The organism is Ruegeria sp. ABV4_181 (assembly GCF_056158465.1).
This window is the reverse complement of record NZ_JBSWTI010000006.1, coordinates 57,672-115,342: the sequence shown is the minus strand read 5'-3', so window position 1 is coordinate 115,342 and position 57,671 is coordinate 57,672. Positions and strand designations below refer to the sequence as shown.

Genomic DNA, 57,671 nt, shown 5'->3' with positions numbered 1-57,671 from the left:
GCATCACGCGGCCCCCATTTCCGGCACATCGGTTAAGCGCAGAGAAGCCGGGCCGATCGGGATAATTCCGCTGGGGTTAATATGCCGATGGCTGAGGAAGTAGTGCTGACGGATATGCGCCATGTCCACAGTGTCAGCCACGCCCGGCAACCGCATGATGTCGGCCAGATAGCGGGACAGGGCAACATAGTCGCTGATGCGTTTGTAGTCGGTCTTGAAGTGGGTCACATAGACCGGGTCAAACCGCAGAAGTGTCGGAAACAGCTTCAGGTCAACCTCTGTCAGCACGTCTCCGGCTAGGAACCGGCGTTGACCAAGCTTTTCCTCAATCGCGTCGAGGCAGGCAAAGAGCGCCGTTACGGCCTCGCCATACGCGATCTGGCTGGTGGCAAACCCGGCGCGATAGACGCCTTCGCGGATCGGTGACTGAATTTGTTCGGCGATCCGGTCGATTTCATCGCAAAGATGGGACGGGCGAAGATCGGGTCCCGCGGCATCGGGAAACGCCGTCTGAAACATGCGCATGATCTCGGCCGACTCGGTGCTGACGATCCGGCCCGTCACTTTGTCCAGCAGCACAGGCACGCTGATCGGACCCGTGTAATCCGGTTTGGCGCGCTGATAGACTTCGTAAAGAAAGTGGGTGCGTTCGACGCTGCTTTGGTCGTTGAACAGGGTCTGGTCGATGACCCAGCCGTTTTCCGACATGATCGGGTCCATCCAGGTGATGCTGAACGCATCGCGCAGGCCCTTCAAAGTCAGAACCAGATCGACGCCATGACACCAGGGGCAGGCTTTGGACAGGTACAGGTGATACCGACCCGCCGTATTCGGGAAAGGGGCGCCCGGCTGCGCGCTGATGTGGCTCCTGAATGGGCTTTGCAGGCGGTGAAAACGGCCGTCCGAGGCCGGCGGTTTATCACGCAGTATTCCGTTGATGAGCATCTTGGGCATGTCAGCCTCCGGCGTTAACAGGACATGCCCACAACCTATTTACCTTCCATTTTGGTGATAATCGTGTGAAATGGAAACTTATAGGTGAGTAAAACTCGCCCAAAGGAACTTAAACATGACTGAAATTGGCGCTATCCCCGTTTTTGTTGCTGTGGCGGACCATGGCGGGTTCGCAGCCGCCGCCCGGCATCTGGGTCTGACGAAATCAGCGGTCAGCAAGCGGATCGGCGTGCTGGAGGCCCATCTGGGAACGCAGCTTTTTCATCGGTCGACGCGGTCCATTTCCCTTACCGAGGCGGGCGAAATCTATCTGGCCCATGCGGCGCAGGCGCTTGGCGCAGCGCAGGACGCCGAAGACGCGGTCGCGGCGTTGCAGGGGCAACCGGTTGGATTACTACGGCTCAGTACGCCCATGTCCTTTGGACAGCTGCATGTTGCGCCTCTGATTGCTGCATTCCTCAGGCAATATCCGGGGATCAGAATTGATCTGACGATGGATGACAAATTTGTCGATCTCGTCGAAGGGGGCATCGACGTGGCTTTGCGCGCCGGCACGTTACCGGACTCGGCCCTGATCGCGCGCAGACTCGCCCCGATCCACAGCGTGATTGTCGCTGCGCCGGACTATCTTGCACAGTCCGGAATACCACACATGCCCGAGGATCTTTTGACGCACACCTGCCTTCACTACGCCTATTCGCGTGACCCCTCGGAATGGCGCTTGGCCGGTCCCGCGGGTGACGTGCGCGTTCAGACATCCGGTGTTCTGCGCGTGAACAACAGCGAAGCCCTGTGCACCGCGCTTCTTGACGGGCTCGGCATCGGTCGCCTGCCGACCTTTATCGCCGGGGCCCACCTGACCAGTGGCCGTTTGGTCAGGGTGCTGCCCGACTATCGCCTGCCTGAACAGGCGCTTTACGCCGTCTTCCCTGAACGAAGGCACATGCCGGCGAAAGTGCGGGCTTTTCTGGATTTCATCGTGGGTCGTATCGGGCGCGACGTGCCTTATTGGGATTTAGATGCAGGTCCGCTTTAGGACAAACAGCTGAGGACCAACGTGACTCATAAGGATGATTATGTTAAAAGATGTTCTTGCGCGGCCAAACCAACGCGCCCGGATCCCGGACGATTTCAACATCGTGACTCGTACCGGAACTCGCCGCCGCACGCGGCTACCTGTTGCGGGGATGGGATTTTGCCAGGCGCTCATTGCCCCGCCGGTAATTTCCCGTGATGCGGGCCATCTCCTGTTGCTGAGACGCAAAGTCCATGGACTCCATGTCTTCCAGAAACCAGTCAGCCTTTTCGCCCCTTAGGGTTGTTGCCGGCTTCCCGTGATGCGTGATTTTCAGGTCGCCTCCTTTAAGGCGCTTATACGAGAAGCCCAAATCTTCTGCTGCCATGATCCTGCCCGCCTGCTGTTTGCGCATCGGTATATCGGGATTGAGGAAGCTGCGTAAAGCGTCTTGGTAGCCGAGGGGCTGCGATCATTTCCGTTGGCTCAGCGATCGTCCGGCCACTCGGACAAAAAGAACCTGTAGCTGGGGCTTTGTCGGTATGCAGGAAATTCGGCGTTAATTTCCAAGAACGCAGCCTTTGCGGCCTTGCTCTTGCCGAGCCTTTCCAGGGCGAAGGCCAGATGAATGCGCCCGGGCAGGAATTTCGAATTGCGGGCAACGGTGCGCTGAAAATGCGACAGGGCGGTTTCGTAATCTCCCAGCGCGATATAGGCCCTGCCAAGTGCAAGCGTGTAGGTCACGCTGTAATTCGGGTTGAGCGCGATTGCCCGGTCAATGGCTTTCAGCGCCCCGTCGCCGTCCCCGGCCGCAGACAGGATCATGGATTGCCACAGCAGCGCATCCGCCGCGTTTGGATCAAGCCGGATCGCCCTATTGACGACCTCGGCCGCGCTTTGCAGATCGCCCTGCCACCTGAGTGCCCATGCAAGATTGGCGTGCGCCATTGGCAGTCCCTGATCTATGCTGATGGCCTTCTTGGCCAGCGCAATGGCATTGTCGACCGGGGCGAGTTCTGACGGGATTATGCCGCTCAGAAAGGCGAAAGTCAGTGCGCGGGCTTTCCAGGCATAGGCTTCGGCAAAGTCCGGGTCTGCATCAATGGCGGCCTGAAACAACGCGACGGCTTCGTTCACGCCCGTCGCATCCAGATGCCAGAACCGTTCCTGCCCCCGCAGGTAAAGGTCGTACGCTTCGACGCTTGCCGTGTTTCTGTGGATCAGCCGCTCGGCCTCGGTGTCGGACAGCACCACTTCCAGCGCTGATACAATCTGCGAGGTCACCTCGTCCTGAACGTTGAAAACATCCGACAGGTCGCGATCAAACCGCGCGGCCCAGACATGCGCCTGGGTTGCAACTTCAATCAACTGGGCCGTTATTCTGAGCCTCTCCCCTTGGCGGCGAACGCTGCCTTCCAGCACATAATGGACGTTCAGGTTATCGCCGATCTCACTGATACTGACGGGCCTGCCCTTGTAAACAAAGGTCGAATGCCGCGCGATCACGCGCAGGTCTGAGATTACGGACAGATCCGTTATGATGTCTTCCGAAATCCCATCGCTGAAATAGTCCTGGCTTGGATCGGTGCTCATGTTGTCAAAGGGCAGAACGGCGATTGAGATTTTGCCGCCGGCGTCGCGCGGCGTCAGGACAGAGCCGCTGGTAGTGGCAAATACAAACCAAAGCGCCAAAACCGCCCCGCAGGCCAGTACAGCTGCGGCCAGATAGACCGCTGCCCGACGCGGCGGGCTGCTGTCTGACAGCCGATCAGGGCGCGCATCCGGGGCGTCAGCCTTATCGACACGCTGGGAAAACACCGGTTCGTACCCGCCGCGCGGCAGATCAATGACGATCGGATCGTCTGCGCCGGTCGTTGCATAATATTCGGCGAGCTTGGAGCGAAGCCGCCCTGCCTCGACCCGGACAATGGAATCCGAGGTCGGATTGAATTCCTGGCTCCGATCGAAAACGTCGATACCAATGCTGTATTGGCCCAGGTCTTTTGTCCGGTTTTCAATCGCCGCCTCGACGATGTAACGCAAGAACCTGCCATGGCGCTCCCCGTGCACGAAGAAATCGCTTTCGAGAATGCGCTCAAGCTGGTCTCGAATGTGTTTGGGATCGACGTTTTCGGGGTTGGGTATGTTCGGTCTCCCCTGTCCTGTTCGCCAGATAACTTTAGGTCAAGGCAAAGGATTCGACCACCTGAGCGTTCCGACTTGGACCCGGCTGTGACAGGGGATGGTCAAATTGCACCCCGGGACAGCGAGCCGGCCCAAAATGCGACACCCCTCATAACATTCTGTAATTGCAGCGTTTCGCATGCCGTAACCTGCGTTACTAACCGTAACCATCTCGTATCGCGACGAGAAGACCCGCATGTTTTTCCTGCAAAACGGAGGCACCGCCCATGCGCCACTTCTTTGACCGACAGACCCCCGCTTCAGCTTTTCCGGACGCTGTAACCCACTTATCCGCCGCGATTGCTCCGGTTGTGGCCGGCGCACTGCTTGCTGTGACTCTGGCCGTCTCGCCAGCCCGCGCGACCGAAACCGTCCCTGCGGGAATGGCGACCCGGCTGGCCCCTGCGCCGGCCTTCAGCGCGTTCGGCTCAACGGGCACTGACCGCAGCTACCACTTCGAAATCTCGTTTCTGGAGACCGTGCTGTCTTATGCGCCCAGCGACGATCCCAATCCCGTCTTTCTGCTGGCGAATTCCTATATCGTTGCGCGTCAGCAAGCCGAGGGGATTGCCTATTTCGAACGCCAGTTGTCTAAATACGGCGGTCAGATGTCCGACGAAACGCGTGCCACATATCTGGCCGCGCTGGCTTTGTTGAGGGCAACCTATGCCGATGACGTCTCGCTGTTGCGCCGCGTTGGCTGGATGCGTGACACCTTCCGCATGCTGGAAGAGGCCGATGCCATTTCCAAAGGATCGCATCCGTTGGTGAAATGGTCCGCCGGGCTGGTATACGCGCAGGTTCCCGGGTTTTTCGGCAAGCGCGACGCGGCGGTCGATGCGCTGACATGGTTGCTGGACCACCCCGAAAGTGAGCCGACATCCGGGTTTTACCGCGAAGCCTACAGATACCTTGCCGATCTTCTGGAGGACGAGGAAGCCCGGCCGCGCACAGACGATCTGAAAATCCGCTCCGGGTATCGCGGTGATCCGCCCGCGGTTCCCTTCACCGGCTGGTTTGCATCGACATTTGACGAGGGCCTGCAATTCGCACCGACCCCCTGGATGGAAGAGGTCGTGCCGGACCGCGTCTTTGCGTTGCGCGGGTTCGGTTTCTCAGATTTCCACTTCGTCGTTTCCGCCGATGGGCGGCACCTGATTGCCATCGACGCGGGTACGCAGCCGTTCAGCGCCAGCGCCGCTATGGACTATCTTGCCGAACAGCGCCCGGATCTGCCACCGCTGAGCCATGTGCTTGTGACCCATGCCCATTGGGATCATATCGGCGGGCAACTGCATTTCCGTGAAATGTCACCCCGGCCGCAATTCATCGGGCATGACAATTTCGGGCACACCGTTCACAAGAACACCGCCCGCACCCCGCGCTACAAGCAGTTTCGCAGCCTGCATTGGCAAGATGACTGGGTTACAAATTATCGCCCGGATATCGTGATCTCGGAACCGACGGATATGGAGATCGGCGGCTCGCCGGTGCGGTTTGTGCCCACCACCGGCGGCGAGACCGAGGACGCGCTGCTGATCCACTTTCCTGACCTTGGCACCGTTTTCGCGGGTGATGTCCTGATGCCATTCTTCGGCGAACCTTGGGAAGAAGAAGGCAGCGTGGACGGCGCGCTTGAAGCGATAGATGCGCTTTTGGATATGCAGCCCGACCGCATTCTGCACGGCCATTACGGTATCACCATCATCTACGACGTTCACCAATTGCCCGCGTTCCGGGATGCGCTGGCCTGGCTGGCGCGGGAAACCCGGCAGCATATCGATGCCGGGTATTCGGCTGCCGACATTATCAAGCTGGACCTCATTCCGCCCGGCATCAAGGACCACCCCGAGGTTTTCCTTGGCTATCTCGCCGCCTATGAGGCCGCGATCAGCAGGATTGCCGACAGCATGACGGGGATCTGGCAGGAAGACGTCACCGGTCAGGCGCCCGGCGGGCTGGATGTCATCGGGTCAGTTGAATACGGGCGGATGCTGTCCGACTACCTTGGGCTTTCGCACAACCGTATCGCCAAGGGCATCCGAAAAATGCTGGATGGGGGTGACAATGCCCTGGCGCTGCGGATGGCGGTCTCGGCCCTCACCGTGTCGCCGGAAAACGCCGAGTTCCTGGCATTGCGCAATGAGGCGGCAGATCGTCTGCGCAGCGCCAACCAGTACTTCAACCCGTTCAAATTCGCTACCTATACCGAACTGCGCGAGACCGAACACCATCCCATCCCTGCCATACGCGATGATGCGGATGATCACCATGCCGACGCTGCCGGTCATTGACCGGCGGTCTGTCCGCAAATGGAAGGAGGACGAACATGGAACGGCCCGCAGCGCCGCGGCGCGCAAACCTCCAGTCCGCCGCGCTGACCTGAAACTACTGGTGTCACTGTCCCCGGCGCTTGTCCTGCGCGCTGGGGGCCGAGGCGCTTTCCCTTAATAGGAGCCTTTACCCGGATTCTTTTTCGTCCAGCGCAATCAGAAAAGACTTGAGCAGCGCGTCAAGTTCAGCCCGGTCGTCGGCGGGAACATCCGCCACCAGCCGGTGCTGCGTTTCGACATGGGCGGACACGGCGCGATCAATCACATCGAACCCCCGGTCGGTCAGCGCGATCAGAAAACCGCGCCCGTCCTCGGGGTTGGGAATGCGTTCGACCAGCCCGATCTTGACCAGTTGATCGATCCGGTTCGTCATCGTGCCGGACGTCACCATGGTCGAAGCGATCAGCGCGCTGGGGGTCAGCCGATACGGGCTGCCGGACCGTCGCAATGTCGCCAGCATGTCAAAACTTGCGGCGTTCAGCCCATATTGCGCCCAGGTCTTCTCCATCTCGGTCGTCAGGCGCTGGGTCAGGCGCTTCAGGCGACCAATCAATCCCATCGGAGCGACATCAAGATCCGGGCGTTCCCTGCGCCATTGGCTGAGAACAGTGTCAACGTGGTCCTTCGGCATGCTCTCGGTCCTCGTTCAGTTTTCCTTGACGTCAAGTTAGATTCTTTTCCCCGGCAAAATCAAGACCATCCTTCCCGTGCCGCCTATGCGGCGATCACTGCCCTATTGCTGGCCCATGCCGGGTTCAAAGCGTGGCACATCAGCGTTGCTGTTGAAGCCTACAGCGCGCAACAAATGACCGCGGACACCTCACGCGCGGCAAAGTAGATTTTTCAGCCGTTCCGCTGGAAGTTCGCTGGCTGAGCAGATCATCAGAAGTCATTTAGCCATTTATCTTGACTTCAAGGCAAATATGTTTATCTTGATATCAAGATAAAGGAGATCGCCATGACCCGCTGGGCCGATACCGCACTGACTGCTCTGGCTCCGATCGTTTGGGGCAGCACCTACTACGTCACGACCGAATTCCTGCCGGACGGGTATCCGGTGACGGCGGCGGCACTTCGGGCGCTGCCGGCGGGGCTGATCCTGTTGTTGATCGCGCGGCAGTTGCCCTGGGGCATCTGGTGGCTGCGATCGGCCGTTCTTGGGGCACTCAACTTCACCCTGTTCTGGGCGTTCCTGTTCATCGCCGCTTACCGGCTGCCGGGTGGTGTCGCCGCCACCGTTGGCGCGGTTCAACCGCTGATCGTCGTTTTTCTGGCGGCGGTGCTGCTGGGATCTTCGGTGCGCCCGGCTGCGTTGGTCTCGGCGTTGATCGGGATTGCCGGGGTCGCGTTGCTGGTGCTGACGTCGACATTGGCGCTGGATGGCTGGGGCATTGCCGCCGGGCTTGGCGGAGCGCTGGCCATGGCCGCCGGAACGGTTCTGACCCGCCGCTGGCAGCCGCCTGTTCCGCTGCTGACCTTCACGGCCTGGCAACTGACCGCTGGTGGGATTCTGCTGTTGCCGCTGGCCCTGACGCTGGAACCCGCGCTGCCGCAACTGACCACGGCGAACCTACTTGGCCTGTCCTACCTGACCCTGATCGGTGGCGCGGTCACCTATCTGCTCTGGTTCCGCGGCATCGCCCGGATCGAGCCTTCATCGGTGTCCATCCTCGCCTTTCTCAGCCCCGTGGCAGCGGTGGTCATCGGCTGGGCCTTGCTGGGGCAATCGCTGACCGCCGCCCAATTTGCAGGTGCGGCCATGATCCTGCTGTCGGTCTGGATCGGTCAGAACCCGGACCGGTTCAGCCGCCGTCCGGCTTTTCCAAAACTCACCCCTCAACATCAATCATGGAGGTTCAAATGAACATCATCGTATTTGGCGCAACTGGCGACGTTGGCTCGCGGATCGTAACCGAAGCCGTGACGCGTGGTCACAATGTCACCGCTGTTGTCAGGGATAACGCAAAGGCCGGGGCTCTGCCGAAAGGCGTTGCGGTCCGCGTGGCGGACGCCACCGACACCGCATTGGTTGCACAAGCGATGGCCGGTCATGATCTGGCCATCACCGCCCTTCGGCCACCGCAGGGGCAGGAAGGTGAACTGGTTCGGCTGACCCGGTCCATTCTGGAAGCCGCAGACTCGCTGAACCTGCGCGTGATCATTGCAGGTGGTGCCGCGCGCCTGCGGTTGCCTAATGGCAGCCCTCACACCGTGTTGACGGACCCCGATTTCCTGCCCGACGACGTGGTCCCGATTGCCCGCGCGTCGCAGGCGCAGGCAGAGCTGTGTGCCAGCATGCCGACAGTTAACTGGACCTATGCCAGCCCCTCCGCGATGCTGACGCCGGGTGTACGCAAGGGTAAATTTAGGCTCGGCACTGACACGTTGATCGTGGACGATGAAGGAAATTCGGCGATTTCGATGGAGGACTTTGCCGTTGCAATCGTCGACGAGGTCAGTGCGGCCGCCCACAGCCGGTCGGCCTTCACCGCTGGTTACTGATGCTGAGCTAAGCGTGCGGCTGGACCCGGAGATCACGGTTCAGCCGCTTCGCGTCATCCCGACCGGAAATGCAGCGCCAGAAAATCGATCAACGCGCGCACTCGGGCCGTCAGGTGACGATTGGGCGGGTAGAGCGCATAAAGGCCGAAGTTTTCCGTTTCATAGTCCTGAAACAGATGTTCCAGGGTGCCCTCTTCCAGACTGCGGGCAACCACATAATGCGGGCAACGTGCGATGCCCAGCCCGGCAATCGCCATGTTGGCAATTGCTGCGGGCGCGTTGGCGTGAAACACCCCGGCGACCTTTACTACAAAATCCCTTGTCCCGGCCCGAAACCTCCAAGCAGTTGCGTCGGCCGGGTTTTCGTCAATCAGGCAGTTATGCGTGGCCAAGGCCATCGGATCACCCGGACGCCCCCGTTCCTCCAGATACTCAGGTGACGCGCAGACGATCAGTGGCATATCCGACAGTTTTCGCGCGATCAGGGTCGAATCCCGCAATACGCCGATCCGCACGGCCAGATCGAACCCTTCTTCGACTAGCGCCACGCGCGAATCCGACAGTTTGAGGTCGATATCGACCTGTGGATGCGCCCGCAGGAACGGGGCCAAAGCCTGTGTCAGGTTGATGCTGCCGAACCCAGTTGGCGCGGTCATACGGATCGGTCCGGCCAGTGCCGATTGCCGTTCCTGAACAAGGTCTTCCAACTCGTCGATCTGCTCTACGATGGGGCGGCAGCGTTCGAGGTAGGCAACGCCTACATCGGTCAACGAAACGCTTCTGGTTGTCCGGTTGAACAACTGCGTAGATAGCCTGGCCTCCAACTGGGCGACGTATTTGCTGACCAGTTTGGTCGACAGGCCCAGCCGCCGCCCGGCCGCGGTGAACGAGCCCTCATGAGCGACGGCCATAAAAGCCCGCATCGTGTCGATCGTATCCAACGCACCGCTCCTTCGTCTTATTTGGTGTTCATCCTATTATACCCGAAATGTTCATAGTCACTGAATGAAATGTGGGATTATAAATGAAACAGGCTTTTGTCATGTTTGCGCCAGTGATCGCTGACGGGTTTCGTCGGCTCACCCTCAGGAAAAACCTCCGAAAGGAAACAGACATGCCAAACGCCATCCGCATCCACCGCCATCCGTTGTCCGGTCACTCGCACCGGGTCGAGCTGTTCGCCAAGCTGGGCGGCATCAATCACGAACTGGTAGATGTCGATCTGCTGGCCGGTGAGCACAAGAAGGAACCGTTCCTCTCCCTGAACCCGGCCGGACAGGTGCCGGTGATCGAGGATGGCGAAACCGCCATCGCCGATTCCAACGCCATTCTGATCTACCTCGCCCGGAAATACGCGCCCGACTGGCTGCCGACCGATCCGGTGCGTGAGGCCGAGGTTCAGAAGTTTCTGTCGCTGGCCGCCGGAGACATCGCCCACGGCCCTGCTGCGGCACGATTGATCACCGTCTTTGGTGCGCAATTGGATGCCGAGCGCGCCAAAACTGTCGCCAAATCTGCCTTCGACCGTCTTGAGTCGCATCTGAACGGGCGCGACTGGCTGGTCGGAGCCGGCCCCACCATCGCCGATGTCGCGATCTACAGCTATACGGCCCATGCCCCCGAAGGGAACGTTTCGCTGGGCGACTATCCCAACATCCGCGGCCTGCTGGCCCGGGTCGAGGCGCTGCCCGGCTTTGTGCCCATGCAAAGCACCAAAGTCGGCCTCGCCGCCTGACTTAGCCGCGCGCCCGGTCCCGAAGGCCGGGCGCGTATTACTGCCCTGTGTTCCGCCCCAGGAGAGATCCCATGCTTACCACCGACCCCAGCGACAGCAGCACCTCCCCTTTCCATCGGGGCGAACACATGGCGCAGGCGCGCGTGGGTGTTCGCGACATCGAACACTGGGCGCGCAAAGTCGTTCGCGACCACATGCCGGAACAACATCGGGACTTTCACACCGCGCTGCCGTTTCTGGTGATGGCCGCCCGCGACGAACAAGGCAGGCCCTGGGCCACGCTGGTCGAGGGGCCGGACGGGTTTGTCACGGCGCCGGACACCAAAACGCTGTCCATCTCCGCCCTGCCCGTCCGGGGTGATCCGCTGCACGACGCCATTCATCCGCAAAGCGATATCGGCATCCTTGGAATCGAACTGGCCACGCGGCGGCGCAACCGGGTCAATGGGCGCGCTGGCCGCGTCACGCCGACCGGCTTTGACTTTCACGTCGACCAGACCTTTGGCAATTGCCCGCAATACATCCGCGAACGCGCGTGGACCCGGGTCGACAGCTCGGGGCCCGGGCTGGCCACACGCGGCCAGCGTCTGACGGCGGATCAAACCCGGTGGATCGAGACCGCCGATACTTTCTTTATTGCCAGCGGATATCGCGAAGACGGCGACAGCCCGACCTTTGGGATGGATGCATCCCATCGCGGCGGTGAACGCGGTTTCGTGCAGGTTCTGGACGACCGTCGACTGCGGTTTCCCGATTACGCCGGCAACAATCACTTCAACACTATCGGCAACCTGCTGCTTGATCCCAAGGCAGGGTTCCTGTTCGTCGACTTCGAAAGCGGCAGCCTGCTGCAACTGACCGGCACCGCCTCGATCGACTGGGACAGCGATGAGATTGCACAGGTGCCCGGCGCGCGGCGTCTGGTGACGCTGGAGATCGACGAGGTCGTGGAAACCCGGTCGGCGGTCAGCCTCAGGTGGAATTCGGATGCGGAGTCGGTCCACTCGATCCGCCTGATCGAAAAAACCCGCGAAAGCGCCGATGTCACCTCGTTTGTTTTCGAAGCCCGAGACGGCGGTCCCCTGGCCGGGTTCGAACCCGGACAACACCTGCCGATCGAGCTTGAAATTCCGGGGATCTCCGAACCGGTGCGCCGCACCTATTCGCTGAGCAACGGACCGAACGAGCATCGCTATCGGATCACGGTTAAGCGTGAGCCCAAAGGGATCGCGTCGCGATATCTGCACGATCATCTGGAACCGGGCGCGATCATCAACAGTCGCCGGCCCGCGGGAGATTTCGTGATGACCTGCGACCGATGTCCCCTGGTTCTGGTCAGCGCCGGTGTGGGTGTCACGCCGATGTTGAGCATTCTGAATAAGGTCGCAGGCGAGCGCGGCAATCGCCCTGTCTGGTTCATCCACGGCGCGCGGGATGGTCAGCACCATCCGCTGGCCGGTGAAGTTCGCGATCTGGCCGCCAGACGACCGGGTATCACGACACATGTGGCCTATAGTCAACCTGCGCCAGAGGATGAGATCGGTGTGGACTATGACTCGCATGGCCGCGTTGACGGAGCACTTCTGGCGCAGCTGATCGACGATGCCAGCGCGCATTATTTTCTGTGCGGCCCTGTCGGTTTCATGGCCGGGATGCACGCCGATCTGGAACGCCGGGGCATCTCTCCGGAGCATATTCATACCGAAAGTTTCGGTCCCGCCGGGTGATCTGACGTGATCCTTCAGGGGCAAATGAAACTTAAACCATAGGAGCAAGGACATGCGCGAATTTTATGATGTAGTCATTATCGGTGGCGGCAATGCCGGGTTCGGAGTGTCGGCCATTGCGCATGAAGCCGGGAAATCCATCGCCTTTATCGAGGCGCGCGATTTTGGCGGCACCTGCCCCAATCGCGGCTGCACGCCCAAGAAAGTGCTGGTGGCCGCGGCCCACTCCATGCATGAGATCGAACAGGCCGCAACCCACGGAATCGACGTTGGCAAGCCCCGGCTGGACTGGGCCAGACTGATTCGGCGTGAAAAAGACCTGATCGGGTTTATTCCGGACGCGATGCACGGGCTGGCCGAAAAACGCGGCGATGTCTTTCGCGGCACCGCGCGTTTCGTCGGGCCGGACAGCGTCGACGTGGACGGTCAGGTCATCCGGGGCCGGAACATTGTAATTGCCGCGGGATCGAAACCAAGACCTCTGCCAATCCCCGGAGCCGAACACATGATCACTTCGGACGAGGTATTGTCCGACCCGACCCTGCCGCGTGAGGTCGTGTTCATCGGCGGTGGCGTCATCGCGATGGAGTTCAGCCATGTCTACGCGCGTGCCGGGGTGCAGGTGACGATCCTGGAGGCACTTCCGCAGCTTTTGCCGCGTCTCGACAGTGACGCCGTTGCCGCCTTGCGTGCCGAAACAGAACGCCTTGGCGTTGTTGTCAAAACCGGGGTGTCGGTGACGGCCGTCGAAAAGACGGCAGATGGCCTCAAAGTCCGGTTCCAGCATGAAGGCCGCGACCAGAGCGTGACCACCGAACGGGTCGTCAACGGCGCGGGCCGTATCGCCAATATCGACGGCCTGAACCTTGAGGCTGGTGGCGTCGACCATGACGGGCTGCGCATTCTGATCGACGACACGATGCGATCCACCTCGAACCCCTCGGTCTGGGTGGCGGGCGATGCCGTCGCGCATTCGGCGCAACTGTCCCCTGTCGCGACCTATGAAGGCCAGATCGTCGGTCATAACATTGTCAACGGCCCCACCAAAAAGCCGGATTACAGCGTGATCCCCAGCGCGGTCTATACCGTTCCGGCCCTCAGTTCGGTTGGATTGACCGAGGCCGAAGCCCACGAGCGCGGTCTGGATGTGGCGGTCACGGTGTCGGACATGTCCGGCTGGTTTTCGGCCAAGACCTATGCCGAAACCGCTGCCTGGTCCAAGGTTCTGGTGGATCAGAGCAATGACCGGATCGTGGGCGCGCATATCCTTGGGCATCATGGCGATGAGTTGATCCATCTCTTTGCCATGGCCATGCGCCACGGCATTCCCGCCAATGACCTCAAGACCTCGCTTTACGCCTTTCCGACCTTCGCGGCGGATATGAAGTCCCTGATCTAGGGCATCATCGGGCAAGCGAGACATTTCAGAAGGAGAGCCGTCATGAAAGATAAGGTCTGTCTGATCACCGGAGTCGGCGACGGAACCGGCGCATCTGTTGCCCGCCGGTTTGCACGGGATGGATACCGCGTTGCCTTGCTGGCCCGCGAACTGGGGCCGAAGGGCATCCATGTCGCCTATGTGGTGATCGACGCGGCCATTGATACGCCGTGGACCCGCGTTCCCTTCAATCCCGACATGCCCGAGGCGTTCTTCAGCAAACCCGACGCCATCGCAGAAGAGGTCTTTCATATCGCCCATCAGGACCGGTCCACATGGTCCTTCGATGTGGAACTGCGGCCTTTCGGAGAAAAATGGTAAGGCGGTTGATCACCGGAAACCGGCGGCTCCTCCAGCGTTGTCGCCGTTTCCCATTCAGGTAAGCCCGCTCCGTCAGGCGGGACACTGCGAACAAGGATAAGCCCAGGTTTCTGCAAGGCCAGTCGCAGGCATGAGATGCCAAGTCGCTGCTGCGCTGTCAGATTTGCACCACGTTCGGCCAGCTTGAAATCCAACCCGCCAAGATTGCTAATGACGTCCCGCAATCCGGTGGCGCGCGCCGTCTGCATAATTTGGCCGTCGGACGGCCGGGGGCGCAGGCCCAATGTCAATGCCCGCCGCAGAGATCCTTTCAGGATCAGGGGCTGTTCGCTGAGGACGCCGACGGATCGGCGCAGGCTTCCAGGTGTCAAATCCGAAACGTTTTTGCCTTCCAGCTTCAGAGAGATGTCGTCAACCGTCGCATTTCCCAGCAGGGCGAGTTCAACCCGGTTCATCAAGGCGCTGGATATGACGGCCCGCTGACCGGCGGGCAGTTTGAGAACCGGACCGCCCCGAACCGCGATCTCAACAGACAGGGGTTTGCGGGCAATATGTGCCTTGGCGCCGCGCGGGGTCGCAAGCGGGCGGTTCAGCGCCCGCACCAGATTGAGATACGCAGCCCGGAACCTTGCCGCCTGATCGCTGGAGGACATTGCGTTTCCCATCGGGCGAACCATCAGGCCAAGGGTCGCCAAAGCAGCCGCAATCGTGCCCGCCGGCGTGTCGTTCAAACTTCCAAGCAGCATTGTCAAAGCGGCTGCAATCGCCGCTGAAAGCTCGGGGATTGCTTTTCTGCTTTCCGACACGTTTCGCCGGGCGCATGCCGCCGCCAAGACTTGGTCGGCCTGACGGCGCAGCGAATTCATCTCGACATGCCGGCGCCCAAGCGCGGCGAGTCTGGGGGCTATTGGCAGGCGCTCGGTCACGTCGGCGGCCAGCCGGGCGCGGCGCTTTCTCAGGTCCCGATGCGCGCGAAAAAGCCTGCGCTGGGTGGCTGCGGCCCAAAGTACCGGCGGCAGTATCGCGCACAGGGCAACCCAGACAAAGCGTGCGTCCAGATGGATCAGTACTGCCGTGGATGCCGGCAGCAGAATGGCCGCCTGCACCAGACGCGGCACCCCGAGGCCGGGCCAGTCCTTTAGCCCGGCCAGATCGCCGGTAAAGCGCAGCACATGATAACCCATGCGCCTTTGGTCGAGTTCTTTTTGGTCACTGCGGCTGGCGTGTTCGAACAGGGTAAGCCTTACATCCCGCGCATAATCCTGCCCCAGACGTTCGGCGAGATTGCGGAAGGCCAGTTGCAGCAGCGCGGCGCAGAGACCGGCCATCGCAACCGTTGCAATTGCGGCAACCGGCAGTTCTGCGCCGGAGTGCAGCGCGAAGAACACGCGGCGCGTCGCAAAAGCAGCGGCGGACAAAGCGACAGCCTGGGCCAGTACCACACCGATGATCCGACCCAGCAGATGGCGCCTTGCGCCGGAAAACAAACCCGGAGGGGTCATGCCGCACGCGACGCCCGCCCCATGAGCGCGCGCGCCGCCATCGTATTGGCATAGGCCGGGTCCAAAAGCTGTCGGCGTGTCAGAACCTGCACTCCGGTCGCGGCGTGTGCTTCTGCGGCCGCCATGGGTGAGCAGGACAGAACGCCAGTCAGCGCCAGCGGTCGAATTCCATTTCGCGCCAGATCGGTCACGCCCCCCTTGGCAGCAACCGCGTCGCCACAGGTGAACAGATATCTTGAAAACCGGCTGCGCGCCTCGGCATCGGCCAAAAGGGCAGCCGTTTCGTGTTGGAAAATGCCGTCGGCGAGTTCCATGACGGCGATGTCGCAGCCCCGGTCTTCGGCTTCGCCCAACAAGGCGTCTATGCCAGCTTTGATCCGGGACAAGGGTTCCAGATAGGTCGTAACCATGCCCGCATCGGTGAAATCGGCCACGTAAGACGCACCGGCATCGACATAGGCGTTGTAATCGCCGAACGCCCCCGTGCCGGTTCCCTTCAGAACCGCCGTCCGCCAGCCGGCTCTGGTCAGACCGTGTGCCAGCGCGGCTGTCGCGGTTGTCTTACCGGAGTTCATTGTGGTTCCCACCACACAGATAACCGGAAAACCGGTGGATGGTGAGCGCGGCGACAATCCAAAGTCACCGGTGTTCAGCACCGTCCCGTTCCGCGCCGTAATTCGCCCCAATGGTTGGATGCGTGTCGGTTGCTTGACGCGCTCGCTGTGTTGAACCATACGCCCGATGCACCCACCCCCGGCCAGCATCTCACAGCCCTCGGCGTCGATTTCGGCAATTCCTTCGAACTGATCGGGCGCGTAGCGCGCGCCGCAGGGCAACACTACAAGGTCGCCGGGGTAAAGTTGCGAGGGACGCCCCGCAGGCAGTTGAATTCGCCGGTGGTTGCCGATTGAGGTGACCCGCCCGAGGATCAGATCACCCGGCCGTGCCTTGTGAAAATCCCGGCACAGGCCGCTGGCAAGTTCCGGATCGACCCGTCTGGTGGCAAAACACCATTTCGCGGTATCGAAGTTGCAGTGTTCCATAGCAAAGACTCCTGAAAATTCTGAATGTTAATTGCTGCAAACAAGCCGGGTCAGTCCGGCCTCGGCGCAGGTGGAAAAGCTGTGGGCGCAGTTCGGAAGTTCGGCCAGCGAAAGGTCGGGAACGATCCCCCGAGCGATTGCTGCCGTTCGGAACGACTTGCAGTAGCTGCGCGCGCGGGCCAGTCGGTGCCGGCCCTGAACATCATCAATCTGTGGCGATTTCCGCAATGCGTCGTCGCGAAGGGTGTCTTCTGCTCCGACATAGACGCGCAAATTCAGGGCGAGGAAATGCTTCAACTGGCTGTGGGCCAATGCGGGAATGTTTGTGCGCAGTCGCTTGTTTGGTGGCGCCAGCCCCATCGGGAATTCCTGGGTCATGTCTGGCAGGCAATACCAGCCGGCCGCGGCCAGATGCAGGCGCGATATCCGCTGCGGGTACAGCATGGCAAACCGGTGCGCCAGTTGCGCGCCGCCGGAATACCCAAAAACCTCGACCCTGTCCGTTTGCGCGTAGCCCAATTGCTGCACAAGGTCGAGCAAGGCCAGAAGCGCCCGATCCGGGCGATACGCTCCGATCCGCTGAAAGTGCTGCCAGTGCTCTTGCGAAAACAGCGGTGTAATCAAAACCTGCCCCTTTTCCGTGCAGGGGGTCGCAAACGCCGTGGCAATCCCCTCCGCATCGCGCGAGATTCCGTGCAGGGCCAAGAGCGGCGGTAGATTTGGGTTTTGTATGCTGGGAATGCGAACTTCAGCGGACAGAACGCGCCCACCTGTACACACTGAAAGCCTGGTAGCGGCCATTGGGCCGGTGGCAGGCAATACATCCATAGCGGCGTCAAACATTTTTCAGCTCCTGTTTATCTGGGGTCTTGAAGGGACAACGCCGCAATCGGGGTTCTATTCCAATCGGTCAGACTCCTGCCCCGTCGGTTCCGGCGGGCTTCACTCGGACATCGGATCATGTCGCCCCGCGGTCGAAAATTTTTTGGAATAGGTTTTGGGCTGGCTCGTTATTGTGGAACATGACGCCATACAGGAGCAGCCAAATGACGGATCGGTTCCGGAGGGATCTGGTGACACTGGTGCCGAAACTGCGCCGGTTTGCCCTGTCGCTGACGGGCAACAGGCCGGACGCGGATGATCTGGTGCAGTCGGCCTGTGTCAAAGCCCTGAAGAACGCGGCTCAGTTCCGTGAAGGCACACGCATGGACAGCTGGATGTACCGCATCATTCAGACGCTCTGGATCGATGACCGCAGGCGCGCCAGAACACGCGGCGCGTCGGTAGACCCCGAGGCCGCCGGCCTGTGTGACGAAGGCCGTGCCGCGCGATTGCCCGAAGATCGGCTGATGCTGGACATGGCGCGGGACGCCATGGGCGCGCTGCCCGAGAAACAGCGCGTCGTGCTGTCGCTCGTGGCGATCGAAGGGCTGAGCTACAAGGAGGCCGCCCATGTTCTGGACGTGCCGGTCGGCACGGTCATGAGCCGGTTATCGCGGGCCCGCGAAGCCTTGCTGCCCCAGCTTGGGATGTCGAAAGGACCGATGCAATGACTGCCAACACCATAATGGACAAGTCCCGCCTTGCCGCATTTGTTGACGGAGAATTGTCGCCCGAAGACGCGGCAGCTGTTGTGTTGCATCTGGCCGATCATCCGCAGGATCAGGCTTATGTCGATGACCTCATGGCCGCGAACGAAGCCTTGTCGCAAGCCTTTGCGGAGCCCTTGGAGGAACCTGTGCCACATGCGATCAAGGACACCATTCTGGGTCGGGTCCGATCCACTCAGGTTGTGCCATTCCCAAAACGGCCTGCGGCCTGGATGGGTCTGGCCGTTGCGGCCACGCTTGTCATTGCCGTTGTTGTTGGCTCTGACCTTCTGGCGCCGAACGGTGATTCAACCCTGGCCGTTGGGCCGGTGAGTGACGGATCGGCTCTGGCCACGGCCCTGACCCGATTGCCTTCGGGGATCTCGGAACCCGCCGGTTCGGATGAAGACCTGATGATCCTCGCCACGCTTCCGGTTGCCGGCGGGCATTGCCGCGAATTTGAGGTTGTCGACCGCGCCGACCAACGGATCGATCTGGGCATCGCCTGCAACTCATCCGGGGAATGGGTTATCGAGGTCACGGTCTCGGAGCCGCTGTCCGCAGCGGGCACCGAGGACGGATTTGTTGCCGCCAGTGGGACAGAGATGCAGGGGTTACTGCCGTTTCTGGATCGGCTGGGCGCGGGCGATGCGCTTTCTCCGGATCACGAGGCAGACCTGATTTCGCGTGGATGGACGCCCTAGCACAAGGTCGATGCGTTCAGCAGACCATGCCCAAAAATCTCATCCACGCCCGGCGCACCCAGATCCCGGGCAGAGTCTGACAGGTACCCACGGACCTGATCGGGCGTCAGCGTATCGTCCCTGGACAGCATCAGGGCAACCGCCGCAGTGACAAAAGGGACCGCAAAGGACGTTCCCGATTTCAGACGCGCGCCACGAATGGATGTGGCCGACAACATGTTCACCCCCGGCGCGGTCAGATCAATGTAGGATCCGCGCTGCGCCTGCCGGTAAACCCGCGCCCGGGCATCGACTGCGGTGACGGCGATAACGGCGTCATAGGCGGCCGGATAGGCGGGCGCGCCCGAAGGGCCGGAATTGCCTGCGGCCGCGACCATGACGATCTGCGCTTCGGTGGCCAACTGGTCGATCACCTCTTCAAGCAGGCTGTTTCTGGGCCCGGCGAGCGAGAGGTTGATGACCCTGACATCTCGCTCGCGCAAGGCGTCCAGCCCGCGCAACAGAGACACCAGATCAGCCCGTTCGTCGGTGCCTTTGCGCGAAAAGGCATCCACGGCGATGACCCTTGCACCGGGGATCAGACCGGGCACCCGGCTCTCGGGGTCGCCGATCATCAGCGACGCGACGGCGGTGCCGTGAATGGCCTTGGACGGGTTTTGGCCCGTATCTGCGACCTGTATCAGCTCCAGCCGCGCCCCAGCCATGATTTCATGGTCCGCGTTGATCCCGGTGTCGATCATCCCCACCGGAACCCGAACCGCACAGGTATCGGATCCCTGTGCTGCCATCGGCCATCGGATCATGTCCCAGGCTGCACAGTTTTCATGAGAACAGGCAGCCGACGCCAGTTCCAGTGTTTCATTCAACTCGGAGCGGTAGAAGTGATTGAAGTCCGCATTGCCACCCGATGGCAGGGCCCGAACCCGGTCCCGTGCTTCCTCCAGCCCAAGCCCTGCTGGCGTCGTCAGCCGGGTCAGTACGCGGTCACTGGCCACAAGGGTTTCGGTATCTGCGACGACAAACCCCTCGGACAAAAGCTGTTCCAGGTCCTCATCGGATGCATCCGAAACGACTAATTCGGACGGTGCCTGCGCCGGCAGGGTGACTGGTGCCGTTGGCCGCGTGGTCCGGGGCAGTGAAGGCGTTGGGGCCGGCCGTCGGAACAGAGATTCAAACGGGTTGCCGCCCGAGGGTCTTTGACTGCCGCCTCTGCCCCGTTCGCGGTCGTCGTCATCATCATTGTCGTCCCGGTCGTCATCGCTATCGTCATCACGATCATCATCATCCGCCCAAGCGGACGAGACGAAACCTGTTTGCCAATCGGCTGGCGCCGCCAGTTGAACTGGCAGCAGAAGGCCCAGTGTCAGAAAGGTGCGAACGGCCTGTTTCGTCAGCTTTTTCATTTCAGTATCCACTTGAGTTTGAGGCGCTTCGAAACAAAAACGTCCTGGACCGGAGTTTTATTCCAAATCCCGGCTTGCCGCAAAGCGGGCTGGCGGTTCCGCTGTCCCCTCAACCTCGGGTCATTTCGCGGCTCAGAAACTCTTCGGCGCTTTCCACCTCTTCCAACCGGGTGCCCTTTATCCACCAGAACCGGGTCCCGACATTGCGGATGAACTGCCGGTCATGACTGACCAGAAGGCAGGATGCGTTATGCGCGATGAGTTCGCTTTCCAACGCCTCCTGCCCGCTGATGTCCAGATGGTTGGTCGGTTCGTCCAGCAGATAGAAATTCGGGTTCTTCAGACGCAGGACAAGCATGGCAAGCCGGGCTTTTTGCCCACCGGATAGCCTTTCGATCCTTTGCTCCTGCATTGAGATCTCGATACCCGCGCCGGCCAGCACCTGACGCGCACGCCGGTCGCCGATGTCAAATTGGTGGGTCACGGCGGACATCGGTGTGTCCGCCCCCTCAAGCTGTTCAAAATTCTGGCCCGAATAGGCCGGGATGACGGAAGGCGCGCATTTGATCGCGTTGGCCTCACCGGTCAGCGCCCTTTTAATCATCTCGATCAGGCGTGTCTTGCCGGTGCCATTCGACCCAAGCAGAACGATACGATCGCCCTTGGTGATCCATTTCGTGCCGGTTTGGTACAGCGGCTGTCCGTCGGGCTTAGGCACAACCACATTGTCCAACGTTATCAGCGCTTTGGAGTGAGTGTCGCTGTTGGTCAGAATAATGTGCCCCGCATACCGTTCCTGATGCGCGGGTGTCGCCGATTCCTGCAAACGGTCGGCGCGTTCGGTCAATTGTCTTGTTTTCGTCTGCAACAGGTCCGAGCCGGAATTTATGCCAATGTTCCTGAGCTTTGCCGCCTGTTTGCGCAACTGTCGCGCCTTGCTCATCTCATTTGAAAAATGCCTCTCATCAGCGGCATCCGCCTCGTCCAGCGCCGCACGCGCCGCCGAAAAGGCCAGCGGGAAGAGCCGCGAGCGTTCGGGACGGATAAACAGAGTCCTGCCGGTGGTTTCGTCCAGAAATGCGCGGTCATGAGATGTCATCACAACGGCAACCCTCTGCGGCAGCGCGTGTAACCAGTCCTGAAGCAAGGCAATGCGGTGCAGGTCCAGATGGTTTGTCGGCTCGTCCAGCAACAACAGGTCGGGTTCGGTGACCCAGGCCGCCGCCAGCAATGCCGTACGTTGCCAGCCGCCGCTGAGTTGCTGCAATGGCGTGTGCTGGATCTCGTAAGGCACCTGCAAATCCGCAAGCGCCACGTCGACGCGCCAGCTTTCATATTCGGCCATTTCTGTCGGAAGCGCGGCCAGTACCCAGTCATAAAGGGTCATGTTCAGGGCCTGGGGCGGGACGTCCTGCGGCACATGACCCACGCGCAGCCCGCGCGCGCGGGTAACTTCGCCGGTGGCCTGATCCAGCTTTCCCGCCAGACAACTCAGAAGGGTGGATTTTCCGCGCCCGTTGGCGGCAATCAAACCGATGCGATCACCTTTGGAAATCGTCAGGTCGAGGTTTTTGAACAGGGAATTGCCCAGGGTGATACCAAGGGACTTGGTGCTGAGAAGTGTCATAACGGTCTCGTGTCACAAAAATAGCGCCGCAACGCGGCTTTGGGCAGACCGTCGATTGAAAGGTAATGCGGTCAGCCCTGCAAACGGATCTGCAGGGCATAACGGGGACCATGCTGAAGTCGGCGTGTGATGCGCATGCTCAGCAATTGCCCTCCCTTTGTGAACATCCAGACAGGCGCAACCTAGGAAACTATGGCGAGGTTTGCAAGCGCACGGGCGGACTGATGCCCGTGCGCCTCAACGGGCTATTTCTTGCCAGCGACGATGCGGTCCAGGATGAGGGCACAGAACAGGATCGCAAGCCCTGCCAGAATGCCCTGCCCGGCTGCCGCGTATTGCAGCGCCTCCAGAACGTCTTCGCCCAGCCCTTTGGCCCCGATCAGCGATGCGACAACAACCATGGCCAGCGACATCAGTATGGTCTGGTTCACACCCGCCATAATGGTCTTGTGCGCAAGCGGCAGATCCACGCGCCAAAGCAGGTAGCGCGGCGTTGCGCCAAAGGCCAACGCGGCCTCGCGCACGGTTTCGGGAACCTGTTGCAGGCCCAGAACCGTAAAGCGGATCACCGGGGGGCTGCCAAAGATCATGGTGGCGACCACGCCTGCCGGTTTACCGGATCCGATAAAAGCCACAACCGGGATCAGATAGACGAAGGATGGCATCGATTGCATGAAATCCAGAATGGGCCGAACGATGGCGAAGGCCCGGGGACGGCGGGCGCAATAGATGCCCAGCGGGATACCCAGCGTGATCGAGATCAGCGCCGCGGCGCCCAGCAGGGCGATTGTGGTCATTGCCTTTTCCCAGAAATCCAGCAAACCCAGATAGGCCAGCGCCGCGCCGGTGAAAATCGCCACGCGGGGTCCGGCGGACAGATAGGCCAACATGATGATCACCAGCGATACAACCGGCCAGGGTGTATCGACCAGCACCACCTCGATCCAGTCCAGCAGGGTGCGCATGCCATATGTGAGCCCGTCAAAGAACCCGCGCCCGGCGGTCTTGGTCCACTCAAAGACGGCCTGCACCCCGTCGCCCACATTCAGCCGCCAGTCGCGGTTGGTTGGAAAGGTCTTGAGGATGGTCAATGCGTCCGGCTGTGCAAACTTGATTGCGGACAGGATGACAACCACGCCGGTCAGGACGGACGCCACGACCAGTCGCGGCACGGACCAGCCATGCGCGACGCCCGGGTCCGAGCGCCAGCGCGCGAACTGCCCTTCCAGTGTCCAGTTTGCCAGCGACGCGGCCAGCAACTTGACCGCCAGCAACAACAGGATGCCGATGGCAAGATAGGCGAACCCTGTTGAATCCGCGCTTCGCGCCGCCTCCTGCGCGCCGGCCAAAGCGCCCTCCAGCGACTCGGCGGCGCGTTTCAGAGATTCCAGCGAGGATGCGCCGGATTGCTCCGCCGCTTCGATCTGCTGCCGGCGCAGATCCAGCGTCTGTTCGATCTGTACAGCCCGCTCGCGGAATTCACGGCCCAGATCGCCAAACAGCCCCAGACCGATCTGGATATAGGCCAGCGTTTCGAGCAGCAGAAACCCCAGAAACCAGGACCAGAGCCCGCGCGCGCCGAACCAGATCGGCCCCAGAAGTGCGGCACCTTTGTTCAGCGTGAACCGATAGCCGGGCGCCTGCATCATATAGGCAAAGGTTTTCTGATAATATGCCTGCCCCTGCCCCACAAACTCGCCAATCAAACCGTTCAGCCGGTCGGCGGTTTCAGGATTGATCTGCTGTGCGTCTACATGTTTCATGGCCGCCCCCTTATGCCTGGCTGTCCTGAATGGCGCGGATCAGACCGGCCCGGTTGATGACGCCCACGGTTTTGCCGTCCTGCGTGACCGCCACCACGCCGTGACCATCCACGCACAGGTTCATCAGATCGGACAGGTCCATATCCGGATGCGCCTGTTTCGCGTCGTCCGGTACTTCGCCGTGATTGGCCTCGAACTCATCAACCGGTTTCATCACTGCATGGGCGAAGATCATGTTGAGCTTGGAGATACCCGCGACGAAGTCGGCTACGTAATCATCCGCCGGGTTCAGAATGATCTCTTCGGGTGTGCCGATCTGCACGATGCGCCCGTCCTTCATGATCGCGATGCGGTGGCCGATGCGGATCGCCTCGTCCAGATCGTGCGTGATGAACATTGTGGTCTTATTGAGCTTGTGGCTGAGATCCATGAACTGATCCTGCAACTGTTTGCGGATCAGCGGATCAAGCGCCGAGAACGGCTCGTCCATCAGCAAAATCTCGGGATCGGCCGCGATGGCCCGGGCAAGACCGACGCGCTGTTGCATACCGCCGGACAGTTCGTGCGCGTATTTGTCTTCCCAGCCGTTGAGTTCGACCAGTTCCAGCACCCGGTCGGCCTCTTCCCAACGCCGGGCCTTGCCGGTGCCGCGAATTTCCAGCGGCATGGCCACGTTGTCGCGCACGGTCCGGTGCGGCATCAGACCAAAGTTCTGGAACACCATCGCGACGCGCCGGTTGCGCAGATCACGCAAGCCATCGTCATTCAGACCCATGACGTCATCGCCGTCCAGATAGATATGGCCGTCCGTCGGTTCCAGCAACCGGTTCACGTGGCGTACCAACGTCGATTTGCCCGACCCTGACAGCCCCATGACGCAGAACAGCTCGCCCCGTTCAATTTCAAAGCTGGCATCGGCAACGCCGACAACACAGTTGAACCGTTCCAGGACTTCGGCCTTGCTGAGCCCTTCGCTGTGAATGGCGCTTAGCGCCTCCTGCGCCCGTGCGCCGAACACTTTCCAGACCCCGCGCGCATCAATTGCGATTTCCGCTGTCATACCGGCCCCATCCCTGTTGAACGTGTTGAAAGGCACCCCCGACCGCAGCGCGCCGGGGGTGCGTCAGGCTCAGTTTGTTGTCAGGCCAAGCCAACCGTCGACGGTTTCGCCGTTGGCGGCGATCCACTCGGCCACCACCTCGTCAGTGTCGCGGCCCTTGACCACGACCTCATAGGTCAGACCGCTCAACTGGCCTGCATCCATGTTGACGTTGGCAAGGAAAGAGGCCGCCGCAGGGTTGCGCTGTTCCAGAGATTTCGAATGCGCAACGGTTACGGTCTTGACCGGCTCGCCGGTGCTGACATGCGATTTGTTGTACCAGTCGGCATCCTGATCAGGCTGCACCATCTTGTAGGTGGCGGCATCATGTTCGGGTTCTTCCAGAATGGTCACGTCATACAGCGCGTGCACGTAATGCGGTGCGTAGCAGTAGAATGCGGCGCCCTTTTGCTGGTCGATCTGATCCTTCAGCCTTGAATAGAACACCGTCTCGTCCTCGGTCGTTGGCGTCAGGAACGTCTCGATCCCGTAATCGCGCACCCGCACCTTGAAGGTGTTGGTCGAGGCCCAGCCGGACGCGCCAACCCAGACCTCGCCCATACCGTCGCCGTCCGAGTCGAACAACTCCTGCGCCATGGGCGTTGCCAGATCATAGATCGAGCGGATGTTGTGATCTTCGACCATATAGTTGGGCACGCAAATCCCGGCGCGGCCCTCATAGCTGCCGGAGGACAGGGCCACGGTGCCCTTCTGATCGACATATTCGTCCGTAAAGGACGACTGGTTCGGCAGCCAGACATCCGGGTGCACATCAATGTCGCCGCGCCCGCCATCCATGGCGGCAAAGATCACCGCATTGGCCCCGGGCGCATATCCGACCTCACCGCCCAGACGGGTTTCGATGACCTGACCGATCACCCGGCTCATGATCTTGGCGCCGGGCCAGCTAGGCTCGCCCACCATGACTTTTTCCTGCGCCATCGCTGCTGTTGTCCCTACGGTCAGCGCCAGAGTTGCGGTCAATGTTGTCAGTTTCTTCATGTCGTTTCTCCCGTTGCGTGTGGTTACATGCGCCGTCAGGCGCGCGCCCGCTTGCGGTGCGGGTCTGTGAATGGAATGTCCGAGACGGTCGCGCGCAGGCGTTTCATGCGCCCGTCCAGTTGCCCGATTTCCAGGTCGGTTCCGTTTTGCGCGTGCTCGACCGACACCCGCGCCATCGCGATTGCATGTTCCAGCATGGGTGAGCGGGTGGCCGAGGTGATTACCCCCACCTGTCTTTCGCCGGCATATACGTGCGCGCCCGCTGCGGGGACATCGTCGCAGCCGATCAGCAGCCCCTTGAGCACCCGGCGCGGGTCGCGGGCGTTCCGTTCCAGCGCGGCCTTGCCCGTAAAATCGGTTTTCGTCAGATCGACCGCAAAGCCCAGCCCGGCCTCGAACGCATCGATGCCCGGCGCGAATTCGGCGTTGGCGGCGGCAAGACCGGCTTCGATCCGGATGATGTCCAGCGCGGCCGAACCCATCGGGGTGATCCCGAACTCGGCACCTGCCTCCATAACCGCGTCCCAGATCGCAACCGCGTCGGACTTGGCGCAGAAAACCTCATACCCCAGCTCACCGGTATAGCCGGAGCGGGACAGCATGAACGGCGCGCCGTCGCGGTCGCCCAGACGGGCAACGGTAACCCCGAACCATTTCAGATGATCCAGTGAAGGCACATGCGGTTGAGTGAAGGCGATATTGCGCAGTAGGTCGCGGGACTTCGGCCCCTGAATGGCGAGGTTCGGCATCGCCCCCCGCATTGCGTGGACCCGCACCTGCAATCCCTGTTCCGCGGCGAGCGCCTGCAGCACGCGTCCGGTTTCCTCGGACCCGCAGCACCAGCGGAAAATCTCAGGCGCAAGCCGGAACAGGGTGCCGTCGTCAATGACCGAACCGCTTTCGTCGCACATCAACGTGTATGAACCGCGCCAGACCGGAAGACGGGCGACATTTCGGGTGGTGGCCAGTTGCAAAAGCTTCTCGGCGTCCGGGCCTATGATGTCGAATTTGCGCAGACCGCTCATATCCTGCACCGTCACCGCCTCGCGGCAGGCCCAGTATTCGCCCAGCGTGCCATGCGCGGGATAGCTGACCGGAGTCCACAGATCGCGCGCGGGGGCGAAATGCTGGGTCAGCGGGGCCAGTCGGTCGTGAAACGCGGATTCCTGACTGATAGCCATCGGGGCATCTTCCTTTTCACGATAGGCAACCGCACGGCGGATCGGGGTTTCCGGGCGATAGATGCGCACATGCACATCCGTTGGATTCCAGCCGTTGATCGGGTCGATGTCGTCGGGGCACGCCGTCGAAACGCAGACCAGGTCTTCCAGCGCCCGCATAGCCACGTAGTCGCCCGGGCGCGAATGGGATTCCTCGGTCAGGATGTGATGCGTCGCCGGATCGATCCAGGTGTTCCAGAAAAAGTTGATCGCGGGCCAGGCCGACCGGCGCGCCACGCCGTAAGGGGCGAGCGCGTTCGACATGTTGTCGGAACAGTTCACATGGCCCGGGAACCCGCGTTCTTCATAGCCGCGCGCGGTGCAGGCCAGCCCGAACGTGTCATGCCGCCCACAGGTATCCTGCACCACGTTCAGCAGGGGGCGCATTTCACGATCGTAGAACTTGTCCAGCAGACCGGGGCCCGGATAGGCGCGGCGCACCATCGACCGCGTCGCAGTCGAGTCGATCATCCATTCATCGCCGTTGCTCAGCCCGTCGGCGCGCAGGGCCATGAAATCGGAACATTGCTGCCCCTCGATGTCGATGATCTGCACAAATTCTCCGGCCTTCAGCTCATAGGCCGTTCCGGTGCCGCGCTGCACGGTAAATTCGTCCCGGATTACGCCCAGAGGCGGAGGAAGCAGCGGGCCGGTCGCGTTCGCACGCCTGTGCCGCACGGTGACGCATCCGGCGTCCGTACCTTCGATTAACCCCAATACCGGGTTCGGACGGATCAGCCAGACGGTGACCTGGTGATCCGAGCGCAGGATCAGCTCGTCCGTCACCTGCCCTGTCCGGTGACCGGGAAACGGCGCATCCGGTTTTCCGCCCTGTGCACCGATCCAGCCCCGATAGAGGGCACTGTCGAACGCGTCTGTATTGACGACAGCGTTCGCCGGTAAGCCCAGGGCCGTTAGCATCGGTCGCCCGTTCGCAGCGAAAGCCGCAACCGTCAGGGGCGTGTCCGCCGTCAGCCCGTCCAGTGAGAGCAGATCGCCCTGCTGTAGCACCAGCCGCTCGGCCTCGCGCGGGGCCAGAACAAAGCTGGACGTGTCCGCAGCGTTCGGAAAGCCGGGAAACCGGCGGCCCGGGCCGTCAAACCCGGTATTCGAAAAACTGTGCAAGACTGAGGAACCAAGCATGGTTTTGTCGGATTCTCGGCTATGAAACTAGTTACAAGAGTTGATGAAACTAGTTACATATGTCAACTCTTTCCTTAACAATCGTCAGATGGGCCAGAAAATCGGTGTCAAAAAAAGCTTCGGAGACCAGAAAACGCGCAAATCTTCGGGACGTGGCCCAGGCTGCGGGTGTTTCTGTCGCCACCGTGTCCCGGGTGCTGAATGAACCCGGGGTCGTAAAAAAGGACACTTTGGAAAAGGTTCAGGCGGCCATCGCCGCGCTGAAATTCGTTCCCAGCGCTGCGGCACGGGCCATCAATTCCGGGCGCACCCGCTTTGTCGGGGCCTTGGTGCCGACCCTGGACAACGCCATCTTTGCCCGGTTTCTGGCCTCGCTCGAACGCAACCTGTCCTTGCATCAGCTGTCCCTCATCGTGGCCACGACCGACTCGGATACCGAGGTCGAGGCGGCCAAGGCGAAAGGTCTGATCGACATTGGCGCCGAAGGGTTGATCATTACCGGCGCCACCCACAGCGCCGAGTTTCATGACCTGATCGAACGCTCGATGCTGCCGACGATCATCACGTCCTATTTTGATGGTGGAAACCCACTGCCGACAATCGGTTACGACAACGCAGCGGCGGCGCAGTTGGCGTTGCAACATCTGGCTGATCTTGGGCACCGGAACATCGCGGTCGTGCACGGCCCTGCCCATAACAACGACAGAACCCGCGCCCGCCTGTCCGGGCTGCATGACCTGAACTGGGGCGGATATCTGACGGCTTATGAGACCTCCATCAGCCTCAGCGGGGGATCAGAGGCCGCCCTGCGCATTTGTGCCGCCGCGCAAATGCCCGATGCAATCCTGTGCCTGTCAGACGTGGTTGCCCTGGGCATATTATTCGGTCTTCAGTCGCAGGGTGTGAAAGTGCCGGGCGACATGTCCCTGGTCGGCATCGATGACCTGCCCAGTTCCGCCGTGGCCGTTCCGGCACTGACGACAGTACACCTGCCCGTCACCCGGATGGGTGAAAGAGCCGCCGTCGCGCTGGCGCGGTGGATATCCGATCAGGAAGTGCCGCGCGCTGAAAAACTTGAGGCGGCACTGGTCGAGCGGAACTCGGTTTTGCGCCGGTCAGGGTAAATCCTGACATTGCCAATTCAGGGGCGCAAAAATCAGTCAGGGGCTGACAAACTATTGATTTTTGTCGCGCGCAAAGAATATGTAAAGTTGCGACAAGATCGAGACGAAAAGCGTCCGCAGGCTGGTGATCATGACCAAAATAAAGAACATGGAAGAATTTGCTGCGGTCAGCGGCATCTCGCGCCCCACGATCTCCAAGTATTTTCACGATCCCGACAGCGTGCGGGCCACAACGAGGGCGCGCATCGAAGAGGCGCTGGAGCGGTTCGACTATCGCCCGAACATATTTGCGGTGAATCAGAACCGGAAGCTGACCAAGAATATCGGAATCGTGGTGCCCTATCTGGCCGATCCGTTCTTTGCCGAGATTGCGCGCTATCTGGAACAAAGCTGTATCGCCGCCGGATACCGCCCGTCACTGTTCAGTTCGCATGGTGAACAGAAGCTTGAAAACGAAATCCTCGACAGCCTTCGCTCGCTCAAGCCTGCTGGCGTTCTTTTTGCGCCTCTGGGGCGGGCGTCGGACCGGTCGCAAATTGAAAAGTTCTGCGAGAACGTGCCGACCGTTCTGTTCGACAGCAACCTCGATGGGTTGGGGGCGGCGTTTGTCGGCTCGGATAATTTCAGCTTTGTCTCGCAGACCGTCGAATACATGACCCGCACGGGTGAGCCGCCGTCGTTTTTTGAGATGCGCACGCCGGCGAACCCGAATGCGAACAAACGGCGCAAGGCCTATGTCGACGTCATGGAGCATCTGGGCTTTGAGCCGCATGTGATCAAGATCGACGGTCAGGGCTGGGCGTTCGAAGATATCGGGCGTCGCGGCGCGATAAAAGTGCTTGAGGAAGGTGGGCTCAGGACAGACTCAGTTCTGTGCAGCAATGACCGTCTGGCCATCGGCTTCCTTGCCGCCTGTTACGAGCGGGGGATTCGGGTGGGGCGCAAAAAGGACTGCACGCTGCGGGTCGCGTCGAATGACGACCATCCATTTGCCAAATTTACCTGCCCCTCTCTGACAACGGCGGCGCATGATTACGACAACGTGGCCGGGCGCAGCGTGGAAACTCTGTTCGAACTTATTGAAAACGGGGGGAAATTCGACAAGCGATCGGAAACCTTGTTTCCGGCCAGGCTGGTATTGAGGGAGTCCGCTTAATCCTCAAATTTAACGCGCGTAAAGTTTTTATTGACGCCGCGACAAGTTCTGCACTACGCTCCCTGTACGACATCCAAGCTCAGGGAGGACAGGGATGTATCTCAAGAACGCACTTCGTGCGGCGACTGCACTGACATTCGTCGCAACGGCAGCGGCCCACGCACAGACGATCACGATCGCCACCGTGAATAACGGCGACATGATCCGGATGCAGGGCTATACCGACAATTTCACCGAAGCGACCGGCATTGATGTGGAATGGGTGACGCTGGAAGAAAACGTCCTGCGTCAGCGCGTGACCACCGACATCACCACCAAGGGCGGTCAGTTCGACATCATGACCATCGGCATGTACGAAACCCCGATCTGGGGCGCAAATGGCTGGCTGGTTCCGCTGGACGGTCTGTCCGCGGAATATGACGTCGATGACATCCTGCCCGCCATGCGCGGCGGCCTGAGCCACGAAGGCACGCTGTTTGCGGCACCGTTCTATGGCGAAAGCTCGATGGTGATGTATCGCACCGACCTGATGGAAAAGGCCGGTCTTGAGATGCCCGACGCGCCGACCTGGCAGTTCATCCGCGAGGCCGCGGCGGCGATGACCGATCGTGACAACGACATCAACGGCATCTGCCTGCGCGGCAAGGCCGGTTGGGGTGAAGGCGGTGCCTTTATCACGGTGACCGGAAACTCGTTCGGCGCGCGCTGGTTCGATGAAGACTGGAAGCCCCAGTTCGATCAGCCGGAATGGAATGAGGCGCTGACCTTCTTCGTGGACATGATGAGCGAATCTGGCCCGGCCGGCTATGCCACCAACGGTTTCAACGAAAACCTGTCGCTGTTCCAGCAGGGCAAATGCGGTATGTGGATCGACGCGACAGTCGCGGCGTCATTCGTGACCAACCCAGATGATTCAACCGTGGCCGACAAGGTCGGTTTTGCGCTGGCTCCGAATTCGGAAGGCGTTGACAAGCGCTCCAACTGGCTTTGGGCTTGGGCGCTGGCCATTCCCGCGGGCACCCAGCAGAGCGACGCGGCCAAGCAGTTCATCGAATGGGCAACTTCGAAAGACTACATCGAACTTGTGGCCGAAAATGAAGGCTGGGCCAATGTGCCGCCAGGCGCGCGGACCTCGCTGTATGAGAACCCGGAATATCTGAAGGTTCCGTTCGCCAAGATGACGCTGGATTCGATCCTGTCGGCCGACCCAAACAATCCGACGGTCAAGCCGGTGCCCTATGTCGGCATCCAGTTCGCCGCCATTCCGGAGTTTGCGGGCATCGCCACGCAGGTCAGCCAGGAATTCTCGGCCGTCTATGCCGGACAGCAATCGGTGGAAGAGGCGCTTGAAAAAGCACAGGCCTTCACCGCTGAAGAGATGGAAGCCGCAGGGTACTGAGGCCTCCTCCCCGGTGGGGGACAGGTATCTGTCCCCCGCTCCCCACTTCCACAATTCCCGTTTTTCTCGCAGGCTGCGTTTTACGCCTGAACAGAGAGGTCTTGCGTCATGGCTACCCAACATTCCCGCTCCGTTGCACGCCTGATGATGGCACCCGCAGTGGTCCTGCTTCTCGGCTGGATGCTCGTGCCGCTGACGATGACGCTGTATTTTTCCTTCAAGAAATACCTGCCCCTGCGCGGTGGTGATCTGGGCTGGGTCGGGTTCGACAACTACGTCCGGTTTGTCTCGTCCAGTTCCTTCTGGCCCGCGGTTCAGGCGACATTGATGATCGTCGGCGGCGTGCTGGTGATCACGGTGGTTCTGGGCATCCTGCTGGCGATGCTGCTGGATCAGCCGATGTGGGGCCAGGGTGTCGTGCGCATCCTTGTCATCGCCCCGTTCTTTGTCATGCCGACCGTGTCCGCGCTGGTCTGGAAGAACATGTTCATGGATCCGGTGAACGGTTTGCTGGCGCATCTGTGGCGCTTTTTCGGGGCCGAGCCGATCTCGTGGCTGTCCGAAGCGTCGATGACCTCGATCATCATGATCGTGTCGTGGCAATGGCTGCCCTTCGCCACCCTGATCCTGCTGACCGCGATCCAGTCGCTGGACAGTGAACAGCTTGAGGCCGCCGAGATGGACGGTGCGCCGGTCCTGAAACGGTTCTATCACATCGTCCTGCCGCATCTGAGCCGCGCGATCACGATTGTCATCCTGATCCAGACGATCTTCCTTTTGTCGATCTTCGCCGAGATCTTCGTGACCACCGGCGGCGCATTCGGCACCCGCACACTCACCTACCTGATCTTCCAGCGCGTGCTGGAAAGCCAGAATGTCGGCCTTGGATCAGCCGGAGGTGTCTACGCCATCATCCTTGCCAATATCGTTGCGATCTTCCTGATGCGCATCGTCGGCAAAAACCTGGACGCGTGAGGAGGAACGAACCATGGCCCGCGCAGTCACAACGCAACGCAAAACGATCAACACGGCCATAGCCTGGGCGATCGGTCTGCTGATCTTCTTCCCGATCCTCTGGACCATCCTGACCAGCTTCAAGACCGAAGCACAGGCCATTGCCAGCCCGCCGCTGTTTCTGAATTTCGACTGGACGCTTGAGAACTATGCCATCGTGCAGGAACGCTCGGACTACATGCGGTTCCTGTGGAATTCGGTCATCATCGCGGGCGGCTCGACCATTCTGGGTGTGATCATCGCGGTTCCGGCGGCTTGGGCCATGGCCTTCGTGCCGTCCAAGCGCACCAAGGACATCCTGTTGTGGATGCTGTCCACCAAGATGCTGCCAGCCGTCGGCGTGCTCTACCCGATCTATCTGCTGTTCATCCGGCTCGGTCTGCTGGACAGCCGCGGGGGGCTGGTTGTGGTCCTGATGTTGATCAACCTGCCGATCATCGTCTGGATGCTTTACACCTATTTCCGCGAAATTCCGGGCGAAATTCTGGAAGCCGCGCGAATGGACGGCGCCACGCTGAAAGAGGAAATCCTTTATGTTCTGACACCGATGGCCGTGCCCGGCATCGCATCGACCGTGCTGCTGAACTTCATCCTGGCCTGGAACGAGGCGTTCTGGACCCTCAACCTGACCGCCGTCGATGCGGCTCCGCTGACGGCCTTCATCGCCAGCTATTCCAGCCCCGAGGGCCTGTTCTTTGCCAAGCTCAGCGCGGCCTCGACCATGGCGATTGCACCAATCCTGATCCTTGGCTGGTTCAGCCAGAAACAACTTGTCCGCGGCCTGACCTTCGGCGCTGTGAAATAAGGAACACGACACATGGGACGTATTCAACTCAAGTCCGTGACCAAAAGCTTCGGCGATGTGCAGGTCATTCCCCCACTGGATCTGACCATCGAGGATGGCGAATTCACCGTCTTCGTCGGCCCATCGGGATGTGGCAAATCCACCCTTCTGCGTCTGATTGCGGGGCTGGAGGACATCACCACCGGATCTGTCGATATCGACGGGGCGGATGCAACGGATGTGCCACCCGCCAAGCGGGGTCTGGCGATGGTGTTCCAGTCTTATGCGCTCTATCCGCATATGACCGTGCGCAAGAACATCGCTTTTCCGCTGCGCATGGCCAAACTGGATCAGGCCGAGATCGACAAGCGTGTCGAAGGGGCTGCAAGCGTGCTGAACCTGACCGACTATCTGGACCGGCGCCCTGGTCAATTGTCCGGCGGACAGCGCCAGCGCGTCGCCATCGGGCGGGCCATTGTGCGCGAACCGGCGGCGTTTCTGTTTGATGAACCCTTGTCCAATCTCGACGCCGCTCTGCGCGTTGGTATGCGGCTTGAGATCAGCGAACTGCACGAACGCCTCGCGACCACAATGATCTACGTCACGCACGATCAGGTCGAAGCCATGACAATGGCCGACAAGATCGTGGTTCTTCAGGCCGGCGTGATCGAACAGGTCGGCAGCCCGCTCGACCTCTATCGCACGCCGCGTAACCTGTTTGTCGCGGGGTTTATCGGCTCACCGAAAATGAATTTTATTGAGGGCGAAGAAGCTGCAAAACACAGTGCCAATACCATCGGCGTGCGGCCCGAGCATATCGCCGTGTCCGACAGTGAAGGCACGTGGTCCGGCGTGGTTGGAGTGTCCGAACATCTCGGCTCGGACACGTTCTTCCACATCCATGAGACGGGGCTTGCCGAAACAATCACCGTTAGGGCGGATGGCGAGGTTGGGTTCCGGCACGGAGACCGGATTCATCTGACCCCGCGTGCGGATGTGATTCACCGATTTGACGCGCAGGGGTTGCGGATCGAATGAAACGTCTCGACGGCAAAACCGCACTCATTACGGGTGCTGCGCGGGGAATCGGGCTGGCCTTTGCCAAAGCTTATGTGTCCGAAGGTGCCCGGGTTGCCATCGCAGATATTGATATCGACAGGGCGCAGAGCGCCGCCGCCGATATCGGTGAGGCCGCAGTGGCCGTCGAAATGGATGTTACCGATCAGACCAGCATCGACAACGCGGTCCGGAATGTGGCGAAACGTCTGGGACCCATCGACATCCTGATCAACAACGCGGCCATCTTTACGGCCGCACCCATCACCGAGATTGACCGCGCCGACTATGACCGCGTGTTCGACATCAATGTCGCCGGCACGCTTTTCACCATGCAGGCCGTCGCCCGGCACATGATCGCAAACAACGTAAAGGGTCACATCATCAACATGGCCTCTCAGGCCGGGCGGCGTGGAGAGCCTTTGGTCGCGGTGTATTGCGCCAGCAAGGCAGCGATCATTTCGCTGACGCAGTCTGCGGGCCTCAACCTCATATCGCATGGCATCAACGTCAACGCCATCGCGCCGGGTGTTGTGGACGGAGAACACTGGGACGGCGTGGATGCGTTCTTCGCCAGATACGAAGGCAAGGAGCCGGGTCAGAAAAAGCGCGAAGTTGCCGCCGCGGTCCCCTTTGGCCGCATGGGCAGCGCCGAGGACCTGACGGGAATGGCGGTGTTCCTGGCCACGGATGACGCCCGCTACATTGTTGCCCAGACCTACAATGTGGACGGCGGGAACTGGATGAGCTGATGGACCCTCAGGCTGCTGCAAATCCCCCCATGAAACTGCGTCGCGACCGACTGCAGGACCTGCCCGGGACGGTCAAAGCGCCGAATTATCTGGGCCAAGACCTGAAGCCCGGCATGGTTCATATCGGACTGGGAAATTTCCACCGCGCGCATCAGGCCTGGTACATTCACCGGCTGATGCAGCAGGGCGCTGCCCATGATTGGGCCATTGTCGGTGCCGGGGTACGCACCTATGACGCCGCCATGCGGGATAAGCTGCTTGCGCAGGACTGTCTGACGACGCTGATCGAGCTGGACCCGTCGGGCATGTCGGCCGAGGTCACAGGTCCGATGATCAACTATCTGCCAATCGAGAAAGGCAATGCGCCCCTGATCCGGCAGATGTCCGAGCCTTCCATCCGCATCGTGTCCCTGACGGTGACCGAAGGCGGATATTACCTTGATGCAAACACCGGTGAATTCGACACCGACCACGAAGATATCCAGCACGATGCCCACAACCCGCAGCATCCAAATACGGTGTTCGGGGCCATCGTCGCCGCGCTCAGACAGCGCCGGGACGCGGGGCTGGACCCGTTTACCGCGCTGAGCTGCGACAACCTGCAAGGCAACGGCGCAATTCTGCGCAACTGCGTCACAAGGCTGGCCCGGCTGTCGGACCCGGACCTTGCCGACTGGATCGACCGAAACGCTGCATTCCCCAATTCGATGGTTGATTGCATTGTGCCCGCCACCACGGAACAGGTCATTTCGCAATGTCGCGCCTTGGGCATCGAGGACCTGGCCCCGGTGACGCATGAGAATTTTCGCCAATGGGTGATCGAAGACAGGTTCTGCGCCGGGCGGCCGCCGTTGGAAGATGTCGGCGTGACGATGACGAATGACGTCCATTCTTATGAGATGATGAAGCTTCGCATTCTGAACGGGGGTCACCAGATCCTTGCAAATGTCGGTGAAATCCTTGGCATCCCAACCATTTCCGATTGCATGCAGGACAAGCAGGTATCGGCGTTCTTCCGAAAGGTTCAGGCGGCCGAGATCCTGCCGCATGTTCAGGCTGTGCCCGGAACGACGCCCAAGGACTATCTGACCCTGGTCGAAGGCCGGTTTGCGAATTCTGCTATACGCGACACAACCCGCCGCGTCGCTTTTGATGGCTCTGCCAGACACCCCGGTTTTCTGCTGCCGTCGCTGCGCGACGCGTTGAAAAGAGGCGCGCCGGTGAGCGGTCTGGCACTGGCAGCGGCCTTTTGGGCCCGGATGTGCGTGGGGACGCGCGAAGACGGAACCGAGATTGCCGCGAACGATCCGATGTGGGGTGCGCTGCAGCAATCCGCCCACGCTGCCAGAGAAAACCCGCAGGTTTGGATTGACCAAACCGGTCTTTACGGCGACGCAGGACGGGACGCGCGTTTTTCGCAGGCATTTTCGAACTGGCTGCGCGAGATCTGGCAGAATGGCAGCAGGCAGGCGATTGACAGCTACCTGCGGAATGACGGATCAGGGTAATCGGTCGGGCATCCATTGCTCTGAATTGCTGACGCTGTCGTCTGATCGGGTCTCGCATTCACATGAAAATGTGTCCTGGCCTTGCTATCATTGGATCGGGGTGCGGAGAATGAGTTCGGAATTGCAGGCGCGGGCAGCACAACGGATCGTGATCCGAAACAAGGGTCTGTCAGCGAAGCTTTCGCCGCTGGGCGCAACGCTGTGCGACCTGCGTCTTGCTGGCGTCGCTCACCCGCTGGTCCTGGGGTGGGCAAACCCGGACGACTACCTTTGCAACGACGATTATCTGGGGCCCATTGTCGGTCGCTGCGCGAACAGAATTGCGCGGGCGTCCTACAGCCTGAGCGGACAGCAGTTCTCCCTGGATCGCAACTTCCGCGACCGGCACTGCCTGCACGGCGGGCGGGACGGGGCCGCGGTACAGATGTGGCAAGTCACGCGGCAATCCGAAACCTGCGTAACTTTCGCCCTGGTTCTGCCCGACGGGCATATGGGTTTTGGCGGGAAATTGTCCGTCGAAGCCCGGTTCCGGGTCGAAGCGCCGGCCACGCTTGTGCTGGAGATTGAGGCCCGGTCAGAGGGTGACACCATCTGCAATTTTGCGCCGCACAGCTATTTCAACCTGAACGGAACCGGTGACATCACGGACCATGTTCTGCAGGTGTTTGCGAACCAGTACCTGCCGGTTGATGATGATCTGATACCGCAGGGCAGTCCCGCACCCGTAGAAGGTACGGATTTTGACTTTCGCGAGCCCAAGGCGATTGGAAAGTTTCCGTATGACCACAACTTCTGCGTTTCTCATGGCAGGACCGCAGAGAAGCCTGTGGCGAAGCTGCATTCGCGCAATTCAGGTGTGCGGCTGGAACTGTCTTCGACCGAACCGGGGCTGCAGGTCTATTCAGGGATGCATCTGAACCAGCCCGGCAAAGCGACGCTTTCGGGGGAAGGCTACACCGCATTCGCAGGTCTGGCACTGGAACCTCAGTGCTGGCCGGATGCGCCGAATAACCCGGATTTTCCCGGCGCGGTTCTGCGGGATGGCCAACTGTACCGCCACGTATCGCAGTTCGCGTTCAGCCGCGACGGGGCTAGTGGGGACTGAACCCCATCGTCGCCGCTGTTGACCGCGGCGGTCCGATCCATCATCCTGACCCCTAACAGACTGGCCCGGCGCAGTAATTTTCACGTTGCGGTCATTTGCTCGTATTTTTGGCAAGGCCCGCGACATGTCCGAAACATCGCAGAAGCAATATGTGCTGGACACACATCGCGCCCGTGACCCCGAGCAAACATTGGAAATCGTAAAGCCCCGACTGAAAGAGATGGGCATTACCCGGATCGCGAACCTGACAGGTCTGGACCGGATCGGGCTGCCCACCGTGATGGTGGCCCGTCCGAACTCGCGCTCGGTTGCGGTTTCGCTTGGCAAAGGCCTGTCTCTGCGCGCGGCTGAGGCGTCGGGCGTGATGGAGGCGATCGAATCCTGGCATGCCGAACAGATCCAGCTGCCGCAACGCCTTGCCAGATATTCCGACCTGATCGGCGAGGCGTCGGTTGTGGATGTCGACAGGCTGCCCCGGGTGACCGGCGCGCGCTTTGACCCGCATCGCAATATGCTATGGGTCCGGGGGCGGGATCTGGTCGCCGATCGCAACTGCTGGGTTCCGCTTGAGATGGTTGATACCGACTATACGGCCCGGCCTGTCGGCGGTCAGGCCGCTTTTCCCCGCACCACCAACGGTTTGGCGTCCGGCAACAATCTGGCCGAGGCCAGCTGCCATGCGATCTGCGAATTAATCGAGCGCGATGCGACAACGCTTTGGCATCACCGGCAACGGAACGCCCGCCTTGATCCGCACAGTATCGACGATACCCGCTGCCAACAGGCGCTGAAGATGATCACCGCTGCCGGGTTGGAGGTCGGGGTGTGGAACACAACCTCGGATATCGGGATTGCCTGCTTTCGCTGCGTGATTTGCGAAAAAAGTGACCAGCCCGGCCACATCGGTATCGGGGACGGCTGTCATCCGGATCGCGCCATCGCCCTGCTGCGCGCCCTGACCGAAGCGGCGCAGACACGGCTGACCTATATATCCGGCGCCCGCGACGATTTGGACCCCGACGAATTCACCGACCGGGCAAAGATCGAACGCAGCAAATACGTGCGCGATCTGATCGACGGCTCGGTTGCTGGACAGCAATTCGCGGATTGTCCATCCTTTGTTACCGGCGCGTTTGAGGAGGATCTGAACCTGCTGCTGGCGCGGTTGTCTTCGGCGGGGATATCGCAGGTCGTCACGGTAAATCTGTCACGACCGGGTTTTGACATCGCAGTTGTCCGGGCGGTTATCCCGGGGCTGGAGGCGCCGCACGACGATCCGGATTATGTTCCCGGCGCGCGGGTGCAACGCATTGTGGAAGGGCTCGAATGACGGCCGTTGTTTTCGTGGGCCCAACCCTTTCGCGTGATGCGGTGTCCGAGCATCTGGACGCCACGGTTCTTCCCCCTGTGCGGCAGGGCGATGTCTATCGGGTCGCGCGCTCCAAACCCTTGGCAATCGGAATAATCGACGGGTACTTCGAAGGTGTCCCTTCGGTCTGGCACAAGGAAATCCTCTGGGCGATGGAACAGGGCATTCCGGTCTTCGGCAGTGCAAGCATGGGCGCGTTGCGGGCTGCCGAACTGGCCGATTTCGGGATGATCGGCGTCGGGCGAATATTCGAAGATTACCACAGCGGGGTCCTTACGGATGATGATGAGGTCGCGGTTCTGCACAGCCCGGCCGAGCTGGGCTTCCGGCCCCTCAGTCAGCCGATGGTGTCCATCCGCGCCACCGCAGAGAGGGCTCAGGCGGCCGGGGTTTTGCCGGAGGAAACTGCTGCCGATTTGCTGCGATGCGCAAAGGCGATGCATTATCGCAATCGCGACTGGCCGGGCATCATCGCAGCGATGAAAGGGTACAGCGGCATTGAAGGTTTTGCAGACTGGATCGCCGACGGCAGCGTCGACGCCAAGGCCGAAGACGCTCGCGCCATGTTGGTGCGCATGTCTGAGTATCTGGCCGGCACCCCCCTGCCCCCGACCAATACGGCCCGGACCGAGCCCACCCTGATGTGGAAAGCTTTGCGCAACCGCGTCGATGGGGCAGACATAAGCCAAGATAAAGCCGTGATCGATGAATTGAGACTGCGACCCGATCTCTTTTTTCAATTGCGGGACCGCGCGGTCTTGGCTCTGCTGTCGCAACAGGATGCAGCCAGACAGGATCGCGAACCTGACCGCAACGCTCTGGTCAGGCAGATGGCGGATCACAGGGGCAAAAGGGGGCTTTCACGCCGCTCTGATCTGATGGCATGGCTTGAGGCGAATGACCTCAGCTCCGAAGGGTACGAGGCGATGCTGGCCGACGCTGCCCGGGTCGATGCCGCAATGACCGCGCATAGCGGCCAACTGGATGCCCCGCTTCTGACCGAACTGCGCCTTTCGGACCGCTTTGCCGAACTGCGCGACCGCGCGGCCCGCAAGGCGGGCCAGACCGCCCCGGACAGCACATCCGGCGCGGACCGGTTGCGCATTCTTATGTGGTATTTCGAAACACGACTTGACCGCGAGGTGCCCGATGATCTTGAATCATACGCAGTTTCTCTCGGCCTTGCCGGGCGTGACGCGTTTTACGAATTGATAGAAGCCGAGTTTTTGTTTTGCCATGGGGCGGCCGATCACCGGGAGTCCACCGCGCGGGTGGCCGAACCGCCTGATCGCGCATGATACCGGAGGGCGTTTTGTGAACTTACCCGAACATACCGACAATGAAGAGCCCGGCACGCGGTTCCTGCTGTTCCCGCAATCGCCCTTTCTGGAACCCGACGCGCAACTGGAACTGGTTGAGGTTTCGGCCCCCCAAGGCAGCATCGGGCCCGGCCCGTCCGGCCCGCGCATGTACACCGTCAACCCGGTTGGCAAAACCACGCCCTATGGCGCGATCGTGCCGGGTCCGGACGGGCCGGGCATGTATCTGCCCCCGTGGGACGGCTATATCCAGCCGCCCGCCATGCCAGACGAGTTTGGCAATTTCATCCACATTGATCCCTCGGACCCCGCCTTCGAGGCCGCGCATCTGTTCGGGTCCGCGCATTTCACCATGGATGTCTGGCAAGGTTATTTCGACCGTCCGATCCCCTGGCATTTCGCCCGTGATTTCAACCGACTGGAGCTGTCGCTGTTGCCCAGTCTCGACAATGCGCATATCGGCTGGGGGTTTCTGGAAACAGGCGGCACGCATGAACACGGCGATGAATACCGCCCCTACAGTCTGAATTTCGACGTGGTGGCGCATGAGATCGGGCATGCCATCATCTACAGCGTGATCGGGATGCCGTCCGACGGTGATGCCTCGGGCGAGTATTATGGGTTTCACGAATCCGCAGCGGATATGGTGGCGCTGCTTGCTTCGCTGCATTTCGGATCGGTTGTCGAGACGCTGCTCGAAAACACGCGCGGAAACCTCTATACGTTCAATCGTCTGAACCGTTTCGCCGAACTGTCCGAAAACGCGCAGATCCGCGTCGCGGCCAACAACCGGTCCCTGTCTGAGTTTGCCGACGGCTGGTCCAGCGAACACGCCCTGTCCGAACCTTTGACCGGCGCGATGTTCGATATTTTCGTCGACATCTATCATGAGCGTTTGCTGGTGCACGGCCTCATCTCTGCCGAAGAGGAACACCTGTCGGATCAGTTGGAGGACTCGCCGGACTACAACGAGGTAATGCAGGGTATTTTCGACGCGCGGTATGCAGAGAACCCCGACGGTTTCCGCATCGCCCTTCTTGAGGCGCGGGATTATCTGGGTACCTACCTGGCCGACGCATGGGAACGGCTGGACGCCGATATGCTTAGCTATTTCGGGGTTGAAAAAGCTCTGTTGGCGGTCGATCAGGAAATCACCGGCGGCGCGTTCAGCCGGATCATCCAGGGCAACTTTCGCATGCGCGACATCGGTCTGACGACCGCCGGCCCGCGTATGCCCGATCCGAATGAAGACAGCCACGCGAATTCGGTTCGAACACGGGTTCCGGGCTGACGGCTAAAATCCTTTTTTTTTCAGCCGTTTTGTGGCATTTAGACGTGGGGTGATTTTTGTGGAACATTTTTTGCCTGCACTTAGTCAGGCTGCATTGAGGGGGAGATGAGGTCTCTGACAGCGTCAAGCCCAAAGTTGGGAGGGAGTGATATGTCTGAGTCATTGCTCAGTTTTTCAGAAGTGTTGCTGTTTGGTCGTGTACTTGAAGATTTCAAATACGATAAGAACGCCTTACCAAAACGTGGAAAAGGCAAGAACAAACATTTGGAAGATCAGCTTGCACTGACCGACCCAAAATTTGCGCGGATTTACTCGTTTTCTTTTGAAGGCACACACTACGATTTGCCTGAACCGGCGATTTTCCTGGTTGACGGACCGGGAGAGAGCGCAACGGATGACGAAAATCTCTTTCCCGATCAAAACCTTCCGTACAATTTGTCTCAGCAGGTTGGCGGCAATTCGGGTGCGAATTACGATCCGAAGAAGGATACAACAAGGCAAGCAGCTCGTGCTCCGCTTGATCCATCCAAAACTGGTGTAGCAAGCGCTGATTACCAGATCGCGAACGACATTAAATTCTGGCCCTATGACAAGGCCGACTTTACCATTCGGATGGACGTAATGACCGGTATGATCGAACAAGTCCTGCTCGACATCTATTTCGGCTTCGACAGCCCGGCGATCAGCGGTGCCAAAGTCTCGGGCGCGAAAGTCAGCGGCGCCAAGGTCAGTGGGGCCAAAGTGAGCGGTGCCAAGGTCAGCGGGGCGAAAGTCAGCGGCGCAAAGGCGCGTGGCGGCGATTAAACTTCTGCCGGCTTAAGGACTTTAGGGCGCGCCGCGGACGCGCCCTTTTTCGTTGCGGATCAGAATCCGGCCTTTTTCAGACCTTCCACAAAATGCTGCGTGTCTTCTTCCAACCGGTCCGGTTGAATGGTTGCCCAGCGATCCAGTGAAAAGTTGGGATGCGCCGCGCGATGTTTGTCGGTGATCTGACGGGCCAGATCGGTTTGACCCAGCTGCGCGTAGCTGGCCGCAAGCATACGCTGCCCCTCGGTGGGGTTGTTCATTTTGTTGACCGTTTCGATGACATCGTCATAGCGCTTGAGGTTGTAATACGCGCCACCCAGATGCCACAGGTACTGGTCCGGGAAATACGGGTTCAACCGCATGGCCTGCTGAATATGCGTGATGGCGGTTTCATTGTCACCATAATGAGCCAGCGCATCGGCATAGTCTGAATGCATATCCGCGTCATTGGGGTTCAACGCCAGCGCCCGCTGATAGGACTGGATCGCGGCGTCATGTTCCTTGCGATACAGGTGTACATAGCCCAGCTCGCCGAACCCCCGGGCATCGGTCGGGTCCAGTTCGATCGCTCGCTGCGCAAAGGACAACGCCTTGTCCAAAGCGTCCGTCGGGTCTTCTGTCCAGGAGTATCGCCAGTCGATGTTGAGCGTTCGCGACAACGCGGCCGCCGCGCGGGCATACCCTTCGTCACGCGCGAGCGCGGACTGGTAGAAATGCTGCGCCTTCCTGTTGTCGTTGCGCGTGTATTTGAAGATGTGATGCTGGCCCTGCAGAACCGACCCATACGCCTCAAGATCAGACGGAATGGCCTGAATCATGCGTTGCTTTTCATGAGATTCGATCATCACCGCCGTGGCGGCCACAATGCATTCGGTTACTTCGTCGAGAATGTCGAAAATGTCATCGATCTTCCGGTCAAACCTCTCGCCCCAGATCGTGCGTTCGGTGCTGGCGTCGACCAGTTCGGCGGTAATGCGGATACGGCTGGCGGACCGTCGCACGCTGCCGCGGGCAACGTACCGGACGTTCAGTTTCTGCGCCGCCTCCTTGGGCGGCATAGATTGGGTCTTGAAGAAAAAGGATGAATTTCTGGCGATAATGAACAGGTTCCGGAACTTGGACAGATTCATGATGATGTCATCTGTCAGGCCCTCGGCGATCCAGTTGTCGGATTCGTCGCCGCCATTGCTGCTGAAGGGTAGGATCGCGACCGAGGGCGTGTCCGGTCGTTCTAGCAAATCTCCGGGCAGGTCCGGGCGCATTGTTCCAGCCATGGTCGCGCCGGCGACTTCGCTGCGGACACAATAGGTCGAGACCGGCGAAAGGATGTTCTTCAGTTGTTTCGGACCCAGGAATTCGTATCCGTACCGCAAGCGGTTGCAGACCTGATCGTATACGGCGGCGCTGACATAGACCCTTTCGGGTTCGGCGATCTCCTGAAGCCTGGCGGCGATGTTGACATTGTCGCCGTGAATGCCGCGCTCGTCGATCAGGATTTCTCCAAGATGGACACCGGCGCGAAATTTGATTCGCTGACCGTCTTCGCGTGTTTCGTTCTGTTCGCTCGCTATACGGTGCAACTCAACGCCGAACTCAACCGCGCTGGTGGCCGTTTCAAACAGCGCCAGAATACCGTCACCCCGCACTTCGACCACGCGACCATGAAAACGCGCGCAGGTTTGCTCAAGCTGAGAAATCAATGATTTCAAAGAGTTGTATGTGTCCAGTTCGTTCTCGCTCATCAGTCGGGAATAGCCGACGACGTCCGCGAACAATACTGCGCCCAGTTTCTGCGTAATTTGAGGATTTGGACTTGTGGTGGTCACAGGCGATACTCGTTTAAGGGGCTGCACATGAGCCCGGTCTCTAATCTATAGCAAAAAATGCTTTTGCAATCCGGCTGCAAATAAATGCCTTCTATTTGCATCCATCAACCTGCGGCGGCCATGTCCAGGCCGCAGTCGCGCTCGCCCCGAAACTGACGGTCGGGCCAGCGCCGAGTTCTTTCATCAGCACAAGTCGCTGTTCGTCCCAGTCCTGTTTGAGAAGCCCCACCACAACCATGTCGCGGAATTGTCCGTCCGCATACCAGGCCTGACGCATGGTGCCTTCAACCTTGCAGCCCAGTTTTGCGACAAGGTCGCGGCTGTTTGCGTTATCTGTCCGATAGTATGAGGTCAGACGGTTCAGCCCAAGCTGTCGGAACGCAAAATCCACGACCAGCGCGGTTGCCCTGATCCCAACCCCCAGACGCCGCACCGACTTGTCGATAAATACGGCCACGATGGCATCGCGGTTGATCGGAGAGATCGCTTCGAGCCCGGTCAGTCCCAGCGCCTGCCCGTCGTCGGATTCAACGACGAACCAACATTTGCTATAGCTGTCTGCCGCCTTGAATACATCGCTCCAGATTTCTTCGGTTTGCGCCAGATTGAATGGAACACGAGAAGTGCGGTCAAAGCGGGCGAGGTCTTCAATGTCCTGAAACCAGGGTGTGACAGTTTCCAGATCTGCCTTTTCCATGGGGCGCAGCCTGAAAACGCGGTGAGGAGTGTCGGGCAAGAGAAAAAACCTTTAAATAATGTCAGAAATAAATCGCTTGCGGGACAGTAGCACAAAAATGTCGCAAACAGGAAACGAGAAAATCCGGTCCAAGCGGCGGAAAACGACCGATGTCCGTTCGCGCGGGAAGTGTATCCTAAATTTGAATCCTGCCTTTGCGTTGAAACTCCTGAACGAATTTTTCATCAGCCTGCTCGCCCTCACCCTTTGCTCCGATCGTATTCAGTGGGCGCGGATCACATCACCGCGCCGATCTGCCAGGGAACGAATTCAACCCCGCCAAAACCAAGTTCTTCGCTTTTGGTTCTTTCACCCGAGGCTACACGGATCAGGATTTCGAAAAGTTCCCTGCCCTTTGCCTCGACACTGACACCTTCGGTGACGATGTCGCCGCAGTTCAGGTCCATGTCTTCGGCCATGCGCGTGTACATTTCCGCGTTTGTCGCCAGTTTGATGCAAGGTGTCGGCTGATAGCCCGAGACTGAGCCGCGCCCGGTTGTGAACACGATCAGGTTCGCGCCCGAGGCCACCTGCCCGGTGACCGAGCATGGGTCGAATCCGGGGCTGTCCATGAATACCAACCCCTTTTTGTCGATCTTTTCACCAAATCTGTAGACGTCGCGCAGGGGCGCGGTTCCGCCCTTGGCAACCGCGCCCAACGACTTTTCAAGTATGGTTGTCAGCCCGCCGCGCTTGTTGCCGGGGCTGGGGTTGTTGTCCATTTCACCACCGTTCCGTGCTGTGTAGTCCTCCCACCAGTGAATGCGGTCGATCAGCTTTTGACCGACCTCGGGCGTCTCGGCACGGCATGTCAGAAGGTGTTCCGCCCCATAAACCTCGGAGGTTTCGGACAGGATCGTCGTGCCGCCATGGCGCACCAGAAGATCCGAGGCATATCCAAGCGCCGGGTTGGCAGTGATCCCCGAGTACCCGTCCGAGCCGCCGCATTGCATCCCAACCGTTATTTCACTGACCGGAGCGTCTGCGCGCGTGGACTGATTGGCCAGTGTTGCAATCCCGCGTAATTCTTCCAGACCGCGCTCAATGGTTCGGCGCGTGCCACCTTCGTTCTGGATGGTCATATAGCGCAGGACCCCGTCCTGACGGATTGGCCGTCCGCCCATCAGATCCGCCACCTGCATGACTTCGCACCCCAACCCGATCAGCAGGATGCCGGCAAAATTCGGGTGCTGCGCATATCCTGAAAGGGTCCGGAACAAGGTTGCATACCCTTCGTCTTTGGCCGACATGCCGCACCCTGTCCCGTGAACGATGGGAACCACACCGTCGACATTGGAAAATTTGTCCAGAAGCCCGGATTTTTCGGCAGCCTCCGCAATGAACCGCGCCACCGAGCCTGAGCAGTTCACGGTCGTCAGAATTCCGATGTAATTACGCGTACCGACTTTGCCGTCCGCGCGGTGAAACCCCTGGAAACTGCGCGCGGGACTGATCTCGGGCAATGGGGCGTTTGCGCTGGCATGTGCATAGTCCTGCTGATGCGCACCCATGCCTAAGTTATGAACATGCACATGTTCGCCCGGCGCAATGTCAATTTTCGCCTGCCCGATAATCTGGCCATAGCGGATCACATTCTTTCCTGCAGCAATCGCCGCGGTCGCGATCTTGTGGCCACGTGTCACCGGGCGCGTCAGCGGTACGGGTACGCCAGCGGGTTGCTCTCCAGCCGTCAGGTCCCGCAGCGCAATCACAACATTGTCGTCCGGGTTCAGTCTGACCGTGTCGCCAAGTGTCGCCGACGTGGGCGCAGTTCTGGGATTTGATTGCATCGTTTCCCCGTATGTCTGACCGGATTGCTAGGCATGCGGCACCGCCTTGTCAACTAACATGTTAGTATGCTAGGCCAAGCGCCATGACCAAACCCCAGAACATCGACGCGCGGTTGTTGGGCGGGATCACCGCAACCGAAGGCACGCTGGCACAGCGGGTCTATCAGGTCATCCGACTGGCGATCCTGTCGCTGGATTTCCCGCCGGGTGCCAATCTGCGAAAGGCTTTGATCTGCGAGCGTCTGGGCGTGTCGCGCGCGCCGGTCACCGAAGCGATCACCCGTCTTGCAGCCGAAGGGTTGGTGGATGTCGTTCCGCAATCCGGTACGCGGGTGTCCTATTTCTCGATGCCCGAAATCCGCGAAGGTGCGTTTCTGCGCGAGGCGCTGGAACTGGCAACGGTGGCAAAGGTCGCGCGCGACCTGACCGAAGATCAGCGCCGGAAACTGGGCCGCAATATGCGCCTGCAGGAATTGCTGGTCGAAGACGATGACATTCCCGGATTTTTTCAGGCGGATGAGGAATTTCACGCCCTTCTGATGGAGTTTACCGGATTTACCCGCCTCAGGGATGTTGCGCAGACCGTATCCCTTCAGGTCAGCCGCGCGCGAATGTTGCTGTTGCCCACGCCCGGCCGTGTGGCCGCGACATTGGCAGAGCATCGCGCGATCCTTGCCGCCATTCAGGACCGCGATGAAGGGGCCGCGCAGCAGGCCATGCGTCATCACCTTGGGCAGTTGATGCCCCGGATCGAAACCCTGATGAGCGAACGGCCCGCGCTGTTCAACGTCACCGCGCAACCCGTACGAGAGGCAGGATGACCGTTTCGCAAACCAGAGTTCTGAACAATCGTACGGCCCGGCCCGTTCCGCTGACCCGCATGGGGTTTGGCGGCGCGCCATTGGGCAACCTGTATCGCAAAGTGTCGGACGCAGACGCGCAGGCCGCCCTGCACGCAGCCTTTGACGCGGGGATCCGGTATTTCGACACCGCACCCCAATATGGGCTTGGCCGGTCCGAACACCGGTTCTCGAAAGCCATCGCCCGGTTCGGGCGCGGGAACATCCAACTCTCCACCAAGATCGGACGTCTGCTGCTGGACTGCGCACCGCATGAGGTGACACCCGAAGCCTTTGTTGATGTCCCGCAAAAGCGGATCGTGTTCGACTATACCTATGACGGGGTGATGCGATCCTATGAGGCCAGCCGGGACAGGATCGGCATTGCGAACGCCGATATCCTCCTGGTTCATGACGTCTGCGTGTTCAGCCAGGGCAGTCAGGAAGTCTCGGATGCCAAAGTGCGCGAATTGTTTGACGGCGGTGGGTACAGGGCCCTGATCGAACTGCGCGACGCTGGTGAGATCGCCGCAATCGGCGCAGGCGTAAATGAATGGCAGGTGTGCGAAAGATTGCTGGAACTGGGGGATTTTGACGGCTTCCTTCTGGCCGGGCGGTACACTTTGTTAGAGCAGGAGGCTTTGGACAGCTTTCTGCCCCTGTGCGAAAAGCGCGATGTCGGCATCATTCTGGGCGGGCCCTATAATTCAGGTATACTGGCCACCGGTGCCGTAGCCGGCGCAAAGTACAACTACGCCGATGCGCCGCCAGAGGTTCTGGATCGTGTCCGAAAGATCCAGGCTGTTTGTGCCGCACATGATACGCCCTTGATCGCCGCCGCCTTGCAATTCGTGCTGGGCCATCCCTGCGTCAAGACCGTAATCCCCGGTGCGGTCAGCGCCGCCGAGGTCCGGGCCAACGTGGCCCTGCTGAACCGAACCGTTCCACCCGGCCTTTGGTCCGATCTGCAAAGCGAAGGACTGATCCGTCCCGATGCGCCCTTACCGATGGAGGCCGCCGATGTTGCGTAACATAGACCCGATCCTGTCACCCGCACTGTTGCATGCGCTGCGGGCTATGGGCCACGGCGATGAGATCGTGATCGCAGATGCAAATTTCCCCGGCACCAGCATCGGGCCTGACTGCATCCGGGCCGACGGCTCAACCGCAAGCGAGGTTCTCAGGGCTGTTCTGACCCTGATGCCGCTTGACACGTTCGTCCCAGACCCGGCCCTGACCATGCAGGTGGTCGGTGACGCCGAGACCGTGCCCGAAGCCGTCGTCGATTTTCAGCGCATCATTGACGATACGGCGGACAACCCGGCCCAAATTCAGGGGTTGGAGCGGTTCGCGTTTTACGACCGCGCTGCGGGTGCCTTTGCGATCGTGCAGACAGGGGAGCGCAGGCTGTACGGAAATATCATCCTCAAAAAGGGCGTCGTTGCATGAAGATCGATGCGCACCAGCATTTCTGGGCTCTGGCGCGCGGGGATTACGGCTGGCTGACCCCGGAACTGAGCGGGATCTACAAGGATTTCACCCCCGCAGACCTGACCCCCTTGCTGGAGTCGGCCGGGATTGAGGGCACGGTTCTGGTTCAGGCCGCCCCGACCGTGGCCGAGACGGAATTCCTGCTCGCTTTGGCCGATCAGAATGAATTCATCAAGGGCGTAGTCGGCTGGGTCGATTTCGAGGCCGCAGACGCCCCGTCTCAGATCGCTGAGCTGGCAGTTCACCCGGCCCTGGTCGGGTTGCGCCCGATGATCCAGGATATCGCCGATCCGCTCTGGATGGTTGACGATATTCTGACCCCGGCAATCGAGGCGATGCAAAAGCATAACCTGACATTCGATGCCCTGACCCTGCCGCATCATCTTGGCCCATTGCGGCAACTTCTGGCCCGGCATCCCCGGCTGCGTGTCGTGATCGATCATGCCTCCAAGCCCACGATCCGGAACGGTGCGATCGCAGAATGGGCCGAGGGCATGAGCGCTCTGGCCCGGGAAACAGAAGCCTGGTGCAAGCTGTCCGGGCTGGTGAACGAGGCCGGACCGGACTGGCAGGCCGATGACCTCCGCCCTTATGTGGATCATTTGCTGAACACTTTCGGGCCATCCCGTTTGATCTGGGGCAGCGACTGGCCCGTGTGCACCCTGACCAGCAGTTATGAACGCTGGCTGGAAACCACAGACATGCTGATCGGCGCGTTGACCGCCAGCGAACGCAAAGCGATTCTGGGGGGCAACGCCGCCCGGGCCTATCAACTCAGGGACTAGGATGACATCTGTGCAACTGGACCCCGCCGGGCTGTGGCTCGGGCGTATCGAACGGCCGGGGATCGGCCCGTCCGTGGTGACTCTGCGCAACGGGCAGCTTCTGGACATCACCTCGAAATCCGCACCGACCGTGCGGGATATTCTGGAGCGTCAGGATGCGGCGCAATACGTTCGCAGCGCGACGGGCGAAGATATCGGATCGGTCGACGCGACACATCACTGGCTGGCCCCCTGCGATCTGCAGGCCGTCAAAGCCTGCGGTGTCACCTTTGCCGGTTCGATGGTCGAACGGGTGATCGAGGAACAGTCCGCCGGGGACCCGGCCCGGGCCCAGGCAATCCGCCGCCGGATCGGAGAACGGATCGGTGACAGCCTGTCCGACATCGTGCCGGGATCCGATGCGGCGGCCCGGGTCAAAGAGGCGCTGATCGCCGAAGGGCTATGGAGCCAGTACCTTGAGGTTGGCATCGGCCCGGATGCCGAGGTGTTTTCCAAGGCGCAGGTTCTGTCTTCGGTGGGCTTCGGCGCGGATGTTGGTCTGCATCCGGTTTCGACCTGGAACAACCCCGAGCCCGAGGTTGTTCTGGCCGTTTCATCGCAAGGGCACATCAGGGGCGCGACGTTGGGCAACGACGTCAACCTGCGCGATGTCGAGGGCCGCTCGGCCCTGCTGCTCAGCAAGGCCAAGGACAACAACGCCTCTTGCGCGATCGGACCGATGATCCGGTTGTTCGACGAAGGCTTTTCACTGGATGACGTCCGTCAGGCTGAACTAAGCCTGAAAGTGACCGGACCGGATGGGTTCGTGCTGAACGGCCACTCATCTATGGCGCAGATCAGCCGCGATCCGGAGGATCTGGTGCGCCAGACCATCGGGCAGCACCACCAGTATCCGGACGGGCTGATGCTGTTTCTCGGAACCCTCTTTGCGCCGACGCAGGATCGCGATACTCCGGGTGGGGGGTTTACCCACAAGCTTGGCGATATCGTCACGATATCAAATGATAAACTGGGCACGCTAGCCAACACTGTCCGCCTGTCCACAGAATGTCCCGAGTGGCGGTTCGGGGCGTCTCACCTGATGCGAAACCTGGCCGGTCGCGGCCTGATTTGAGAAAGAAAAGTAGATGTTGACCGGAAAACACCTGATCGCCGGCGAATGGGTCGGTGCCGAGACCACGTTCGGCTCGGACCCCGCGCATGGGCCCATCCACAGCTTTGCCGTGGGGTCACCGTCCGATGTGGACGCGGCGGTCGAGGCCGCGGAACAAGCGTTTACCTCGTTTGGCTGGTCGTCTCGCAGTGAGCGCGCGGCGTTGCTGCGGCGGATCGCGGATGAGATCGACGCGCGTGGTGACGCCATCACCGAGATCGGAACGCAGGAAACCGGTCTGCCGGATCTGCGTCTGCAGAGTGAACGTGGCCGCACCGTTGGCCAGATGCGCCTGTTCGCCGACCACATCGAGAAAGGCGAATACCTGGACCAGCGCCACGATTCCGCGCTGCCCGACCGCACACCCCTGCCCCGGCCGGATCTGCGGATGATGCAGCGGCCGCTGGGCCCCGTTGCTGTGTTTGGCGCGTCGAATTTTCCGCTCGCCTTCTCGACCGCGGGTGGCGACACGGCGGCGGCGCTCGCAGCAGGATGTCCGGTGGTGGTCAAGGGGCATCCGGCCCATCCGGGCACCGGCGAGATCGTCGCGCAGGCTATCGACGCCGCGATCCGTGCAAGCGGTGTGCATCCTGGCGTTTTTTCTCTGGTTCAGGGCAATACTCAGGATATTGGCGCGCGGCTGGTGCAGCACCCGCTGATCCGGGCCGTTGGCTTCACAGGCAGCCTGCGCGGCGGGCGCGCCCTTTTCGATCTCTGCGCGGCGCGTGATGAGCCCATTCCGTTTTTCGGCGAACTGGGGTCGGTCAACCCGATGTTCATTCTGCCCGGCGCCGCCGCTGCGCGCGGCGCGGAGATCGGGACAGGCTGGGCCGGGTCATTGACGATGGGCGCGGGACAGTTCTGTACAAACCCGGGCATCGCCGTGGTGATCACCGGCCCTGAAGCGGACGCGTTTCAGTCCGCCGCAGAGGCGGGCCTGTCGGCCGTACCCACTCAGACCATGCTGACGGACGGCATCGCAGATGCATATCGCGATGGCGCGGCGCGTGTGACGGCCGGGACAGGTGTCACCCAGATCATCGGCACCGGCTGCGAAGCCCGAGGCGCCGCGCCTTATCTGTTTACGGTGTCCGGTGACGACTGGCTGGCAGATTACAAGTTGCAGGAAGAGGTCTTTGGACCGCTCGGAATTATCGTCCGCGCCCGTGACGCGGAACAGATGCGTCAGATTGCTCGCGCAATCGAAGGTCAATTGACCTGCACGCTGCATTTTGACGACAGCGACACACCCGAGGCGCGGGCACTGCTGCCGCTGCTGGAGCGCAAGGCCGGTCGCCTGCTGGCCAATGGCTTCCCAACCGGTGTCGAGGTGTGCGACAGCATGGTGCATGGCGGCCCCTACCCCGCGTCGACCAATTTCGGAGCGACCTCGGTTGGCACCCTGTCGATCCGCCGCTTTCTACGTCCGGTCTGCTATCAGGATATCCCGGCCGATCTGCTGCCGGAAAATACGTGAGGATCAGCATGGCGACTCAGTCCCAATCTGGCCGCCTTGCCGGCAAAGCCGCGCTGATCACCGCTGCTGGTCAGGGAATTGGCCGGGCCACCGCCGAGTTGTTTGCAACCGAAGGCGCGCGGGTTATCGCCTGTGACATCAACGCCGCGGCACTGGAGGACTTGTCTGCCCTGCCGGGCATCGAGACAATCACGCTGGATGTCACAGATGCCGCGGCGGTTCACGCCGCCACGGCGGACCTGCCGCCGTTGGATGTGCTGTTCAACTGCGCCGGATACGTTGCCGGCGGGTCTATTCTGGATTGCGAGGAAACGGACTGGGATTTCAGCTTTGAACTGAACGTCAAGGCGATGTATCGCCTGATCCGTCTGTGCCTTCCGAAAATGCTGAAAAACGGGGGCGGTTCGATCATCAACATGTCTTCGGTGGCGTCGTCGTTGAAAGGTGTTCCGAACCGCTTTGCCTATTGCACGTCCAAGGCCGCGGTGATCGGGCTGACGAAATCCGTCGCCGCCGATTTTGTAACCCAGGGCATTCGCTGCAACGCAATCTGCCCCGGAACGGTCGACAGCCCCAGCCTGCACGACCGGTTGCGCGCCACAGGCGATTACACCCAGGCGATGACGGATTTCATCGCCCGCCAGCCTATGGGCCGTATCGGAACCCCGGACGAAATTGCCGAATTGGCGTTGTATCTGGCAAGCGATGCAAGCCGGTACACAACGGGACAGCCCATTGCGATTGACGGCGGCTGGACCATCTGAGGTGAAAGGGAATATCACATGAAGCTCTTGCGCTATGGACCGTCGGGACAGGAAAAGCCCGGCGTATTGGACAGGGAAGGTAATATCCGCGACCTGTCGGGGGTTGTTGACGATATCTCAGGCGCAGTTCTGGACGACGAAAACCTTGCGCAGCTGCGCGGGCTGGACCTTGCTGACCTGCCGGTGGTCGACGGCGATCCGCGAATTGGCCCCTGCGTTGGGCAGGTGGGAAAATTTATCTGTATCGGCCTGAATTATGCCGACCACGCGGCGGAAAGCGGCATGGAACTGCCGGAAGAGCCGGTGATCTTTTTCAAGGCGACCTCTGCCATAATGGGTCCGAATGATACCGTCGAAATCCCACGCGGATCGGTCAAGACCGACTGGGAGGTTGAATTAGGTGTCGTGATCGGAAAGGCCGCAAAATACGTGTCAGAAGCCGACGCCCTGAACCATGTTTCCGGGTATTGCGTGGTCAACGACCTGTCCGAGCGTGACTTTCAGCTGCATCGCTCGGGCCAGTGGGTCAAGGGCAAGTCGGCCGATACTTTCGGTCCGATCGGGCCATGGCTGGTGACCCGGGATGAGGTCACCGATCCGCAAAACCTGCCGATGTACCTTGCAGTGAACGGGCATCGGTTTCAGAACGGTTCGACCGACACCATGCATTTCGGGGTGGCCACAATCGTATCACACCTGTCGCACTTCATGTCTTTGCAGCCGGGTGACGTGATCTCGACCGGGACGCCGCCGGGGGTTGGCATGGGACAAAACCCGCCGACCTATCTGAAGCCGGGGGACAAGATCGAACTTGGCATCGACGGGCTGGGCATACAGCGGCAGGATGTCGTGCAGGGGTAAGCCCTGACGAAGACTTCAATACATCCCCCCGGATTGGCGAAGGAACCCGGGGTGATGTTTAGAGCCATATTGAGAGTGATCATCCCGGCCAGGGCAACGAGTAGGTTTTGACGTTGGTGAAGAATTTCATCGCCTCGATGACGCCTTCCTTGACGCCGTTGCCGCTGTCCTTGATGCCGCCGAACGGCGACATCTCGATCCGGTAACCGGGCTGTTCCCAGATGTTGCAGGTGCCAACATCCAGACCGTTGATATAGGCAATGGCGCGGTTCAGATCATTGGTGCACACGCCCGACGACAGACCGAACTCGGTACCGTTCGAGATTTCCATGACCTTGGCGTCATCATCGGGCACGCGCACGATGGGCACAATTGGACCAAAGGTTTCTTCCATCACCAGCTCGCTGTCATGCGGCACCTTATCGACGACGATCGGCGGCAGCAGCGCGCCCTGACGACCGGGGTGATAGAGGATTTCCGCACCCTCTTCCTCGGCCATGTAAACGCGTTTCTCAAACAGTTCGGCGGCCTCGGCGTGGATGACGCATCCCAGCTGTGTCTCGGGGTCCTGCGGGTCGCCGAACCGGATTGCCTTGGCCTTCTCCAGAACCAGAGGCACGAACCTCTCCGCCACGCTTTCCTGCACCAGAATGCGCTTGATCGCAGTGCAGCGCTGACCGGAGTTGCCGGTTGCCCCCGCTACGGCGATGGTGGCAGCCTTGTCCAGATCGGCATCGCTCAGATCGTTCAGAACGATCAGGGGATCGTTTCCACCCAGCTCCAGCGCCTGGCGTTTGTAACCCGCTTTCGCGGCGATCATCTTGCCCACCGGAACGCCGCCGGTGAAGGTGATGATGTCGATGTTTTCATTGGTGATCATCTCGTCACCAATGTCCTGCGGCCAGCCGGTGACCACCTGGAACATCTCGGGCGGCAGTCCGGCTTCGTACAGGATATCGGCCAGCGTCAGCGCCGTCAGAGGGGTCAGTTCGGTTGGCTTGCACACCATGCAGTTGTTGGTCGCAATCGACGGTGCGATCTTGTGGCTGACCATGTTCAGCGGGTGGTTGAACGGTGTAATCGCGCTGATGGCATTGACGGGTTCGCGCTTGGTGAATATCTTCCGCTCTTTGCCATTGTGGGTCAGATCACAAGAGAAGATTTCACCATCATCCTTCAGCGCCTCGGCGGCGGCAAACTGATAGACGTCCTGCGCACGCTTGGTTTCATAGATGGCGTGCTGGTGGCAGATGCCCAGTTCCAGCGTCAGCCATTTCGCCAGATATTCCCGTTTTTCGCCGATCAGTTCGCCCGCGCGTTGCAGAATCTGGCTGCGTTCATACCTGGTCAGCCTGGGGGTGTAATTCGCCGCGATCTCGAACGCCTTGCGCGCGTGCTCCGCGGTACCTGCGGGTACCGTGCCCACGACCTCGTTGGTATAGGGGTAGTGTACAGGAACCGTTGCTTCGGTGAAGACAACCTCACCACCGATGCGCATGCCTTCGTTGCGGATGTCGGATGTGTTCATGATACCGTCCATTTTTACAGGGCCGCCGCTGTGGTGGCGTAGAAAAAAGCGTCAAAGTTGCGTAGATCGGGCGCGTTCCCCAGATCAATGACGCGGTTGACGATGAAGGGCACCTCTTGTTCGGTCAGACCGCCATGGCTGCGCAGAGGTTCCTTCAGCGCCGCCAGATCATGACGGTCAGCCGATGTGCCAATGGTCATGTTCTCGCCCGAAATCATGACGATATCGCCGATCCGGTCCGCCGGCAGTTCAAAGCGGCGGATCGCCTCTTCCTTATCGACCACAAGGATCATGTCTTCGATGGCGTCCAGCCGGGCCATGATATCCGCCTTGTCCGCACTTTCCTGCAAATAGGCGGTGGCGAACGAGCCCAATGCGCCGTGATGCACCACATACGGGTCGGTGATTGGCAGGATCACGCGGGCCTGATCCTTGCCCAGCCACTCATCCATCAGGTCCTGCGCATAGATGACATTTGGTGTTCCATCCGTGCCGTGCTTGGGCTTCATGCCGTGATCCGCGGTGATGACGATGGCAGCGCCCATCTCGTCCAGCTGCGCCAGATACCGGTCGAACATCGCATAGAAATCCAGCGCGCCCTGCTGATCGGGGGAGAATTTGTGCTGGATGTAGTCGGTGGTCGACAGATACATGATGTCCGGCCTGAACTCCTTCAGCAGCTTGACACCGGCGGCGAAAACAAATTCGGACAGGTCGGCTGAATAAACCTCGGGAACCGGCATACCCAGCCAGTCGCTGGCATTGTCGATGCCATGTTCGGCCCTGGTGGTTTCACCCGACCGCTCGGACGAAAACGCGACGGCGCGGTCCTCGTCGAATTTCAGCCCGGCGCCCAGCAAGGCCCGCAATTTGTCTTTGGCGGTGACCATGGCGACGCGATAGCCGGCATCGTAGAATTGCGAAAAGATGGTGGGCGCGCGCAGAAACCGCACGTCATTCATCATCACCTCTTCTCCGGTCTCGGGGTCGATCAGGTAATTGCCGCAAATCCCATGCACGATCGGGGGCCGCCCCGTAGCAATCGACAGGTTGTTGGGATTGGTGAAAGACGGGATCACCGAATGCGCCAGCCGATCCGTTCCGGTCTCGCGCATCCGCTTCAGCGTGGGCATGAGACCCTTGGCAATGGCCTTGTCCAGATATTCCGGCTCGCACCCGTCCAGGCAGATCGCAATCGCCGGAACCTTTGGCGTTGGATACACACGCTCATTGGCGGTGATCGGGGTTTGGAGTGTCATCTTTTGATCCTCGGATAAGCGGGCCATCTGATGCTGGCACCGGAGTTCAGGTTTTTTCGGTCAGGATTGATTTGAATTGCGTCAGGCCACCCTGGAATTGGCGGCCTGCATCGCGTCAGCGGCGTTCAGAAAGGCCTCTTTGGTACCGGCGAAATTTCGTCCCCGCTCACCTGC

General features: G+C 60.4%; 52 protein-coding genes (2 of these 52 cut by a window edge). 31 read left to right on the top strand and 21 right to left on the bottom strand.

The genetic code is table 11. The features are described from left to right. Together ACXAC3_RS20140 and ACXAC3_RS20135 are read right to left on the bottom strand one after the other, a co-directional pair. On the bottom strand, positions 1-4 hold the start of the coding sequence (locus ACXAC3_RS20140) for a DMT family transporter (RefSeq protein ID WP_475164188.1). Its footprint begins 926 nt before the window's first position; 4 of the gene's 930 nt are visible here — the first part of the coding sequence; the start codon lies at positions 2-4; its stop codon lies off the left edge, out of view. Continuing rightward, complete coding sequence (locus ACXAC3_RS20135; protein ID WP_475164187.1) at positions 4-954, bottom strand: glutathione S-transferase family protein; 951 nt, start codon at positions 952-954, stop codon at positions 4-6. Before ACXAC3_RS20135 ends, ACXAC3_RS20140 begins: the two co-directional genes overlap by 1 nt. Before the next feature lie 115 nt (positions 955-1,069). Between ACXAC3_RS20135 and ACXAC3_RS20130 the strand changes: the two genes are divergently transcribed. Continuing rightward, positions 1,070-1,990 (top strand): LysR family transcriptional regulator, encoded by a 921-nt coding sequence (locus tag ACXAC3_RS20130; protein WP_475164186.1) that lies wholly within the window; start codon positions 1,070-1,072, stop codon positions 1,988-1,990. Positions 1,991-2,126: 136 nt separating this feature from the next. On the opposite strand, the gene ACXAC3_RS20125 is transcribed toward ACXAC3_RS20130, so the two are convergent. Together ACXAC3_RS20125 and ACXAC3_RS20120 are read right to left on the bottom strand one after the other, a co-directional pair. Beyond that, positions 2,127-2,384, bottom strand: a complete 258-nt coding sequence (locus tag ACXAC3_RS20125) for a hypothetical protein (protein ID WP_475164184.1) — start codon at positions 2,382-2,384, stop codon at positions 2,127-2,129. A gap of 71 nt (positions 2,385-2,455) precedes the next feature. Continuing rightward, positions 2,456-4,012, bottom strand: a complete 1,557-nt coding sequence (locus ACXAC3_RS20120) for a tetratricopeptide repeat protein (RefSeq protein ID WP_475164182.1) — start codon at positions 4,010-4,012, stop codon at positions 2,456-2,458. A 368-nt stretch (positions 4,013-4,380) separates the two neighbouring features. Between ACXAC3_RS20120 and ACXAC3_RS20115 the strand changes: the two genes are divergently transcribed. Then, the gene (locus ACXAC3_RS20115; protein WP_475164180.1) at positions 4,381-6,447 is read left to right on the top strand and encodes an MBL fold metallo-hydrolase; all 2,067 of its coding nucleotides are present in this window, start codon (positions 4,381-4,383) and stop codon (positions 6,445-6,447) included. A 166-nt stretch (positions 6,448-6,613) separates the two neighbouring features. Here ACXAC3_RS20115 and ACXAC3_RS20110 read toward each other — a convergent pair whose 3' ends face one another. Next, the gene (locus tag ACXAC3_RS20110; RefSeq protein ID WP_475164178.1) at positions 6,614-7,117 is read right to left on the bottom strand and encodes a MarR family winged helix-turn-helix transcriptional regulator; all 504 of its coding nucleotides are present in this window, start codon (positions 7,115-7,117) and stop codon (positions 6,614-6,616) included. Between the two features lie 327 nt (positions 7,118-7,444). On the opposite strand from ACXAC3_RS20110, the gene ACXAC3_RS20105 reads away from it, so the two are divergent. Together ACXAC3_RS20105 and ACXAC3_RS20100 are read left to right on the top strand one after the other, a co-directional pair. Beyond that, positions 7,445-8,350 (top strand): EamA family transporter, encoded by a 906-nt coding sequence (locus ACXAC3_RS20105; protein WP_475164176.1) that lies wholly within the window; start codon positions 7,445-7,447, stop codon positions 8,348-8,350. After that, positions 8,347-8,988 (top strand): NAD(P)-dependent oxidoreductase, encoded by a 642-nt coding sequence (locus ACXAC3_RS20100; protein WP_475164173.1) that lies wholly within the window; start codon positions 8,347-8,349, stop codon positions 8,986-8,988. Before ACXAC3_RS20105 ends, ACXAC3_RS20100 begins: the two co-directional genes overlap by 4 nt. A gap of 53 nt (positions 8,989-9,041) precedes the next feature. Here the strand turns inward: ACXAC3_RS20100 and ACXAC3_RS20095 are convergent, their stop codons facing one another. Beyond that, positions 9,042-9,929 (bottom strand): LysR family transcriptional regulator, encoded by an 888-nt coding sequence (locus ACXAC3_RS20095; protein ID WP_475164170.1) that lies wholly within the window; start codon positions 9,927-9,929, stop codon positions 9,042-9,044. A 173-nt stretch (positions 9,930-10,102) separates the two neighbouring features. Between ACXAC3_RS20095 and ACXAC3_RS20090 the strand changes: the two genes are divergently transcribed. From ACXAC3_RS20090 to ACXAC3_RS20075, 4 genes are all read left to right on the top strand, one after another. Then, positions 10,103-10,723 carry a glutathione S-transferase family protein gene (locus ACXAC3_RS20090; protein ID WP_475164168.1) on the top strand — a complete coding sequence of 207 codons (621 nt, stop codon included), beginning with the start codon at positions 10,103-10,105 and terminating at the stop codon, positions 10,721-10,723. A gap of 71 nt (positions 10,724-10,794) precedes the next feature. Further along, positions 10,795-12,450, top strand: a complete 1,656-nt coding sequence (locus ACXAC3_RS20085; protein WP_475164165.1) for an FAD-binding oxidoreductase — start codon at positions 10,795-10,797, stop codon at positions 12,448-12,450. 52 nt (positions 12,451-12,502) lie between these two features. Beyond that, positions 12,503-13,849 carry a dihydrolipoyl dehydrogenase family protein gene (locus tag ACXAC3_RS20080; RefSeq protein ID WP_475164163.1) on the top strand — a complete coding sequence of 449 codons (1,347 nt, stop codon included), beginning with the start codon at positions 12,503-12,505 and terminating at the stop codon, positions 13,847-13,849. A 42-nt stretch (positions 13,850-13,891) separates the two neighbouring features. Beyond that, a complete protein-coding gene (locus tag ACXAC3_RS20075) occupies positions 13,892-14,209 on the top strand; it encodes a hypothetical protein (protein WP_475164161.1) in 318 nt (105 codons plus the stop codon). Here ACXAC3_RS20075 and ACXAC3_RS20070 read toward each other — a convergent pair. Genes ACXAC3_RS20070 through ACXAC3_RS20060 form a run of 3 tightly spaced genes read right to left on the bottom strand, consistent with a single transcriptional unit; the run spans position 14,149 to position 17,597 of the window. Continuing rightward, positions 14,149-15,711: an ABC transporter transmembrane domain-containing protein gene (locus ACXAC3_RS20070; protein ID WP_475164159.1), complete on the bottom strand. Its 1,563-nt coding sequence runs from the start codon at positions 15,709-15,711 to the stop codon at positions 14,149-14,151. The genes ACXAC3_RS20075 and ACXAC3_RS20070 overlap by 61 nt on opposite strands. After that, a complete protein-coding gene (locus tag ACXAC3_RS20065) occupies positions 15,708-16,754 on the bottom strand; it encodes a P-loop NTPase family protein (RefSeq protein WP_475164158.1) in 1,047 nt (348 codons plus the stop codon). Before ACXAC3_RS20065 ends, ACXAC3_RS20070 begins: the two co-directional genes overlap by 4 nt. Before the next feature lie 27 nt (positions 16,755-16,781). Continuing rightward, a complete protein-coding gene (locus tag ACXAC3_RS20060; RefSeq protein ID WP_475164157.1) occupies positions 16,782-17,597 on the bottom strand; it encodes an alpha/beta fold hydrolase in 816 nt (271 codons plus the stop codon). Positions 17,598-17,800: 203 nt separating this feature from the next. Between ACXAC3_RS20060 and ACXAC3_RS20055 the strand changes: the two genes are divergently transcribed. Continuing rightward, positions 17,801-18,307 (top strand): RNA polymerase sigma factor, encoded by a 507-nt coding sequence (locus ACXAC3_RS20055; RefSeq protein ID WP_475164155.1) that lies wholly within the window; start codon positions 17,801-17,803, stop codon positions 18,305-18,307. Next, a complete protein-coding gene (locus tag ACXAC3_RS20050; RefSeq protein WP_475164153.1) occupies positions 18,304-19,047 on the top strand; it encodes an anti-sigma factor family protein in 744 nt (247 codons plus the stop codon). Before ACXAC3_RS20055 ends, ACXAC3_RS20050 begins: the two co-directional genes overlap by 4 nt. Here ACXAC3_RS20050 and ACXAC3_RS20045 read toward each other — a convergent pair. From ACXAC3_RS20045 to ACXAC3_RS20020, 6 genes are all read right to left on the bottom strand, one after another. Then, positions 19,044-20,450 (bottom strand): S8 family serine peptidase, encoded by a 1,407-nt coding sequence (locus tag ACXAC3_RS20045; protein ID WP_475164150.1) that lies wholly within the window; start codon positions 20,448-20,450, stop codon positions 19,044-19,046. The genes ACXAC3_RS20050 and ACXAC3_RS20045 overlap by 4 nt on opposite strands. 109 nt (positions 20,451-20,559) lie before the next feature. Then, complete coding sequence (locus tag ACXAC3_RS20040; RefSeq protein ID WP_475164148.1) at positions 20,560-22,077, bottom strand: ABC-F family ATP-binding cassette domain-containing protein; 1,518 nt, start codon at positions 22,075-22,077, stop codon at positions 20,560-20,562. A 245-nt stretch (positions 22,078-22,322) separates the two neighbouring features. Then, entirely contained in the window at positions 22,323-23,840 is a 1,518-nt protein-coding gene (locus ACXAC3_RS20035) for an ABC transporter permease (protein WP_475164147.1), read from the bottom strand. A gap of 10 nt (positions 23,841-23,850) precedes the next feature. Then, entirely contained in the window at positions 23,851-24,900 is a 1,050-nt protein-coding gene (locus tag ACXAC3_RS20030; RefSeq protein ID WP_475164145.1) for a quaternary amine ABC transporter ATP-binding protein, read from the bottom strand. 69 nt (positions 24,901-24,969) lie between these two features. Continuing rightward, a complete protein-coding gene (locus ACXAC3_RS20025; protein ID WP_475164143.1) occupies positions 24,970-25,941 on the bottom strand; it encodes an ABC transporter substrate-binding protein in 972 nt (323 codons plus the stop codon). Between the two features lie 35 nt (positions 25,942-25,976). Then, positions 25,977-28,304, bottom strand: coding sequence for a DUF1989 domain-containing protein (locus ACXAC3_RS20020; protein WP_475164142.1), 2,328 nt, complete (start codon positions 28,302-28,304; stop codon positions 25,977-25,979). Positions 28,305-28,408: 104 nt separating this feature from the next. Between ACXAC3_RS20020 and ACXAC3_RS20015 the strand changes: the two genes are divergently transcribed. From ACXAC3_RS20015 to ACXAC3_RS19955, 13 genes are all read left to right on the top strand, one after another. After that, positions 28,409-29,428 (top strand): LacI family DNA-binding transcriptional regulator, encoded by a 1,020-nt coding sequence (locus ACXAC3_RS20015; RefSeq protein ID WP_475164141.1) that lies wholly within the window; start codon positions 28,409-28,411, stop codon positions 29,426-29,428. Between the two features lie 130 nt (positions 29,429-29,558). Beyond that, on the top strand, positions 29,559-30,584 hold the full coding sequence (locus ACXAC3_RS20010) for a LacI family DNA-binding transcriptional regulator (protein ID WP_475164139.1): 1,026 nt from the start codon (positions 29,559-29,561) through the stop codon (positions 30,582-30,584). 94 nt (positions 30,585-30,678) lie between these two features. Continuing rightward, positions 30,679-31,983, top strand: a complete 1,305-nt coding sequence (locus tag ACXAC3_RS20005) for an ABC transporter substrate-binding protein (RefSeq protein ID WP_475164137.1) — start codon at positions 30,679-30,681, stop codon at positions 31,981-31,983. Positions 31,984-32,091: 108 nt separating this feature from the next. After that, positions 32,092-32,958: a carbohydrate ABC transporter permease gene (locus tag ACXAC3_RS20000; protein WP_170435930.1), complete on the top strand. Its 867-nt coding sequence runs from the start codon at positions 32,092-32,094 to the stop codon at positions 32,956-32,958. Positions 32,959-32,971: 13 nt separating this feature from the next. Further along, positions 32,972-33,802 (top strand): carbohydrate ABC transporter permease, encoded by an 831-nt coding sequence (locus ACXAC3_RS19995; protein ID WP_475164134.1) that lies wholly within the window; start codon positions 32,972-32,974, stop codon positions 33,800-33,802. A gap of 12 nt (positions 33,803-33,814) precedes the next feature. Continuing rightward, entirely contained in the window at positions 33,815-34,819 is a 1,005-nt protein-coding gene (locus ACXAC3_RS19990) for an ABC transporter ATP-binding protein (RefSeq protein WP_475164132.1), read from the top strand. Next, positions 34,816-35,589 (top strand): L-iditol 2-dehydrogenase, encoded by a 774-nt coding sequence (locus ACXAC3_RS19985; RefSeq protein WP_475164130.1) that lies wholly within the window; start codon positions 34,816-34,818, stop codon positions 35,587-35,589. Before ACXAC3_RS19990 ends, ACXAC3_RS19985 begins: the two co-directional genes overlap by 4 nt. 29 nt (positions 35,590-35,618) lie before the next feature. Continuing rightward, on the top strand, positions 35,619-37,097 hold the full coding sequence (locus tag ACXAC3_RS19980) for a mannitol dehydrogenase family protein (protein ID WP_475164129.1): 1,479 nt from the start codon (positions 35,619-35,621) through the stop codon (positions 37,095-37,097). 109 nt (positions 37,098-37,206) lie between these two features. Beyond that, positions 37,207-38,202, top strand: coding sequence for an aldose epimerase family protein (locus ACXAC3_RS19975; protein WP_475164128.1), 996 nt, complete (start codon positions 37,207-37,209; stop codon positions 38,200-38,202). 124 nt (positions 38,203-38,326) lie between these two features. Beyond that, positions 38,327-39,532, top strand: coding sequence for a YcaO-like family protein (locus ACXAC3_RS19970; protein ID WP_475164126.1), 1,206 nt, complete (start codon positions 38,327-38,329; stop codon positions 39,530-39,532). Next, positions 39,529-40,869 (top strand): TfuA-like protein, encoded by a 1,341-nt coding sequence (locus ACXAC3_RS19965; RefSeq protein WP_475164123.1) that lies wholly within the window; start codon positions 39,529-39,531, stop codon positions 40,867-40,869. Before ACXAC3_RS19970 ends, ACXAC3_RS19965 begins: the two co-directional genes overlap by 4 nt. Positions 40,870-40,885: 16 nt before the next feature. Next, positions 40,886-42,181 (top strand): gluzincin family metallopeptidase, encoded by a 1,296-nt coding sequence (locus tag ACXAC3_RS19960; protein ID WP_475164121.1) that lies wholly within the window; start codon positions 40,886-40,888, stop codon positions 42,179-42,181. A gap of 150 nt (positions 42,182-42,331) precedes the next feature. Further along, positions 42,332-42,985, top strand: a complete 654-nt coding sequence (locus ACXAC3_RS19955; protein ID WP_475164117.1) for a hypothetical protein — start codon at positions 42,332-42,334, stop codon at positions 42,983-42,985. A 59-nt stretch (positions 42,986-43,044) separates the two neighbouring features. Here the strand turns inward: ACXAC3_RS19955 and ACXAC3_RS19950 are convergent, their stop codons facing one another. The 3 genes from ACXAC3_RS19950 to ACXAC3_RS19940 form a co-directional block, all read right to left on the bottom strand. Then, entirely contained in the window at positions 43,045-44,814 is a 1,770-nt protein-coding gene (locus ACXAC3_RS19950; RefSeq protein ID WP_475164114.1) for an adenylate/guanylate cyclase domain-containing protein, read from the bottom strand. A gap of 91 nt (positions 44,815-44,905) precedes the next feature. Continuing rightward, a complete protein-coding gene (locus ACXAC3_RS19945; RefSeq protein WP_475164111.1) occupies positions 44,906-45,511 on the bottom strand; it encodes a GNAT family N-acetyltransferase in 606 nt (201 codons plus the stop codon). A gap of 275 nt (positions 45,512-45,786) precedes the next feature. Continuing rightward, a complete protein-coding gene (locus ACXAC3_RS19940) occupies positions 45,787-47,340 on the bottom strand; it encodes a UxaA family hydrolase (RefSeq protein ID WP_475164110.1) in 1,554 nt (517 codons plus the stop codon). An 83-nt stretch (positions 47,341-47,423) separates the two neighbouring features. On the opposite strand from ACXAC3_RS19940, the gene ACXAC3_RS19935 reads away from it, so the two are divergent. The 8 genes from ACXAC3_RS19935 to ACXAC3_RS19900 are packed head-to-tail and all read left to right on the top strand — an operon-like array spanning position 47,424 to position 54,710. Beyond that, on the top strand, positions 47,424-48,161 hold the full coding sequence (locus ACXAC3_RS19935) for a GntR family transcriptional regulator (protein WP_475164108.1): 738 nt from the start codon (positions 47,424-47,426) through the stop codon (positions 48,159-48,161). Next, positions 48,158-49,210, top strand: coding sequence for an aldo/keto reductase (locus tag ACXAC3_RS19930; RefSeq protein ID WP_475164106.1), 1,053 nt, complete (start codon positions 48,158-48,160; stop codon positions 49,208-49,210). Before ACXAC3_RS19935 ends, ACXAC3_RS19930 begins: the two co-directional genes overlap by 4 nt. Then, positions 49,200-49,628: an RbsD/FucU family protein gene (locus ACXAC3_RS19925; RefSeq protein ID WP_475164103.1), complete on the top strand. Its 429-nt coding sequence runs from the start codon at positions 49,200-49,202 to the stop codon at positions 49,626-49,628. Before ACXAC3_RS19930 ends, ACXAC3_RS19925 begins: the two co-directional genes overlap by 11 nt. Beyond that, on the top strand, positions 49,625-50,455 hold the full coding sequence (locus ACXAC3_RS19920) for an amidohydrolase family protein (RefSeq protein ID WP_475164101.1): 831 nt from the start codon (positions 49,625-49,627) through the stop codon (positions 50,453-50,455). The genes ACXAC3_RS19925 and ACXAC3_RS19920 overlap by 4 nt, the downstream gene beginning before the upstream one ends. A 1-nt stretch (position 50,456) precedes the next feature. After that, a complete protein-coding gene (locus ACXAC3_RS19915; RefSeq protein WP_475164098.1) occupies positions 50,457-51,569 on the top strand; it encodes a fumarylacetoacetate hydrolase family protein in 1,113 nt (370 codons plus the stop codon). Positions 51,570-51,582: 13 nt separating this feature from the next. After that, entirely contained in the window at positions 51,583-53,085 is a 1,503-nt protein-coding gene (locus ACXAC3_RS19910) for an aldehyde dehydrogenase (NADP(+)) (protein WP_475164095.1), read from the top strand. An 8-nt stretch (positions 53,086-53,093) separates the two neighbouring features. Then, positions 53,094-53,849, top strand: a complete 756-nt coding sequence (locus ACXAC3_RS19905; protein ID WP_475164094.1) for an SDR family oxidoreductase — start codon at positions 53,094-53,096, stop codon at positions 53,847-53,849. A gap of 18 nt (positions 53,850-53,867) precedes the next feature. Further along, on the top strand, positions 53,868-54,710 hold the full coding sequence (locus ACXAC3_RS19900; protein WP_475164091.1) for a fumarylacetoacetate hydrolase family protein: 843 nt from the start codon (positions 53,868-53,870) through the stop codon (positions 54,708-54,710). Positions 54,711-54,789: 79 nt separating this feature from the next. Here the strand turns inward: ACXAC3_RS19900 and phnY are convergent, their stop codons facing one another. The 3 genes from phnY to psrA form a co-directional block, all read right to left on the bottom strand. Next, a complete protein-coding gene (gene phnY, locus ACXAC3_RS19895; RefSeq protein ID WP_475164088.1) occupies positions 54,790-56,238 on the bottom strand; it encodes a phosphonoacetaldehyde dehydrogenase in 1,449 nt (482 codons plus the stop codon). A gap of 14 nt (positions 56,239-56,252) precedes the next feature. Next, positions 56,253-57,497 (bottom strand): phosphonoacetate hydrolase, encoded by a 1,245-nt coding sequence (gene phnA, locus ACXAC3_RS19890; RefSeq protein WP_475164084.1) that lies wholly within the window; start codon positions 57,495-57,497, stop codon positions 56,253-56,255. A gap of 81 nt (positions 57,498-57,578) precedes the next feature. Further along, a protein-coding gene (gene psrA / locus ACXAC3_RS19885; RefSeq protein WP_475164082.1) for an iron-containing alcohol dehydrogenase PsrA crosses the window boundary here: on the bottom strand, positions 57,579-57,671 show its 3' end. Its footprint extends 1,035 nt past the window's final position; only the last 93 of its 1,128 coding nucleotides appear in the window; its start codon lies beyond the right edge, outside the window; its stop codon occupies positions 57,579-57,581.

Bases quoted from the DNA above. Each gene is read 5' to 3' on its own strand.
- ACXAC3_RS19965 (WP_475164123.1), top strand. From the start codon at position 39,529: ATGACGGCCGTTGTTTTCGTGGGCCCAACCCTTTCGCGTGATGCGGTG.
- ACXAC3_RS20055 (WP_475164155.1), top strand. From the start codon at position 17,801: ATGACGGATCGGTTCCGGAGGGATCTGGTGACACTGGTGCCGAAACTG.
- ACXAC3_RS20085 (WP_475164165.1), top strand. From the start codon at position 10,795: ATGCTTACCACCGACCCCAGCGACAGCAGCACCTCCCCTTTCCATCGG.
- ACXAC3_RS20040 (WP_475164148.1), bottom strand. From the start codon at position 22,077: ATGACACTTCTCAGCACCAAGTCCCTTGGTATCACCCTGGGCAATTCC.
- phnA (WP_475164084.1), bottom strand. From the start codon at position 57,497: ATGACACTCCAAACCCCGATCACCGCCAATGAGCGTGTGTATCCAACG.
- ACXAC3_RS20045 (WP_475164150.1), bottom strand. From the start codon at position 20,450: ATGAAAAAGCTGACGAAACAGGCCGTTCGCACCTTTCTGACACTGGGC.
- ACXAC3_RS19935 (WP_475164108.1), top strand. From the start codon at position 47,424: ATGACCAAACCCCAGAACATCGACGCGCGGTTGTTGGGCGGGATCACC.
- ACXAC3_RS19900 (WP_475164091.1), top strand. From the start codon at position 53,868: ATGAAGCTCTTGCGCTATGGACCGTCGGGACAGGAAAAGCCCGGCGTA.
- ACXAC3_RS19970 (WP_475164126.1), top strand. From the start codon at position 38,327: ATGTCCGAAACATCGCAGAAGCAATATGTGCTGGACACACATCGCGCC.
- ACXAC3_RS20010 (WP_475164139.1), top strand. From the start codon at position 29,559: ATGACCAAAATAAAGAACATGGAAGAATTTGCTGCGGTCAGCGGCATC.
- ACXAC3_RS20080 (WP_475164163.1), top strand. From the start codon at position 12,503: ATGCGCGAATTTTATGATGTAGTCATTATCGGTGGCGGCAATGCCGGG.
- ACXAC3_RS19940 (WP_475164110.1), bottom strand. From the start codon at position 47,340: ATGCAATCAAATCCCAGAACTGCGCCCACGTCGGCGACACTTGGCGAC.
- ACXAC3_RS20090 (WP_475164168.1), top strand. From the start codon at position 10,103: ATGCCAAACGCCATCCGCATCCACCGCCATCCGTTGTCCGGTCACTCG.
- ACXAC3_RS19975 (WP_475164128.1), top strand. From the start codon at position 37,207: ATGAGTTCGGAATTGCAGGCGCGGGCAGCACAACGGATCGTGATCCGA.
- ACXAC3_RS20115 (WP_475164180.1), top strand. From the start codon at position 4,381: ATGCGCCACTTCTTTGACCGACAGACCCCCGCTTCAGCTTTTCCGGAC.
- ACXAC3_RS19910 (WP_475164095.1), top strand. From the start codon at position 51,583: ATGTTGACCGGAAAACACCTGATCGCCGGCGAATGGGTCGGTGCCGAG.
- ACXAC3_RS19945 (WP_475164111.1), bottom strand. From the start codon at position 45,511: ATGGAAAAGGCAGATCTGGAAACTGTCACACCCTGGTTTCAGGACATT.
- ACXAC3_RS19995 (WP_475164134.1), top strand. From the start codon at position 32,972: ATGGCCCGCGCAGTCACAACGCAACGCAAAACGATCAACACGGCCATA.
- ACXAC3_RS20070 (WP_475164159.1), bottom strand. From the start codon at position 15,711: ATGACCCCTCCGGGTTTGTTTTCCGGCGCAAGGCGCCATCTGCTGGGT.
- ACXAC3_RS20065 (WP_475164158.1), bottom strand. From the start codon at position 16,754: ATGGAACACTGCAACTTCGATACCGCGAAATGGTGTTTTGCCACCAGA.
- ACXAC3_RS19980 (WP_475164129.1), top strand. From the start codon at position 35,619: ATGAAACTGCGTCGCGACCGACTGCAGGACCTGCCCGGGACGGTCAAA.
- ACXAC3_RS20060 (WP_475164157.1), bottom strand. From the start codon at position 17,597: ATGTTTGACGCCGCTATGGATGTATTGCCTGCCACCGGCCCAATGGCC.
- ACXAC3_RS19930 (WP_475164106.1), top strand. From the start codon at position 48,158: ATGACCGTTTCGCAAACCAGAGTTCTGAACAATCGTACGGCCCGGCCC.
- ACXAC3_RS20005 (WP_475164137.1), top strand. From the start codon at position 30,679: ATGTATCTCAAGAACGCACTTCGTGCGGCGACTGCACTGACATTCGTC.
- ACXAC3_RS19905 (WP_475164094.1), top strand. From the start codon at position 53,094: ATGGCGACTCAGTCCCAATCTGGCCGCCTTGCCGGCAAAGCCGCGCTG.
- ACXAC3_RS20125 (WP_475164184.1), bottom strand. From the start codon at position 2,384: ATGCGCAAACAGCAGGCGGGCAGGATCATGGCAGCAGAAGATTTGGGC.
- ACXAC3_RS20020 (WP_475164142.1), bottom strand. From the start codon at position 28,304: ATGCTTGGTTCCTCAGTCTTGCACAGTTTTTCGAATACCGGGTTTGAC.
- ACXAC3_RS20105 (WP_475164176.1), top strand. From the start codon at position 7,445: ATGACCCGCTGGGCCGATACCGCACTGACTGCTCTGGCTCCGATCGTT.
- ACXAC3_RS20000 (WP_170435930.1), top strand. From the start codon at position 32,092: ATGGCTACCCAACATTCCCGCTCCGTTGCACGCCTGATGATGGCACCC.
- phnY (WP_475164088.1), bottom strand. From the start codon at position 56,238: ATGAACACATCCGACATCCGCAACGAAGGCATGCGCATCGGTGGTGAG.
- ACXAC3_RS20025 (WP_475164143.1), bottom strand. From the start codon at position 25,941: ATGAAGAAACTGACAACATTGACCGCAACTCTGGCGCTGACCGTAGGG.
- ACXAC3_RS20035 (WP_475164147.1), bottom strand. From the start codon at position 23,840: ATGAAACATGTAGACGCACAGCAGATCAATCCTGAAACCGCCGACCGG.
- ACXAC3_RS19990 (WP_475164132.1), top strand. From the start codon at position 33,815: ATGGGACGTATTCAACTCAAGTCCGTGACCAAAAGCTTCGGCGATGTG.
- ACXAC3_RS19925 (WP_475164103.1), top strand. From the start codon at position 49,200: ATGTTGCGTAACATAGACCCGATCCTGTCACCCGCACTGTTGCATGCG.
- ACXAC3_RS20030 (WP_475164145.1), bottom strand. From the start codon at position 24,900: ATGACAGCGGAAATCGCAATTGATGCGCGCGGGGTCTGGAAAGTGTTC.
- ACXAC3_RS20050 (WP_475164153.1), top strand. From the start codon at position 18,304: ATGACTGCCAACACCATAATGGACAAGTCCCGCCTTGCCGCATTTGTT.
- ACXAC3_RS19985 (WP_475164130.1), top strand. From the start codon at position 34,816: ATGAAACGTCTCGACGGCAAAACCGCACTCATTACGGGTGCTGCGCGG.
- ACXAC3_RS20110 (WP_475164178.1), bottom strand. From the start codon at position 7,117: ATGCCGAAGGACCACGTTGACACTGTTCTCAGCCAATGGCGCAGGGAA.
- ACXAC3_RS19915 (WP_475164098.1), top strand. From the start codon at position 50,457: ATGACATCTGTGCAACTGGACCCCGCCGGGCTGTGGCTCGGGCGTATC.
- ACXAC3_RS19955 (WP_475164117.1), top strand. From the start codon at position 42,332: ATGTCTGAGTCATTGCTCAGTTTTTCAGAAGTGTTGCTGTTTGGTCGT.
- ACXAC3_RS20100 (WP_475164173.1), top strand. From the start codon at position 8,347: ATGAACATCATCGTATTTGGCGCAACTGGCGACGTTGGCTCGCGGATC.
- ACXAC3_RS19920 (WP_475164101.1), top strand. From the start codon at position 49,625: ATGAAGATCGATGCGCACCAGCATTTCTGGGCTCTGGCGCGCGGGGAT.
- ACXAC3_RS20135 (WP_475164187.1), bottom strand. From the start codon at position 954: ATGCCCAAGATGCTCATCAACGGAATACTGCGTGATAAACCGCCGGCC.
- ACXAC3_RS20075 (WP_475164161.1), top strand. From the start codon at position 13,892: ATGAAAGATAAGGTCTGTCTGATCACCGGAGTCGGCGACGGAACCGGC.
- ACXAC3_RS20130 (WP_475164186.1), top strand. From the start codon at position 1,070: ATGACTGAAATTGGCGCTATCCCCGTTTTTGTTGCTGTGGCGGACCAT.